This is a genomic window from Kitasatospora sp. NPDC005748 (genome assembly GCF_040630735.1).
In the GTDB taxonomy this organism is placed as follows: domain Bacteria; phylum Actinomycetota; class Actinomycetes; order Streptomycetales; family Streptomycetaceae; genus Kitasatospora.
Map to the genome: position 1 here is coordinate 1 of NZ_JBEXYD010000047.1, position 56,963 is coordinate 56,963.

The window sequence follows — 56,963 nt, forward strand, 5'->3', positions numbered from 1 at the left end:
GTCAAGATCCGCGGCTACCGCATCGAACTCGGCGAAATCGAAGCCCGCCTGCGCGAACACCCCCACATCACCGACACCGTCGTCACCGTCCGCGAACCCAGCCCCGGCAACAAGCGCCTCACCGCCTACCTCATCACCCACACCACCATCGACACCCACGCACTACGCGCCCAACTCGCCGACACACTCCCCGACTACATGATCCCGACCACCTACCTCACCATCGACACCATCCCCCTCACCCCCAACGGCAAGATCGACCACCGCGCCCTCCCCACCCCCGACCTCGACACCCTCACCACCACCCACTACACCGCCCCCCGCACCCCCCTCGAAGAACGCCTCGCCACCATCTGGGCCGAGGTCCTCGACCTCCCCCGCATCGGCATCCACGACAGCTTCTTCGACCTCGGCGGCGACTCCATCCGCGCCGTCCGCCTCGTCGGAGCCCTGCGCGCCGTCGGCTACGACGTCACCATCCGCGACGTCTTCCAGCAGCGCACCATCACCGCCATGGCCGCAGCCCTCCCCGGCAACGGCACCGGCGAATCCCTCATCACCGCCGTCCAGCCCTTCACCCTCATCGGCGACGAGGACCGCAAGACCCTCCCGGCCGACATCGTCGACGCCTACCCGCTCTCCCAGATCCAGACCGGCATGCTCGTCGAGATGCTCACGGCGGACGGCGGAAACAGCTACCACAACATCAACTCCTTCCGTCTGCCGGACGCGAAGGCCTTCGACGCCGCAGCGATGAGCGAGGCCATCGGCCTGGTCACCGCCCGGCACGAGATCCTTCGGACCTCGGTCGACCTGACCGGCTACAGCCGGCCGCTCCAGCTCGTCCACGCCGACATCGAGATCCCGTTCGTCGTCGAGGACCTGCGCGGCCTGACCGAGTCCGAGCAGGAAGCCCACGGCCGCGCGTTCGTCGCCGCGGCCCGGACGGCCGGGTTCGACCTGGTGAACGGCCCGCTGCTGCACCTGGCGGTCCACATCGAGTCTGCCGAGGCCTGGCGCCTGACGGTCAGCCACCTGCACGCGGTGACCGACGGCTGGACGATCAACTCCTTCCTGATGGAGCTGGTCGGCTGCTACCAGGCGCTGCGGGACGGCCGCGAGCCGGCCGCCCACGTGGCCCCGGCGGTCCGCTACGCCGACTACGTCGCCGCCGAGGAGGCCGCCCTGGCGAGCACCGAGGAGCAGGTCTTCTGGCAGGACGTCGTGGACGGGTACACCCCGCTGCGGATCCCGGCCACCTGGGCCGGCGCCGAGGACTCGGAGCAGCGCCACTCGATCGGCGTGCCGTTCGCCGACCTGGAGGAGGGCCTGCACAGGCTCGCGACCGAGGCGAAGACCTCGCTCAAGAGCGTCATGCTGGCCGCCCACCTCAAGGTGATGGGCAGCCTGACGGCCGAGGACGCCTTCCACACCGGCGTGGTCTACCACGGCCGCCTGGAGGCGCCGGGCGCCGACCGGGTGCTCGGCATGCACCTCAACACCCTGCCCTTCCCGACCACCCGGGGCGCGAAGACCTGGCGCGAACTGGTCGAGCGGACCTACGCGACGGAGACCGAGATCTGGTCGCACCGCCGCTACCCCCTGCCCGCCGTCCAGCGCGCCGCCGGGAACACCCGCGACCTGCTCACCGTGCTCTTCGACCACCAGGACTTCCACCAGGTCGACACCGGCACGGTGGACACCGGTGGTGGTCTGAACGACGGCCGCAACGAGTTCGGCCTGATGGCGATCGCCGGGGTCGGCCGGCTCAGCCTCGGGGCCGCGGTCTCGACGGTGAGCCGGGAGAACCTGGAGCGGCTGGGCGCGATGTACCGGTCGGTGCTGGAGGCGATGGCCGCCGACGCCGACGGTGACGCCCTGCCCGTCCCGCTGGCCGAGGCCGACCGCCGGCTCGTCCCGGTGCTCCGGGCACCGGTCGAGCAGCAGGCCGCCGGCTGCCTGCACGAGCTGTTCGCCGCCCAGGCCGCCCGCACCCCGGACGCCGTCGCGCTGACCAGTGGCGATCAGAGCCTGACCTACGCCGAGCTGGACGAGCGGGCCAACCGCATCGCCCACCACCTGGGCGCCCTGGGCGCCGGGCCGGAGCGGGTCGTCGGCCTGTCGCTGGAGCGCGGCCCGGACCTCGTCCCCGCCCTGCTCGGCATCCTGAAGTCCGGCGCCGCCTACCTGCCGCTGGACCCGGCCAACCCGGCCGACCGTCTCGCCTACATGCTGGCCGACGCCAAGGCGCCGATCCTGGTGACCCATTCCGCCCTGGAGCGGATCGAGTTCGCGGGCGCCCGGGTGCTGATGGACGCCGACCGGGCCGCGATCGACGCCCGCCCGGCCACCGCCCCGGCCACCGGGGTGCGCCCGGACAACCTGGCGTACGTCATCTACACCTCCGGTTCGACCGGCCTGCCGAAGGGCGTCGGCACCGCGCACGCCAACGTGCCGCGCCTGTTCGGCGCGACCCGTGCGGACTTCCCGTTCGCCGCGGACGACGTGTGGGCGCTGTTCCACTCCTACGCCTTCGACTTCTCGGTCAAGGAGATCTGGGCCCCGCTGCTGCACGGCGGCCGCCTGGTGGTCGTCCCCGCGATGGTCGCCCGGTCGCCGCAGGAGCTGGTCGAGCTGCTGGTGGCCGAGCGGGTCACCGTGCTCTGCCAGACCCCGTCCGCGTTCCGCTCGCTGACCGGGCTGGTGCAGGAGGGCGACCCGCGCGTCGACCGGCTGGGGCTGCGTGCGGTCGTGTTCGGCGGTGAGCGCCTGGACATGTCGCAACTGGCGCCCTGGACGGCGAAGTTCGGCGTGCGGACGGCCCTGGTCAACATCTACGGGCCGACCGAGACCACCGTGCACTCGATCTACCACCGGGTGACGGAGTCGGACCTGCCCCGGGCGGCGTCCCCGATCGGCCTGCCGGTCGCCGACACCGTGATCCACCTGCTGGACGCCAACGGGCACCTGGTGCCGGACGGCGTGCCGGGCGAGATCCACGTGGGCGGCCCGGGCGTGGCCCGCGGCTACCTGAACCGCCCCGGGCTGACCGCCGAGCGGTTCGTGCCGGACCCGTACGGCCCGGCCGGCTCCCGCCTGTACCGCACCGGCGACCTCGCCTGGCGCCTGCCCGACGGCCGCTACGAGTCGCTGGGCCGGATCGACGGCCAGGTGAAGGTCCGCGGCTTCCGGATCGAGCTGGGCGAGATCGAGGCCCGGTTGCGCGAGCACCCGCTGGTGGACGAGGCGACCGTGATCGTGCACCGGAACGAGGCCGGCGAGAAGTCGCTGGTCGCCTACCTGGTGCCGGCCGGCTCCGCCGCCCCGGACCTCGCGGCGGTGCGGTCGGACCTGGCGGCGGCGCTGCCCGGGTACATGGTGCCGGCGGCGTTCGTCACCCTGGCGCGGATCCCGCTGACCACCAACGGCAAGGTGAACCGCCGGGCGCTGCCCGCGCCGGAGCAGGCGGTGGGCGTCGTGGGCGAGCACCACCTCGCACCGCGCACCGAACTGGAGGCCGCCCTGGCGGCGGTCTGGGCCGAGGTGCTGGGCCTGGCGCAGGTCGGTGTCGAGGACAGCTTCTTCGACCTCGGCGGCGACTCGATCCGGGCCGTCCGCCTGGTCGGCGCGCTGCGCGAGGCCGGCCACGACCTGACCATCCGCGACGTGTTCGAGCGGCGGACCGTCGCCGCCCTGGCCGCGGCCCTGCCCGGCGGCGACGGCCGCTCGCTGATCACCGCCGTCGAGCCGTTCGCGCTGGTCGACGAGGAGGACCGGGCGGCCCTGCCCGCCGACGTCGTCGACGCCTACCCGCTCTCCCAGATCCAGACCGGCATGCTCGTCGAGCTGATGGCGGGCGAGGGCGGCACGGCCTACCACCACATCAACTCCTTCCGGATCCCGGACACCCGGCCGTTCGCCGAAGCGGCGCTGCGGCGGGCCCTGGCACTGCTGGCGGACCGCCACGAGCTGCTGCGCACCTCGGTGCACCTGACCGGGTTCGGCCGGCCGCTCCAGCTGGTGCACGCCACCGCCGAGGTCCCCGTCACCGTGCACGACCTGCGCGGCCTGACCGAGGACGAGCGGGCCGAGCGGGCGCGCGGCTACGTGGCCGAGGAGCGGGCCCGCGGGTTCGAGCTGACGGCCGCGCCGCTGCTGCGGATCGCCGTGCACGTCGAGTCGGACGAGGCCTGGCGGGTCACCGCGAGCCACATCCACGCCGTCACCGACGGCTGGACGCTCAACTCGCTGCTGATGGAGCTGCTCGACACCTACCGGACGCTGCGCGACGGCGGGACGCCGGCCGCCTACCAGGCCCCCGCGGTCCGGTACGCGGACTACGTCGCCGCCGAGCTGACCGCCCTGTCCGACCCGGCCGACCAGGCCTTCTGGCAGGACGTGGTCGACCGCCACAGCCCGCTGGAGCTGCCCGCCACCTGGCGAGACCGGAGCGCCGGGTCGCTGCTGCTCAACGTCGAGTACGCGGACCTGGAGGAGCGGCTGCGGGCGCTCGCCGTCGGCGCGAACACCTCGCTCAAGACGGTGCTGCTCGCCGCGCACCTCACGGTGATGGGCTCGCTCAGCACGGCCCCGGCCTTCCACACGGGCGTGGTCTACCACGGCCGCCTGGAGGCGCCGGGCGCGGAGCGGGTGCTCGGCATGCACCTCAACACCCTGCCCTTCCCGGCCGCCCGGGGCGCGAAGACCTGGCGCGAGCTGGTGGCGCGGGTCTTCGGCACCGAGACCGAGCTCTGGTCGCACCGCCGCTACCCGCTGCCCGCCATCCAGCGGGCGGCCGGCCCCGGCCGGGCGGCGCTGAGCGTGATGTTCGAGTTCCTCGACTTCCACCAGGTCGACCGCGGCGCGGTGGACGTCCGGGCCTCGATGAACGACGGCTCCAACGAGTTCGCCCTGACCGTGATCGCCACCGGCGGCCGGATCGGGCTCAGCACCGGGGCCGGCGCGCTCGGCCGGGCGCAGCTGGCGCAGCTCGTCGCGATGTACCGGCTGGTGCTGGAGGCGATGGCCGCCGACCCGGACGGGGACGCGACCGCCGGCTACCTGCCGGCCCCCACGGCGTCGGCGGGTGCGCCCGCGGCCGAGCTGGAGCAGCCGTTGCCGGTCGGGCTGATCGCCGAGCAGGCGGCCCGCACGCCGAAGGCGGTGGCCGTGGTCGCGTCCGGGCGCACGCTGAGCTACCGCGAGGTGGACGAGTACGCCAACCGGATCGCGCACCACCTGACCGCGCTCGCGGTCGGCCGGGGCGCGGTGGTCGGGGTGGCGCTGGCCCGCCGGGCTGAGCTGGTCCCGGTGCTCCAGGGCGTCTGGCGCGCCGGCGCCGCGTACCAACTGATCGACCCGGCCGCCGCAGCGGAGCAGGTCGACCCGCGGGTCACCTTCCTGATCACCGATCGGGCGGTGGCCGGGGGCTTCACCGGCGGGGTGCTGCGGCTGGACGACGAGGCGGCGCCGCTCGCCGCCCGGCCGGCCGGGGCGCTGCCGCTCGCGGCCTCGCCGGAGGGGGCTGCCTGCCTGCTGGACGGCGTGCTGGTCGACCACCGTGAGCTGGGCCGGCTGCTGGAGAAGGTCCGGGCCGAACTCGGCGGGATCCGGCGCGGCGCCTGGCTGGCGGCCGCTCCGGGGGCGGGCCTGCGGGCGGCGGCGGAGCTGCACCTGCCACTCACCGGCGGTGCCCGGGTGGTGCTGGCGTCCGAGGCCGAGGCCGCGGACCCGGCGGCGCTGGTCGCCCTGGTGGACGCGCAGCGCGTCACCCACGTGCAGGCCACGCCGGAGGACTGGCGGCTGCTGCTGGCGGCGGGCTTCGACAGCCACGCGGTGACCGCCCTGGTGTCCGGCGGGTCCGCGCCGGACTCCGAGGACGTGCTCGACGAGCTGCGGACCCGCGCCCAGCGGGTGGTGGCCGGCGTCGGCACCGTCCACTAGCGGCGGAACGCCCGAGGGCCCCGCGGTCGGTACGACCGCGGGGCCCTCGGGGCGGAACGGGTCAGGGCGGGCCGGACCGCGCGGCCCGACCGGACCCGATCGGGCTCGGGGACCCAGCCCGTCAGCGCCCTTCCAGGAAGCGCAGGACGGCGCGGACCCGGCGGTGGCCGCCGGCGTCCTCGCGGGGCAGGTCGAGCTTGGTGAGGATGCTGTTGATGTGCTTGCCGACGGCGCTGTCGCTGATCACCAGCGCGGCGGCGATGGAGGAGTTCGACTGGCCCTCGGCCATCAGCGCGAGCACCTCCCGCTCCCGCTCGGTCAGCCGGTCGAGCGGGCCGCTCTGCCGGCGCAGCAGGAGCTGCGAGACGACCTCGGGGTCGAGCGCGGTGCCGCCGGCGGCGACCTTGCGCAGCGCGTCCACGAACTCCTCGACGTGCGCGACGCGTTCCTTCAGGAGGTAGCCGATGCCGCTGGGGTTGGTGGCGACCAGGTCGGCCGCGTAGCGCTCCTCGACGTACTGGGAGAGCAGCAGCAGGGCGGTCTCCGGCCAGCGACGGCGGATCACCAGCGCGGCCCGCACGCCCTCGTCGGTGTGCGAGGGCGGCATCCGGACGTCGAGGATGGCGACGTCCGGCCGGTGCTCCTCGACGGCGAGGAGCACCTCCTCCGCGTCGCCGACGGCGGCGGCGACCTCGAAGCCCATCGTCTCCAGGACGTTGGTCAGGCCGACTCGCAGGAGGACGGAGTCCTCGGCGATCACGACGCGCACGGCAGCTCCACGGTGATGGTGGTCGGGCCCCCGACGGGGCTGGATATCCGGAAGGTGCCGTCCACCGAACGGGCGCGACGGCTGAGGCCGGCGATGCCGGTGCCCCGGCTCTGGTCGGCGCCGCCGACACCGTCGTCGGTGACGACGACGCGCAGCAGGTCGGCGACGCGGTCCACCCGCACGGCGGCGCGCTCGGCGCGGGCGTGCTTGGCGACGTTGTTGAGCGCCTCGGCGACGACGAAGTAGGCGACGGACTCGATGGCCGTCGCGGGGCGGCGGTCCACCGTGACCGCCAGGTCGACGGGCAGCGGGGCGCGGGCGGCGACCCCGGACAGCGCGGCGTCCAGGCCGCGGTCGTCCAGGACCGCCGGGTGCAGGCCGCGGACGAGGTGCTTCAGCTCGGCGATGGCCTCCAGCGCCTCCCGGTGCGCCTTGTCGATGACGCCCTTCGCGTTCGGCCCGGCGTCGGTCAGGGTGGCCCGGGCCAGGCCGAGGGTCATCGCCAGGGCGACCAGGCGCTGCTGGGTGCCGTCGTGCAGGTCGCGCTCGATCCGGCGCCGTTCGGCGTCGGCGGCGGCCACCAGGCCGTTCCGGCCCTCGGTCAGGTCGTCGACGCGTTCGGCGAGCCGCTCGGCCCGGCTGGGCCCGAGCAGCCGGCGGGCCAGGTAGCCGTCCGCGCCGACCACCAGCGCCGTCACCCAGGGCATCACGAGGACGAGCAGCAGGCCGCCGGCGGTGAACACGGCGGCGCGCTGGCGGACCTGCTCGGGCAGGGCCCAGATCCAGCCGTACGCGCCGGCCAGGGCGATGGCGTAGAGCCAGCCGGCCAGCACGGCGAGCCCGGCGAGCCCGAGCACCGGCCCGACCAGGACGTGGTAGCCGAGCTGGCGCCAGGCGGCCTGCGAGCGGACCGAGGTGGCGAGCCCGCGCCAGCTGAGCCGGATCGTGCTGTGGGCGGCACGCGGGATCGACTCGCCGAGCAGGTAGCGGAACCGGCGGTGCTGCGCCTCGTTCAGGGCGGTGACCGAGAGCAGCAGGAAGGCGAGCGGTCCGACCACGGTCAGCATCAGCTGGGTGGTCTCCAGCGGCCAGTAGAGCCAGTCGTCGGCGGGTTCGACGAACAGCAGCCAGGGCACCGCCACCAGGGAGAAGGAGGCCAGCTGGAGCGGGACGCCCAGGCAGAGGAACACGATGTCCCGCCAGACCCGCACCGACCACGGCGCGCGGCGGAGCGCGAGGGTGAGCAGCCGCCGCGGGGCTGTGCCGGTTGTCATGCGCCCACCGTAGTTGGCAGGCCGAAGGAGTGTCATGTCGCGCCCGTTCCGGGGAAAAGGGAAGGTGGCACCCCTTGTCGAGAAGGAGTGCCACCGGTGTGGAGCCCTGTGGTGATCAGGTGATCGGGACCACCTGGGGGCGGGCCAGCCGCAGGTAGTCGGCCGACTTGATCGCGACCGACCGGTCCAGCCGGGCGGCGTTGAAGTACAGCTCCGGCTGGTCGAAGAGGGCCGGGTCGGCGAGGACCTGGAGGTCCGGGTGGAAGGAGAACGGGGTGATCGTCCCGCTCACCGTCGCGCCGAGCGCCTCGGCGACGCCCTGGTCGGCGAACCGCGCCTTGCCGCCGCCGGCCACCCGGGCGACCTGCTTGAGGTCGACCCGGCAGTCGCCGGGTATCACGGCCAGCACGTGGCGGGCGGGCCGGCCGCCCTTGGTGACGGTGACCACCATGCACTTGGCGGCGGCGGAGAGCTCGTGGCCCCGCAGCTCGCTGGCGAGCGTGGTCTGCCCCTCCGGCGGGTGGTCCATCAGCCGGTAGGCGATGTCACCCCGGTGGAACAGGTCGAGGAGTCGTCGGTAGGTGGACGGCGGGGCGAGGTCGGCCGGGTCGGGGCGTTCCAGCAGGCCCACCGCCGCGGACTGTTCGGACGTGTCGACGAGCATTGGTCCTCCACGCTTGGTTGGCTGGGTCAGACGACGAACCGGTCCAGCGAAGGATCGACGATGATCTTCGCGTGGCGGTCCGGCTCGCCCAGTTCTGCGATCGCCCCGGCCAGTCCGTCCAGGCCGGTCACCCCGGTGATCACGGCACCGGCGTCGATCCGGCCCTCCGCGATGTCGCGCAGGGTCTGGCGGTACTCGGTCGGGCTGCCGCCGAAGGAGCCGCGGATGTCCAGCTCCTTGCCGACGGCCACGCCGGGGTCGAAGGTGTCCGGGCGCAGGCAGACGCCGACGAGCACGATGCGGGCGCCGGCCGGTGCCCCGTCCACGACCCGGGCGAGCATGCCGGGCGTGCCGACGCACTCGAAGATGACGGCGTCCTTGATCCGCACGCCCCGGTACTCGGCGGCCATCCGGTCCATCATTCCGGGGATCACCCCGAGCGAGGTCCAGCGGTCGTACGGGGACTCGACGGCCGGGTCGATCAGGATGTCGGCGCCGAGTCGCTCGGCGAGGGCCCGGCGGCGCGGCGAGAAGTCCACCGCGACGACCGGGCCGAGGCCCCTGGCCTTGAGCACCGCGACGATGCCCAGGCCCACCGGGCCGAGGCCGATCACCACGGCGACCGAGCCGGGGGCCGCCTCGGCCCGCCGGACGGCCCGGGCGGCGATCGAGAACGGCTCGGTGAGCGCGGCGGTCTTCGGGTCGAGCCCGTTGGGCACCGGCATGGTGAAGGCCTCGGAGAGCAGCATGTACTCGCCGAAGCCGCCGGGGAAGGCCGGCGTGTAGCCGATGATCCCGCTGCCCTGCGGTCCGAAGCCGATCGGCGGGCCGCACACCACGGTGCCGGTCGGCAGGGCGCGGACGGTGCCCGGGCCGTAGTCGACGATCTCGGCGGCGAACTCGTGGCCGAGCACGAGTCCCTCGCGGATGTCGTGGGTGCTCCCGCCCGTGCGGCGCATGACGTCGCCGAACGCGTCGGGGTCGTCGAGGGCGTGCAGGTCCGAGCCGCAGATGCCGCAGGCCAGGGTGCGGACCAGCACCTGTCCGGCCTGCGGCACCGGGTCCGGGACCTCCTCGACGACGAGTGCGCCCCCACGGGTGATGGCGGCACGCATGGTCGTCCTCCTCTCTGCCGGTGCGGGGTCAGGCCCGCTCGGCGATCTTCTCCGCGAGCAGTCCGGAGAGGGCGTCGATGGTGGGGTAGTCCCAGGCCAGGGTGGGCTCCAGCTCGACCTCGAACTCGTCCTCCGCGTCGCCGCACAGGGCGAGGGCGTAGACCGACTCCAGGCCGTACTCGACGAGCTTGACGTCGGGCCGGATCTGCTCGACCGGGATCTCCAGGTAGAAGGCCACCCGCTCGGTGAGCCAGGCGCGCAACTCGGTGAGGTCGTGGGTCTGCTCGATGGACGTGGTCATGGTGGTAACTCCTCGGGAGGGTCGGAAATCGTGGGGGTGGTGACGGGGCGCCGGTCAGTCCAGCGAGGCGGCGAACTCGGCCAGCGCGGCGGTGACTTCGGCGGGGCGCTCCTGCTGGGTCCAGTGGCCGCAGCCGGGCAGCAGCACGCTGCGGTGCAGCCGGGGCGCCCAGCGCCGCAGCTCGTCCGCCAGCCGGTCGGGGTCCTGGCCGCGGACCACGAAGTCGTCCGTACCGGCCAGGTAGAGCGCCGGGACCTGGATCGCGGCCTTGTTGAGCGGCGCGGTGAGCTCCCAGTTGCGGTGCAGGTTCCGGTACCAGTTCAGGCCGCCGGTGAAGCCGGTGGCGCCGAGCGCCTCGGCGTAGACGGCGAGGTCCGGCTCGGTCAGCCAGCCGGGCAGCCGGTCGGGCTCCGGGTACAGGTCGAGGAAGCCGCCGCCGTCCGGCACGACCGGGTCGAAGGGCGGCGCGCCGCCGCTGGTGCCGGCCAGCAGCCGGCGCAGTGCGGCGGGCACGTCGCGTTCCAGCTCCCGCTCGGCCGCGCCGGGTTCCTGGAAGTACAGCATGTAGAAGCGTTCGCCCATGGCGCGCCGCATCGCGGGCAGCGGCGGCAGGCCGGCCCGCGGCCGGTAGGGGATGCTCAGCCCGGCCACGCCGCGGACCAGGTCCGGGCGCATCAGCGCGGTGTGCCAGGCGACCTGGGCGCCCCAGTCGTGCCCGGCCACCACCGCCCGGTCCGCGCCGAGCGCGCCGATCAGCGCGACGACGTCGCCGACCAGGTGGTGGATGGTGTACTGGTCGGCCTCGGCGGGGCACTCGCTGAGGCCGTAGCCGCGCATGTCGGGGGCGACCACCCGGTAGCCGGCCTCGGCCAGCCCGGTGAGCTGGTGGCGCCAGGAGTACCAGAGTTCGGGGAAGCCGTGCACCAGCAAGATCAGCGGCCCCTCGCCGGTCTCGGCGACGTGCATCCGCCGGCCGGCCACCCGCAGGGTCCGGTGGACGATCTCAGCCAACGCGCCGCCCTCCCCCGCCGGTGGCGAAGCCGAACATCCGGTCCATCGCGGCCGCGTCCACCAGGGTGAGGCGCGCGACGGCGGCGTCCGGGTCGGCCAGGGCCGCGTCGACGGCCCGGACGAAGTAGCCGGCGAACCGCTCGACGGTGGCCTCGTCGAACAGGTCGACGTCGTAGCGGAAGTCGACGGCCAGCGAGTCCACGCTCTGCCGCACATTCACCGCGAGGTCCAACTGGCCTTCTGCCTGAGGGAGTTCGAACGGCGCGATGCGCAGTCCGGCGAACTCGGCCGGTGCGCCGTCGGCCGCGTCCAGGAGCAGCCTCAGCAGCGGGTCGGGGCTGCTGGTGCCGATCATGTTGAAGGTGATCCGGCAGAGCGCGGAGCCGGCGCCGGTCCGCGGCCGGTTGACCGTCCGGGTGAGCAGCTCGAACGGGTAACCGACCCGGCCGAGGCCCGCCTTGACCTGCGCGTCGGCGGCCCGGGCCGCGTCGCGGAAGCTCGCCCCCGGCGCCAGGTCGGCCCGGAACAGCAGGGTGTTGATGAAGTTCCCGACCACCTCGCGGGTCGCCGGGCTCAGCCGGGTGGTGGTCGGCGCGCCGACCAGGAAGGCGTTCTGCCGGGTGTAGCGGTGCAGCAGCCCCTGGAGGATCCCGAGCAGGAGGGAGAACAGCGAGACCCCGTCGGCCAGCGCCAGCTCGCGCAGCCCGGCCACCCGCGGGCCGCTCAGGTCCAGGTGGTGGGTGCTGCCGCGGTAGCCCGGACTCGTCGGCCGGGGGCGGTCGGTGGGGATCTCGGCCGGGATCGCCCCGGCGCAGAAATCGTGCCAGTACTGCTCCATCCGGGCGCCGCGCGGCGAGCCGAGCAGGTCGCGCTCCCGGGCCGTGTAGTCGTCGTAGTCCGCGGTGAGGGGTGCGAGGTCGAGCTCCCGGCCGTCGACCAGCCGCCGGTAGCTCTGCAGCAGGTCGCGCAGGATCAGCCAGTTGGAGGTGGCGTCGGTGCCGATGTGGTGGCCGGCCATCAGCAGGACGGCGTCCTCGGCGCCGCGGCGCAGCAGGACGAAGCGGAACGCGCCGTCGCGCTCCAGCCGGAACGGCTCGCGCAGCGCGTCCCGCACCGCGGTGCGGAACCGCTCGTCGGTCAGCCCCGGCAGCTCGCGCAGTTCCAGGCCCAGCGGGTGCCGGTCGGCGACGGTGCGGGCGGCCCGGCCGTCGTGCTCGGCGAAGAGCGAGCGGAGCATGTCGTGCCGCTCGGCGGTCGCCTCGATCGCCCGCTCCAGGGCGGGCAGGTCGACGGCGGAGCGGACGGTGAGGGCCACCCCGGTGTTGTAGACCGCGGCGTCCGGCGCCAGCCGGTAGAGGAACCAGAGCGACTGCTGCGCGTGGGAGAGGGGGTGCAGGCTGGACATCGACGTCCTTCGTTGCGGTGGGTGGGCGGGTCAGTGGCCGATGAACCGCGGGGGTTCCCCGGCGAGGTGTGCCCGCAGGCCCTCCCGCTGGTCGGCGGTGGCGAACAGGGCGGCGAACCGGTGCCGTTCGAGGTCCAGTCCCTCGGCCAGCGGCCGGCCGAGGCCCTCGTCGACGGCCCGCTTGGCGGCGCCCAGGGCGGCTGTCGGCCCGTCGGCGAACCGCTCCGCCAGCCGCTGGGCCGAGGCGTGCACCTCGGCGTCCGGGACGACCTCGTCGACCAGGCCGAGCTCGAGCGCCTCGGCCGCGTCCACCTGCCGTCCGGTCATGATCAGCCGCTTGGCCCGTGCCGGGCCGATCAGCCGGGGCAGCCGCTGGGTGCCGCCGGTGCCGGGGATGATCCCCAACCGGATCTCCGGCAGGCCGAGCACAGCCCCGGACCCGGCCACCCGGAAGTCGGCGCAGAGCGCGAGTTCGAGCCCGCCGCCCAGGGCGAAGCCCACGATCGCGGCCACCACCGGCTTGGGGATCGCGGCGATCGCGGCGAACCCGGCGTGCAGCCGGGCGGTGTACGCGTCCACCTCGGCGGGGGTGCGCTCGGCCATCGCCGCGAGGTCCGCGCCGGAGCCGAAGACGCGCCGGCCCCCGGTGAGGATCACGGCCCGGACGGCCGGGTCCGATCCGACCCGCTCGGCGGCCTCGGCCAGCTCCGCGGGCAGCACCGGGTCGGCGCCGCTGATGGTCGGGCGCAGCAGCCGGACGGTCGCGACCGGCCCGGCCTCCTCGACCCGTACGTACTTTCCCATGCTCTCTTCCTGTCACTGGGCGTCATCGGCGGCTCCCGTCGGGAGCCACCGGTCCGCGTGCGCGAGGTGCCGGCCGGTCAGGCGAGGTGCCGGCCGATGAGGTCGAATCCGGCGCCGCTCTCGTAGCGGTCGAGCAGCTCGCGCAAGACCGCCGGACGGACGGCCTCCGCCCCGGGCACCGGCGGGCAGCCGAGCCGGGCGGTGAGCCGGGCCAGCGCCGCGACGACCCACTCGGGCCGGTGCGCGTACGCGCCCGGGTGGTCCGGGTTGTTCAGCCACACGCCCAGGCAGCAGGCGGCGGCCAGCAGCACCGCGTAGCGGTGGGTGAGTTCGAAGCTCACCGGGCCGGCCAGCGGGGTGCGGTCCCGGGGCGCGAGCTCCTGGCAGGCCTGCTTGAGCGCGGTCAGCTCGTCCACCAGCTGGGCGGTGAGCCGGCCCAGGACCGGTTCGTCGCGCACCCGGGCGGCCGCGTCCACCAGGCTCCCCAGCAGCGGGTCGTACCGCCCGGCGGTGGTGCTCAGCCGGTCGAAGTCCAGCTCGGGCAGGTCCCCCGCCAGGTGGAAGACGCCGGCCGGGGCCGGTTCGCCGACCAGCCAGGCGGCGCGGGCCAGCCGGGGCAGCTGCGGGATGACGGTGGCCTGGCAGACCGTGCCGCCGGCGTGCACCAGCGAGGCGACCGGCAGGTCCCGGGCGTGCTTCTGGAACACCGCGTGCGGCCCCTCGCGCAGGAACGAGCGGGCGCCCAGCACCTGGCCCAGGGCGTCGACGGTGTCCTTGAAGAGCAGCGGCACCAGGTACTTGACGGCCGCCGCGTAGACGCTGGTCTGCCCGGGCAGCAGGTGCAGCGCTCGGCAGACCGTGGTGGCGAAGGCGTCGGCCGCCTGGAGGTCCACGAAGGCGTCGGTGAGCACCGAGCGGGCGTGCGGCAGGTCGGCCACCGTGCGGTGGTACAGCCGCCGGCCCAGCGCGAAGCCGGTGACCGTGCGCAGCTGCTGGTCCACCGCGCCGAGCGCGGCGGCGGGCAGCACCGCCCGGGTGACCTGGAAGGACCGCAGGATGGTCTCCATGGCCGCGCCGACCTCGCCGGCCACCGCGGTCACCGGCACCGGGCAGTGGTCGAACTGCAGCCCGCCCAGGTACATCGCGCGCACCCCGACGGTGCGGTAGCGCGGCAGGAAGCGCAGCCGGTCGCGCGGCGCGGTGGCCATGTCGACCAGCACCATCGAGTGGCTGCGGCTGCCGGGCTCCGGGCTGGTGCGGGCCAGCACGGTGACGGCCTCGGCACGGGCCAGGTTGTTGATGATCTCCTTGCGGCCGTCGAGGACGAGGTGGTCCTGCCGCAGGGTGCCGCGGAAGGCGGTGTTCGAGACGTCGTTGCCGGTGGACATGTCGGTGTAGGCGGCGGCGATCCGGCCGTTGCGGCACAGGACGTCCGCGAGCCACCGCTGCTGCTGGTCACCGCCCTGGGCCCACACGTTGACCGCGCCGACCAGGTTGCTGGCGCCGTGGCCGAGGCCGAGCGCCGCGTCGCGGCGGAACAGCGGGCGCAGCACCCGGGCCAGCCGGTCGGCCCGGTCGAGCCGGCCGCCGAGCCGCCGCGGCACGAACTCGGCGCCGAGCCCGTAGGCGTCCAGGACGCGCTCACCGGCCGGGAGCAGGTCGCCGCGCTCGTCGGCGGCCACGAAGGCGGCGAAGCCCAGCGGGTTGTCCTGGTACTCGGGGTCGCCGAACAGGGCCTCCAGCGGTGCCGGGTTGCCGAGGTCGGCGTAGCAGTCGGGGGTGGTGGCCGTGGTCATCGGCTGCTTCCCTTCACCAGGGGGTAGGACAGCAGGGACGGGAGGAGGCCGCTGCGTTGCTGCTCCTCCAGGAAGGGCACCAGCCGCTCCAGCAGGTCGTCGCCGGCCACCGGGCGCCGCGGGCCGAGGCCGAGCCGGGTCAGCACCCGGGCCAGCGCCGCCTCCAGCCAGAGCCCGTCGGCCCACAGGCCGCCCTGGTGCTCGGGTGCCTCGTGGTTGCGCAGCCAGAGCTGGACGGCGGCCGCGGCCGCGTACAGCAGGGCGTACCGCTCGGCCAGGTCGAAGGCCGCGCGCGGCGCCTCGACCGGGACCGGCCGGTGGGCGGCCAGTTCGACCGCCAGGCCGTCGACCGCGGCCAGCAGTGCCTCGGCCCGCCGGCCGAGCGAGGCCGGGACGGCGCCGTGCGCGGCCAGCCGGCCGAGTTCGGCCACCGCGGCGGGCAGCGCCTGCAGCACGCTGGAGCCGCCGCGCGGGAGCAGGCTGAGCCGCTCGCGGTCGAGCGGGGCCTGCGGCGCGGCCAGGTCGGTGGCCTCGGCCAGCCCGGCGGCGTCCACCGTCCGCTTGCGCAACTGGCGGGCCAGCAGGGGGAAGTGGTTGATCAGTGCGTGCAGGTTGACCAGCGCGTTGCCGTCGAAGATGCCGACGATCCGGTGGTCGCGCTGGACCTTCTGGAAGCGGCCGTGCTGGTAGGTCTCGCCGACCAGCAGCGAGCGCGATCCGAGCACGGTCCCGAGCCGGTCGATCACCTGGTCGACCAGGGTCGGCACCAGGTACTTGGTGACGGCCGAGGAGACGGCCAGCTCGCCGGGCAGCGCGTGGATGCTGCGGACGGCCACCGTGCTCACCGCCTCGGCGAGCAGCACGTCCGCGTACGACTGCGCCAGCAGCCTGCGGGTCTGCGGGAGTTCGGCCAGCAGCCGGCCGTAGGCCCGCCGCTCCAGGGCGTAGCCGGCGGCCAGCGTGAGCGCGTTGTCGGCGGCGCCGAGCGACAGCGCGGCGCACATCGTGCGGGTCAGCTGGAGGCTCTTGAGGACGATCTCGGCGCCGTCGCCCTCGCCGCCGACCAGCGCGTCGGCCGGCACCCGGGCGTCGGTGAAGGCCACCCCGCTGATGTCGGCGCCGCGGATGCCGTGCAGCTTCACGGCCGGCAGCGGCCGGTAGCCGGGCGGCGCGACGGCGGACTTGTCGATCATCAGCAGGCTGAAGCCGCGCGCGTCGCCGGCCTCGCCGGTACGGGCCAGCAGGCAGACCGCCCGGCCGCGGTTGGCGTTGTTGATGAGCCACTTCTCGCCGCTCACCCGGTAACCGTCCCCGGTCGGCACGGCGACGACCTCGCCGGCCAGCAGGTCGCTGCCGTGGTCGCGCTCGGTCAGGCCCCAGGAGACCACCGTCCCGTCGAGCACCTGGGCGGCCAGCCGCTCGGCCTGCTCCCGGCTGCCGCCGACCCAGACCGACACCGCGCCGAGGAAGGTCTTGCCGTGCGCGATGGCGACGGTGAGGTCCCGGCGGGCGACCGCGCGCATCAGCTGCAGGACGTGCTCGTAACTCTCCAGCGCCCCGCCGTACTCGGCCGGGACGTAGTGCCGGGGCAGCCCCAGCAGGTCCAGCTCCCGGCAGATCTCGACCGGGAACTCCTCCCGGTCGTCCAGCGCGCCGCAGCGCGCGTAGGAGAACAGCCGTCCGCCGTCCTCGGGGTCGCCGAGGGCGCGGTCCAGCTCCCCGGCGATCCGACGGGAGGGGTGGGTGGCGGCGTGGGTCATCGCGCACCGGCCGCGCTGCGGTAGCGGGCGGCGGTGGCCGGGTCGAGGTCCTCGACCACCGGCTCCAGCGCTCCGGTCATGAACAGCTCACGCATGAGCGAGCGCTGCACCTTGCCGCTGGTGGTCTTGCGGACCTGGCCGGGCCGCAGCAGCACCAGGTTGGGGATCCGCACGCCGACCCGCTCGGCGAGCCGGCCGCGCAGCTGCCGGGCGAACTCGGCCAGCTCCTCGGGGGCGCCGGGGCGGCGGCGGACCTCGTGCATCACCACGATCTGCTCACCGGTGCCCGGCACCGTGCAGACGCTGCCGCTGAGCCCGTTGAACGCCTCGTCCAGTTCGGCGAGTTCGCGCTCGATGTCGTGCGGGTAGAGGTTGCGGCCGTTGACGATCAGGACTTCCTTGATCCGCCCGGTGACGTACAGCCGGCCCTCGTGCAGGGCGCCGGTGTCGCCGGTGCGCAGGTAGCCCGCCGCGCCCTCCGCCGTGACGGCGCGGAAGGTCGTCGCGGTGGCCTCGGGGTTGCGCCAGTAGCCGGCGGCCACGCTGTCGCCTCGGATCCAGATCTCACCGATCCCGCCGTCCGGGAGGGTGGCGGCGGTGGCCGGGTCGACGATCCGCACGTCGAGGTCGTGGACGGTGCCGCTGCTCACCAGCAGCGGGCCGTCGCCGCCCGGGGCGACCGGACGCAGCTCGTTGGCGGCGAGCGCCTCGGCGTCGACGGCCGTCAGGGCCGGGGTCTCGCCGCGCGGCGTGCCGGAGACCAGCAGGGTGGTCTCGGCCATGCCGTAGCAGGGGTTGAACTGGTCGAGCCGGAAGCCCGCCGGGGCGAACCGGTCGACGAACCGGCGCAGGGTGGCGGCGCTCACCGGCTCCGCGCCGTTGCCCGCGCTGACCAGGCTGCCCAGGTCCAGTCCGGCCAGCTGGGCGTCGGTCACCCGGCGGGCGCACAGGTCGTAGGCGAAGTTCGGGGCCGACGTGTGGGTGGCGCGCCGGCTGCTGATCAGCTCCAGCCACAGGTGCGGGCGGCGCAGGAAGGCCATCGGGGCGAGCTGGTAGCCGAGGGCGCCGACGTACAGCGGTGCGATCAGGGCGCCGATCAGGCCCATGTCGTGGTGCTGGGGCAGCCAGCAGGCGCCGCGGCTGTCGTACTCCAGCGCGAAGGCCCGCGCGATCAGGCCGATGTTGTGGCGCAGCGAGCGCTGGGTGACCATCACGCCCTTGGGCGCGCTGGTCGACCCCGACGTGTACTGGATGAACACCAGGTCGTCGTCGGCGGTCGGCGGCACCTGCCAGTCGGGGGCGGGCGCCAGGTCCAGCAGGTCGGTGGCCACGCAGGGCAGCTCGGTGACACCGGCCTGCTCCAGCATGGCGACGGCCGTGCCGTGGTTGGCCGAGTCGGTCAGCACCAGACGGATGTCGGCGTCCCGCACGATGCCGTCGACGCGGGAGCTGTGGCCGCGCTGGGTGCTGGGCTGGGGCGCCGGAACGGCCACCACGCCCGCGTACAGGCAGCCGGCCAGCGCGGTCACGAACTCGGGTCCGGCCCCGTACAGCAGCATCACGCGCTCGCCGACGGCGCACCGCTCGCGCAGCCAGGAGGCGACCGAGCGGGCCGCGCGGTCGAGGTCACCGAAGCTCAGCGGCTGCTCCGACCAGCCGTCGGAGGCGGCCTCGACGAAGACCAGGGCGGTGCGGTCGGGGGTTTCGCGGCCGTGCCGCTCCAGTCGGGTCACCAGGTGATCGGCCATCAGCACGGCCTCTTTTCGGTCAGGGGTGGACGGTGGCGGGGCGGGGCGGGACGCCGGCGCCCGCGGGGACGGCGACGGGCGGGCGCGGCGCGGGCGGGGCGGGGCGGGGCGGGGTTCAGGCGCGACCGGTGCCGAGCACCTGGCGCAGCCGCAGGTCGGACTGCAGGTGCCCGGCGATGTGGGCGAGCAGCTGCTTCTCCTGGGCCTGGAGGTAGAAGTGGTCGCCGGGGAAGATCCGCAGCTCGAAGCCGGCGCTGGTGGTGTCCGACCAGGCGGCGACGTTGTCGGGCGCGCACTCGGCGTCCCGGGCCCCCACGTAGGCGACGACCGGCACCCGGTGGCGTCCGGCCGCGGGGTCGGGCCGGTAGGCGGCCGACAGCCGGTAGTCGGCCCGGATGCTGGGGAGCACCAGCTCCAGGAGGCCCGGGTCCATGTCGGCCAGCGAGCTGTGGCCGAGCTGGCGCAGCTCGGCCAGGAAGTCGGCGTCGTCCGCGGCCGCCGACTCCTCGCGCTCACGGCGGTGCGGGGCCTCGGAGCCGGAGACGAACAGCCGCACCGGGCGCACGCCGTGCTCGGCGCCGAGCCGCAGCGTCACCTCGTGCGCGACCACGGAGCCCATGCTGTGGCCGAACAGGGCCAGCGGCACTCCGTCGGCGGCCAGAACGGCCAGGGCGGCGGCGATCTCGTCCGCCATCGCGTGGACGGAGGGCGCGTAGGGGTCGCCGAGGCGGTCCTGCCGGCCCGGGTAGCAGGCCGACAGCACCTCGATGTCCTCGGGCAGTTCACGGGCCCAGGACCAGTAGGCGGTGGGTGCTCCGCCGGCGTGCGGGAAGCAGACCAGCCGCAGCCGCGGGGCCGGAGCCGTGTGGTAGGTGCGGAACCACAGCGCCACGGAGTCGGTCATGAGCGTCCTTCGGGGGAGGGGTGCGGCCATGGAGATGCCGATCTATCAGCACCGCCACGGTGCCGCCCGCTCCTATACCGCGCCCATATCGGGCGGTCGGCCGCGCAAGTCCGCCGCCCCCGCCCGGTCCGCTACAGCAGCGCGTAGAGGGCCGAGGCGTCGTCGTGCGCCTTGCCGCGCGGCCACCGCTCGCAGGCCGCGTCCGACCGCTCGACCGCCCGCACCTGGGCGATCAGCTCGCCCGGCCCCGACTCGGCGAGCAGTCGCAGGGCGTCCGCCCAGCTGCCCAGTCCGAAGCGCTCGGTGTAGCGCGAGGCGCCGTCGCTCAGCGCGGCCACCGCGTGCAGCCGCTCCAGCTCGACGAAGCCGGTCTCGGCGTGCTGCGCGGCCTTGGGGCTGGCGGCGGCGATCCACGGGCCGGTGCCGGAGTTCCGGGCGGCCCGGACGGCCAGCGCGTACTCCAGGTGGAGCGCGGCGCGCTCGGTGGAGCCGGGCACCGTCGACCAGACCTGGCGGCGCACCTCCTCACCGGCGGGGAAGCGCTGGTTGTCGCCGATCACCTTGAGCGGCCCGTCCTTGTACTGCAGCACCAGCAGCGAGTCCCCGAGCACCAGGTACTCCAGCGCACTGCCGTGCCGCCGGGCGGCGACCACCATGGCGGCGGGCGTGTTGGGGTGGGCGAGGTCGCAGCGGCCCCCGTGCAGCGCCGCCGTCTCCACGATGGCGTCGGCCAGGCACTCGGCGATCGAGCGGTCCGCCCGGTCGGTCAGCCGGGCCAGCAGGTGCACCCCCAACCGCCGTACGTACCAGGGGGTGCCGTGCCGGCACCCCGACTCCAGCCCGGTCGGCGAGCTCGCGCCGTCGAGCAGTACGAGCGCCTCCGGCGAGGCCGCCGCGAAGTCCTCGCTCTCGCGGTCCGGCCGCCGTGCTTCCCCTGCCAGCTGTACCTGCATCCCGACAGTGTGGACGCCGGGTGGGGCGCGCGCCCAGACCCGTGCACGCGGTGCGCGCCGCCGGCGCCGGACCGTCCGGTGGCAGCGGGGGTAATTCGGCCATACCGTCGGATATCGAGTGGACAATTCGGCCAATCAGGGCCTGTCAGGTTTCGCGGTCTCCTTCGAGGGGCCGGGCCGCACGGGACTGACGAGGACGAGGAGCGACGGATGTTCTGGCAGTTCATCGTGCTGGTGGCCGCGTCGATCGGCTTTCCGACCGCGGCCCTGCTGTTCCTGATCGGCGGCCCCCGCTTCCCCGACGAGGAGCGCGACAGGGGCTGACCCCGCCCGCCGCGCCGCTCAGCGGGCCGGGCCGCCCAGGGCCCGCTCCAGCGGCGCGGCCAGGGCCAGCAGCGACTCGTCCGCACCGGCCGCGCCGACCACCTGGAGCCCGAGCGGCAGGCCGTCCGCGCTCACCCCGGCGGGCAGGCTGACGGCGGGCAGCCCGGCGTAGCTCCACGGCAGGGACATCACCGCGTCCCCGGTGCTGCCCAGCCCGGACGGGGCCGGCCCGGTGGCGGAGGGCGCGACCACCAGGTCCACCCCCGCGGCCGCCCAGGCCTCGGCGAGCCGGGCGCGGACGTGCTCGCGGACGCCGAGCGCCGTCTCGTGGTCCTCCGGCCGGACGGCCTGGCCGTGCCGGATGCCGGCCGCCGTCTCCGGCCGGTAGAGGCCGCCGAACCGGGCGAACCAGTCGGCGTGGCCGCGGGCCTGCTCGAAGCGGTTGATCGTCCGCACCTGCCGCACCAGCCACGCGAAGTCGGGCAGCAACTCGATCTCGCGCACCGTCGACCCCGCGGCGGCCAGCCGGTCCAGCTGCGCCCGGAAGGCCGCCAGCGCCGCCGGTCCGGCCTGCTCCAGGTACGGCCCGGCGGGCACCCCGAGGACGGGCGGGCCGAGGACGGGCGGCCCGTCGCCGGGCGGACCTCCCTGCCGCTCGCCCCGCCAGTCGTCGCAGAGCAGCGGCGCCGCCAGCGCCGCCCCGGCGAGGTCGGCGGTGAACAGGCCGACGGTGTCGAAGCTCGGCGCGTTGGGGATCACCCCGTCGAGCGGGATCCGCCCGTACGTCGGCCGGAAGCCCACCACTCCGCAGTAGGCGGCGGGCCGGACGACCGAGCCGATCGTCTGGGTGCCGATCGCCAGCGGCACCAGCCCGGCCGCGACCGCCGCCGCCGAGCCGCTGCTGGAGCCGCCCGGCGTGTGCCCGGGGTGGTGCGGGTTCCGGGTCGGGCCCGGAGCGCTGCCGGCGAACTCGGCGGTCACCGTCTTGCCCGCCACCAGCGCGCCCGCGGCCCGCAGCCGGTCCACCACGGCGGCCTGCGGACCGGCCAGCACGCCCGGCGGCAGCGCCGATCCGGCGTGCGTGGGCAGGCCGTCGACGTGGACGATGTCCTTGATCCCGACCGCCACCCCGTACAGCGGCGGGGCGGTGGCCGGATCGGGGTGGCGGGCGGCCAGCGCGCGGGCCTCGGCGTGCAGCCGCTCCGGCCGGCCGGCCTCGGGCACGAAGGTGTGCAGCAGCGGGTCCAGCCGCTCGATCCGGCCGCAGAGCCGGTCGACCCGCCCGGCGAGGTCGGCGTCACCGCCCCGCGACCGCGCGACCTCGTCGGCCAGCGACCGCGGACGGACCAGGGACTTCTCCATGCCGACCACGCTAGGGCCCGCCCGGCGGTTCGCGCCGCATCAGCGCGCGGCCGGAGCCGCCGGACGCGCCACGGGCGGCGGCCGCCGGGCTACGGGTGTTCGGTCGCCAGGTACGGGGTCTCGCGCAGGAAGTACGCGCCGCAGGTGTGGCAGCAGAGTTCGGGCGTCTTGCCCCAGTCCGCCGGATCCCGCAGCTGTGCCCCCTCGTCCAGCTCCCGGCCGCACATGGCGACGGCTTCGGAGCCGCGGACCATGTGCCAGAGCCTCACCCCGGCGGACGGACCGCCGTCACCGTACTCGGCGCGCATCTGGTGCATCATTCCCCCATCGTCCGGCGGCCCTCCGGCCCCGGCAACCGGGGGCCGACGGCGCCGCCCGCCCCGGCCGTACCCGGTCAGACCAGGCTGCCGTGCAGCCGCAGCCGGGCGATGCCGCCGTCGGGGAAGACGTCGAGCCGGACGTGGGTGGCGGGCCGGGGCGCGTCCAGCACCAGACGGTGGACGGCGTCGGGCTGGAGCCGGGTGCGGGGCACCAGCTCGAACCACTCCTGCGGGTCGGCGGCCCGCTCGTCCCGCCCGTGGAGCGCGGCCCAGCCGGCCGCGTTGCCGACGTAGTAGCCGGTGTCGATCTCCACCGCGCGGATCGCTCCGCGCCCGGCGAGGCGCAGCAGGACCCAGTCGTGGCCGGCGTCCCGGCGCCGGCGGTTCTCCCAGCCGTCGCCCATCGCCCGGGACCGGCCGGGCAGCGCGAGGTTGGCCGGGGGCGAGAAGAAGCGGTCGGAGGCGTCCTCGACCGCGCCGCCGTGCTCGATCGCGGCCAGGTCGAAGGTGCCGAGCGCGGCCAGCCAGGCGGTGTCCGGCCGGGCCTCGCCGTGCACCCGCAGCCGGGCGATGCCGCCGTCGGGGTACTGGCTGAGCCGCAGGTGGGTGAAGCGGCGGCCGTCCTCGACGGCGAAACCGTTGGCGGCGTGGCCGCGCACCGGCGAGGCGGGCACCAGCGGGTGCCAGACGGTGGAGTCGGCGAGCAGCTCCTCCGGGCCCGGGGTGCCGGGGAGTTCGGCGCCCTCCAGGGCGATCCGCTGCGGGTGGTTGCCGCGGAAGTGCGCGGTGTCGACGATCACGCCGTGCACGACCCCCGGCACTCCCAGGCGGATCAGCGCCCAGTCGTGGTCCTCGGCGGTCGGGTGCGGACGGTCGGTGCCGGCGCCGCGGCGGCGGCGGGTCTCCCAGCCGTCCATGATCTGGCCCTTGTTGCCGAAGGTGTGCGGGCGGAACTCGGCGGGCTCGGGCAGCAGCAGGTTCTCCCGCTCGGCGAAGAGCTCGTCGTTGGCGGCGATCACGGCGCCGCCGAGCCGGCGGTCGGCCAGGTCGGTGAGGGCGGTGAAGGCGAAGCTGCCGGAGCGGTAGTCGGCGTAGGGGTTGCCGCCCGCGTAGGGCAGCGCGTCGGCGGTCTCGGGGGCGGCGGTCTCGGGGGCGGTCGCGTCGGTGGTCATGCCTCCACGGTCACCCCGGCACACCCGTCAGGTCCATCACAAAGATCTGACCAGAACGTTCAGCCGGACTGAACGTCCCGGGCGGCCTCGGCCAGGGCCGCGAGCACCCGGCGCAGCGGCGGCGTCCCCTCCGTCCCCGCGCGGACCGCGGCGACCACCCGGCGGGTCGGCAGGTCGGCGGGCAGCGCCCGGACCACCGCCCCGCCGACCCGCCCCGCCGAGGCCAGCCGGGGCACCAGCGCCACCCCGAGTCCGGCCGCGACCATCGCCAGGATCGCCGACCAGTCCGCGGCGGTGTGCGCGCGCTCGGGCACGAACCCGGCGTCCGCGCACGCCGTCAGGGTGATCTCCCGCCAGGGGCCGGCGGCGCCGTAGATCCACGGCTCGTCGGCGAGGTCCGCGAGCCGCAGGTCCGGGGCGTCGGCCCTCGGGTGCCCGGGCGGCAGCGCCACGTCCAGCGGGTCGCTGAGCAGGACGGACTCGACGAAGCGGGGATCGCCGCCGGCCGGCCGCACCGCGAGCGAGAGCGCCAGGTCGACGTCCCCCGCCGACAGCAGCCCGTAGGCCCCGGCCGCCTCCGTCTCCACCACCCGCACCGCCAGCCGCGGCGCGTCCGCCCGCAGCCGGGCGATCGCCGGGACGAGCAGCCCGCCGATCGCGGTGGCGAAGGCGCCCACCCGCACCTCGCCCGCCTCGCCGTGCAGGTACCCCGCCAGCTCCGCCTCGGCCCGCTCCAACTGCCCGAACACCACCTCGGCGTGGCGCAGCACCAGCCGCGCCGCGCTGGTCAGCCGGACCCGCCGCCCGTACGGCTCCAGCATCGGCGCGCCCACCTGCCTGGCCAGCGCCGACACCTGCTGCGAGACCGCCGACGGCGAGAGCCGCAGCCGCTCCGCCGCGGCCGTCACCGTCCCGCACTCACCGACCGCCCACAGCACCCGCAGCCGCCGCAGATCCCACTCACCCACCGCACCCATCGCGCCAGCGTAGTTCCGCCCCGGCCGCCCCGGAGGGCGCGCCCGGACCGGCGCCGGGCGGGGTGTCCGCGGTGGTCAGCAGGCCCGCAGCAGGGCGTCGTCCTGCCACTTGAGGATCTTTTGATCCCCGCAAGCCCGTGACCTGCGGGTTCAACCAGAAAAGTGCCGCTGGCCAGGCGAAACTACCTTCAGTAGTTCGCACTGGTCAGCGGCACTTTTGGCCCTCATGTGCCCCCGATGTGCCCTGCAGGGCACCGTTCACGGTCACCTCCCCAGGCACGGTGGCGCGTCCGTACTCGCTGGAGTCCTGGGTGTCCGGCTCCCCCCTGCAGCGAGTTGCGAAGTCGCCTTCGAGCCGGGCCACCAAAGTGCCGAAGCGGGTTGCGGTCTCGCCAGGGTCGTAGTCCTGGCCACTCCAGCCGCCGCGGGGCATCAAGCTCGCGCAACAACGTCAGCAGACGCGCTTCGCTCTCGGGCATGCGCTCATCCTGGCGCACCAGCTCTGGGGCACCACCACGCCCACCGTTCCCCGACATCACCCATTCAAGTTCAAGCAGCCATGAGGACGACCTTCCCTTGGCCTGATCTGCCCATCAGCATCTGCTGACACGGCCGCCCTACCGACGTGCAGCGCCAGGACGCACAAGGCTCGGTATCCATCCGGGCCCCAAACTGATTGGTCAAAGACCACCCATTCATGGCCGCCTCAGCAGTATGACAACTACTCCACACGCATGGCGACTTTTACATTCTGCGAGAAGTGCGCCTAATCTCGCGTCTACCCGACCCCACCGGACGGGCGCCACCAGCCCGAGAAGAGGAAAGCGTTGGAGCGAGCAAAGATCAGACTTTCTGACATTAGAACTGCAACAATTCCGACCGGGAGAATCCGAGACCTCGATGGCTTGGTCTCATCCATCAGGACATTCGGCCTGAAGGACCCTTTGCTCATTTCTGATAAGGACGACTTTCTCCTGAGTGGCAACAGGCGCTACGAGGCAAGCAAGCTGGCTCACATGCATTTCGTAGACGCAATCTTCGTCGGAGACATCGAAGAAGGCGCGCACGAGTTGCGACGACATCTCACAAATCCCGACCCTATCTACTCTCTGCCCATGACAGTAACTGAAAAGGTGGCGACTGCCTTCACTTTGCAGCGGCTACCGCCTCCTGCTGGTACTGACGAGGGATTCCGGCGAGAAGTGCCAGCTGCCGCCGCCGTGGGGTTGCCCACCAAGGTGTACACGGTTCTTCGCTCTACTCTCCGCAAAGCGGAGAAGGAGATGAGCTCCCCAGGCACGGCGGGCAAAGCGCAGAAGTCACTCTCGCTCATGGTAGAAGCGGTTGAACGGCCTGCCCTCGACTACCCATTGACGTCCGTCGTCGCGAAGCTTCACCAGCTACTTCTGCAGGGAATCTGCCCCGACACACTGGAATCATGCTTCCCGTATCTAAATGGAAAGCCCGGCGCGAGAGACGTCGGTGAAACAAATGCCGATCATGCAGGTCGCGCAGTGCCCAGGGCTCGCACATCCAGGAGGGACTACGACTATGTTCGCACCGCCGATGTGGTGATTGGGACGCTCGAAGGACTGTCCGACGTCGTCACAGACGATCTAGCTACCTCTGAGCATTTCACCTATATGCTCAAGGCTCTCAAAGATGCTCGCCGAATGTCGCATACTTACGTGAAGAAAATGGAGAAGATGCGCAATGAGTAGCCGAATCCAGCATGCCGTCGAAATCGAGTTGCTCATCCCCAGTCAGGTGACGACTGACCGAGACGTGAACACCCGCCCAGTGGACACGGCTTGGGTGGCGAGAAAGCTCCGGGAGGGTTTCGATTTGGGCCGCCTTGGCGTGCCCCAAGTGTCCGCCCGAACGGATGGCACTTATATCTGGCTCGACGGCCAGAATCGAGGAGCCCTGTGCATCGCCGCAGACCACGGAGAGACAAAGATCGGAATGAAGGTATTCCGCGGCCTTACGAAGGAGCAGGAGGCGGAACTGTTTCTTGGCCTCAACGATAATCGTCGCGTGCAGCCCTTGTATAAATTCATGGCCGAGGTTACTGCAGGACACGCCGAGTCTCTCGATATCACACGCGCAGCGCGTGATAGTGGCTGGATCGTCTCAGATTCTGGCGCCGGTAACGCAATCATCGCGGTTGCAGCACTGCGAAAGATTAACGGAAAGTCGACAGAGAGGGGACAGCTCCTCAGGCGAACCTTGAGGGTCGTAACTGAAGCCTGGGGAAATATCCCCGCTGCAGGGAACAGCTACGTGCTCCTCGGGGTAGCGTCCGTACTCCACGAGTTCCCCTTCCTCGACTCTGATGCACTGATCCGCAAGCTATCCAAGCTTCCCGGCGGACCAGCGAGCCTTCTCGGCAAAGGCCGAGGCTACAAGGAGGTCACCGGCGGGACCGTGGTAGAGGGAATCGCCCGGGTGGTTCGGGACGCCTATAACTCTGGGCGGCGATCCGGCCGGCTCGTCGCAGAAGCCCGGGAGCCGTTCTGAATCCAGGAATTCCTTGCTTAGAACACCTAACGATCGTTCGTGAGTCCCGAGTTTGGTCTCCCCCTCACAGTCATCCGCCGCCACTGCATCGGCGACTACTCCTAGGGGGATCAGTGCACCATCGACACCAAAGGCACCGGGCGGGCTGGAGAAATCAACCTGCGGTTCAACCGGCGCACCGCCGAACGGACCATGGCCTGGAAAGACATGTCACTGGCGGTCATGGCTGCCAAGCAACTCGTTTGGCGCGCCCCATCATTGCTCAGGTAGGCACCCCTTTGACGGCATAGCTTGGCATCCACAGCCCGCCCGTCACATGCTGCTACCTGACGCTGCCACGCATGTACGCCTCGACACCGCCGCCCTCGCCGCCAGCAGGGCGGCACGCGCTCGCGCAGCCCCACGAGCTGCGGAGGGGGCACCGCCTCCAACCTCGACCGGGCGCGCGTCAAGGCCCGCACAGGCTCGGCAGATGCCCGGCAGTGGCACGGGGTCGTGGCACTTGGCGCACTCGGCGTACCGGGGCTTGGAGGGCTGTTGTGGGGCCTGGACGCCGGGCGGCAGCTTGCGTTGTAGACGGCTGCGGAGCACGCCGACCGGAGAGTGCAGGGGTACGGGCAGGCCGGGCAGCAGGGCCTGGGCCAGGTCCTGGGCAGTGCTGCCGCGCTCCAGCCACTGGGCGACAAGCGGCGCCAGCTCGATGGCCTCCGCCTCGCCCAACCGCAGGCGCGGCTCCGGGCGGATCGCCCGAAACAGCGTGGCCACCGCCTCTCGGGCCTGTTCGTCCGGTACAGCCGGAGTCTCCTGGTCGATGGTGTGCCCCTCCTCCCGCCCTTCGGGCCGGTCGGCGGCCTCCCCGCCGGTGGCCGCCAGCTGGTCAGCCTGCTCGGCGGGGAGGGTGGGTTCTTGGTACCGGTTCTTTACAAGAGGGACGCCAGCACGGCCGGTGCTCGCCTCACCGGAGACCGGACGGGTGACACCCGGCAGCGCAGTGAGCTGCGGGGTGTCGTAGACGTGGGTCTCGGTGCGGATGGTGCCGTCCGGCATGCGGATCTTTTCGACCCGGTAGTACCCGGCCTCGGTCAGTTCCTTCAGGGCCTTACGGATCGCCCCACGCCCCTGCGGGCTGGAGTCGGCCATGTGCCGACCGTCCTCGCGCCAGCCGTCCGGACGGGAAAGGAGGTCCGCGAGCAGGCCGCGGGCCGTGTAGGACAGCCTCCGGTCCTGTAGGAGACCGTTGGGCAGCACGGTGAAGCTACGTACGTGTTCGGTACGATGTACCCGCATCGGGAGTTCGCGCTCCTGTTGCCGGACCCCGGGATGTTCGCGCATCGCCGGGGTCGCCTATTTTCGGTTGGACCACGGAACGTACCACGTCACCAGCCACGCCAAGGTCCTTTTGCCGCAGCGGCCTTGATCACATTCAAGGGCCCGTTGGATGGCCGGGCCGTCCCTACGATCGGCGGGTGGCGAGGAGTTCTCCGCGCTCGACGGCCTCGCGCAGGACGGCCGCGAAGTCCTGGGGCAGGAGGTTGACCGCGTCGAGGGCGGCGGCGGTCAGGGGGATCTCTTCGAGGAGGTACTCGCCCCGGCCTTCCTGGCTGAACTCGGGGCCGGTGCGGTCCTCGAAACTCCACTTCTCGATGGTCGCGAGGTAGAAGTCCTGGCGCTCGTCGTCCGTCTCGCTGGTGTGGAGGAGGCTGACAATCTCGGCCTCGCCCGCGATCTCCTCGCGGACCTCGCGCAGGAGGGCCTCCTGGGGGCTGGCGTCGGTCGGTTCGATCTTGCCGCCGACGATCACCCAGTACGGGTCGATGCCGGGGCGAATGCGCTTGATCAGCAGCATGGTGTCGTTCGGGGTGAGGAGAACGGCGCGGACGCGGTGCTGCATGGTGACCTGCTTCCTGTTCGATGGTGCGGGGCGAGTCAGTGGAGGAGTCAGCCGCTCGACAGCCCGGCGGGAGCTATCTCGCGGGCGCCAGGTGCCGGTTCAACCATCGTTCCTCCTCCGTCCTGTCCCGTAGGGGAGCGACCAACCAGGGCACGAGGCGTGGGGCCGGCACTGCGGCGATCTGTTCGACCGGGTGGAGGAGCCCCCGTTCGCAGGTCTCCGCCGTCCAGACCGAGAAGCCGGCATACGGGTAGGCCGGATTGATGCCGATCTCCCCCTTGGGGGTCGTACCGTTGAACGGCGTCGGGATGCGCTCGGAGTTCCAGTAACTCCATGCTTCCAGGGCCTTGGCCTGTTCGAAGCAGTGGTAGAGCTGCGGGTAGCGGTCGGCGATCCGGATCTCCCGGAAGATCAGCTGGCCGAGGAGGTGCGGGGCGGTGTCCGCCAGTGTGTCGAGGTCCGCCCGGTGGAAGGTGAGGGCGGAGGCGTCCTGATCCGGGGCAAGGGCTGTGGCGGCGAACAGGTGGGACATCCGGCGTCGCACATAGCCGGGCAGGCCGGATGCCAGGCCGGGCTCGATGCGCTCGACGAGTTCGAGGAGCCGCACGCAGTCCGGCGCGAACCTCCCGAGGTCGAAGAGAACTCCCATCCCCTGCACCGCAGAGAACGCGAGCTCCTTGTACAGGCGGTTGTTGAGCTCGCCCCGGTGGGAGTACTCCTTGGTCGCCCGGCTGGTGGAGTGGAGCATCAAGTACTCGGCGACGGTCTCGAAGTAGAGGTAGCCGAGGTAGGGGAAGGCCGGGACCGTGGCGGCAAGGGTGTCGATGAACGACCCGTCCGGCGTCGTGCCACCGCTGGCGTGGCGCAGGAGCATGTCGAGGAACGGGGCAGCGACGCGCACCCGGTCCACGACGGACCGGAGCACATCGTCATCCTCGGCTTCGGTGAGGAAATGCCGGTACGCCTGGTACGTCCTCAGGTGGATACCTCCGAGGCGCAGGTAGTCGATGCCCTTGGCGGGCACCGGAGCGCCGGGGGCGACCACGATGACGAGCGGTGTGCTGTTCTGCCTGCTTTCCAGCAGGTAGGAGCCGAGGTTGTGGAGCCGGAAGGCGCTACCGGTCGGAGTGAGAGGCGCCCCGTAGATGGCGCCGACCAGGCAGCCGGTGGAGGCGTAGAGGTGCCCGCTGCTGCAGACGGTGCCCAGGTCGCGGGTCAGGTGGAGCAGGTGCATCGGGGCGCCGCTGGCCAGGCTGCGGAGCATGGCGTTGTCCCGCAGGAGCCAGCCGTTCGGGGTCTGCGTCTCCAGACGGTGAGCCCAGTCGGCTTCGCTCTCCGCGAGCCCGGCGGGTGACGGGCGCGAGACCGGCGCGTTGTAGCTGGTGTGGGCGTATTCCCAGTCGGCGTGCAACGGGTCCTCCTACTCGGGCAGCACGGTGTGGAGTGCGTGTTCCAGGGCTTCGCCGTGAGTGGCGCCGTCGAGGCGTGCCTGCTCGCTGTGAACGACCAGGTCGAACGCGACCGGCGGGAGCCACGGCGGCAGGGCTACACGCAGGCGGCCCGGGTCGGGCCACCAGCGGCGGAGGGGCAGGCGGTAGCGGTCGAATGCGTCGGCGGCCTTCAGAAGGTCCACCAGGTGCGGGCTCTGCCGGTAGGCGCCGGTCTGGCTGTCGGTGAAGTTGTCGTGCGGGACGTCGTGGAGCGCGACGGCAGTGATCGTCTCGGTGGTGACCGGTTGGCCGAAGGTGCGGGCCACGGTGTCGAGGTTGCCGGCGAGCCAGCGTGCGGCGCGTTCGCCGTGGCCGGGGTCGTCGCGGTCGTGGTGTCGTCGGCAGTCGTGGCAGGCCGCTGCGGCGGCGAGGGCCAGGGCTTGATCACGACCGGGCTCGTGATGTTGGGCGAGGAACTGGACGAGAAGGCTGACGCGGGCGTTGTGCATGGCGCCGTGGATGGAGTCGATCACGGCCGGGCTGGCGAACCAGGAAACGTCGGGTACCAGCAGGGTCGGGCGATGTGGCATCGTGGCCGGGGCGCTGGGACCGGCGGGTCGGTTGCCGGCGATCCAGCTCAGGGTGTGCTGGTCCATGTGCTGGTGGTCCGGGAGCCTGCGGGTCTCGGCAAGTACGCGCAACGGCGCGTCGGCCGCTTCCGGCGTCGGCGAGATCATGAAGGGTTCCTCGATGGGATCGGGTGCGATGGGCGTCACGCTGGGCGTGGTGGTGCTGACGATGGGCAACCGGCCGAAGGAGCTTCGTGCGCTCCTGGACTCAGTCGAAGCCCAGGAGGGCGGCGGCAGCACGCGGACCGTGGTGCTCGGACAGGGCGTGAAGCTGCCCGAGCTGCCGGAGTGGGTGGACGCGATCGAGCTGCCCGAGAACCTAGGCATCCCCGGAGGGCGGAATGCCGGCGTCGAGCGGCTGCGTGAACTCGGCGGTGTCGACGCCCTGGTGGTCCTGGACGACGACGGGCTGCTTCCCCGAACCGACACCTTCCGGTTGATCCGGGAAGCCTTCGAAGAGAATCCGCGCCTCGGTGTGGTGTCCTTCCGGATCGCGGACGAGACCGGGTACACCCAGCGCCGCCACGTCCCCCGATTCGGCGCGAGCGATCCGCTGCAGTCCGGCCCGGTCACGACGTTCCTGGGCGGCGGGCACGCGATCCGCATGAGCGTGATCGACCAGGTGGGCCTGTTCCCTGCCGAGTTCTTCTACGCGCACGAGGAGACCGACTTCGCCTGGCGTGCGCTCGATGCCGGATGGGAGATCGACTACCGGGCCGACCTTGTGTTGCAGCATCCCCGCACCGATCCGGCCCGGCACGCCACCTACTACCGGATGACGGCACGCAATCGGGTGTGGCTGGCGAAGCGTCATCTGCCTGCCGTTCTGGTGCCCATCTACCTCACCTCCTGGGCGCTGTACACGGGGCTTCGCCGTCCGCCGCTGTCCGGTCTCAAGGCGTGGTGGTCCGGCTTCTTCGAGGGCGTTCGAACGCCGTGTCCTCCGCGTCGGCCGATGCGGTGGAGCACGGTGTGGCAGATGACCAGGCTGGGTCGGCCGCCGGTCATCTGACAGTCGGCCTCGCGGAGTTGCGGGTCAGGACCAGACGGCGTGGATCGCGTCGATGACGCGCTGCACGTCCGTGCTGGTCATGGCCGGGTAGCACGGCAGGGACAGCTGCCGAGCGCCGATCTGTTCGGTGACGGGCAGGTGGCAGTCGACGTACCGGTACGCGGCGAGTCGGTGGACCGGTTTGAAGTGGACGCTGGTGCCGATCCCGTAGGCGTCGAGGAGCAGGTCGGCCACCGTGTCGCGGCTCCGGCCGCCGACCGGTTCGATCAGGACGGGGTAGAGGAACCAGCCGTGCTGGACGCCGTCCAGGGCGGTCGGCAGCCGCAACCCCGGAAGGCCGGCGAGGGACCGGTCGTAGGAAGCGGCGATCTGCGCCCGGCGCGCGGTGAAGTCCGGCAGCTTCTGGAACTGCTGGATCCCGACCGCGGCCGTGATGTCCGGCATCGTGTACTTCAAGCCCGGCACGGTGACCTCGTAGTCGGCGGTGCGGCGCTTGCCGTGGCGCTGCCACACGGAGGAGTCGATGCCGTGTCGGCCGAGGAGGCGGGCGGCCCGGACGAGGTCCGCGCGGCCGATGATCATCCCGCCCTCGCCGGTGGTGATGACCTTGTTGGCGTAGAAGGAGAACACCGCCAGGTCGCCGATGCTGCCCGCTCGGAGGCCGTCGCGCGAGGCGTGCAGAGCGTGGGCGGCGTCCTCGATGAGGACCAGACCGTGGTCGTCGGCGAGCTTGCGGAAGGCCGACAGGTCGCAGGGGTGGCCGCCGTAGTGCATGACCACGATGGCCTTCGTCCTGGAGGTGATCGCCTGCTCGGCCGCCTCCAGGTCGATGTTGAACGTGACCGGATCCACCTCGGTGAACACCGGTGTGCCGCCGCAGTGGACGACGGCGTTCGGGGCCGCGCAGAAGGTGAGGCTCGGAGTGATCACCTCGTCTCCCGCCTTGATGCCGGCGGTGAGGAAGGCCAGGTGCAGGGCGGCGGTGCACGATGACACGGCGAACGCGTCCTCGGCTCCGAGTGCGGTCTTCACGACTTCCTCGAACCGGGTTGCCTTCGGGCCGTGCGTGAGCCAGCCCGAGCGCAGGGTGTGGATCACCTCGGCCTCCTCCTCGCCCCCGATGGACGGCCGGTTCCAGGGAAGGAACGGTGCGGTGGTAGTCACGGCCTCCCCCACGTGGCGGCGGTGTACTCGGCCTGATACCGCCGACAAGCGAGGGAGCGCAGGGTTCGCACCCTGTCGGCGGTGAAGGCGTCCACCAGGCCCCGGTGGTTGTCGTACTGGGGCTCGTCCGGATCAGCGATCGTGCGGGTCGCGAGGAGGTCGGCGATCTCCTGCACGCCGTCCTTGAGCGCGGTGGCGCACGCCCCGGGCATGTGGCGCTGGAGCCGGGCGAAACTGACGCGGTAGTCGCGGGCGTCGGTTTCGTCCCGCTCCGGCCCGCGCCGGATCCTCGACCCGGGCACGATGGCGGCGACGGTCTCGGCGATGTCGGCGATGGTGTGGTTCTCCTGGTCACTGCCGACGTTCCACACCCCGGTCAGGTTGTCGGCCATGACGCCGGCGAGGACTTCGGCGACGTCACCGACGTGGACGAGGGGTCGGCGCTGTGCTCCGCCGTTGAGCGGGACGCGACCGGTGGCGACGGCGCGGGAAGCCATGGAGTTGACGACGGAGTCCAGACGCTGGCGGGGCGATGAGCCGTGGACGGTTGCCAGCCGAAGGGTCGTGAACTCGGTGACTCCGGCGAGTACGTCGGGGAGGCGCCGTTCGGCGAGGACCTTGGTCCGGGCGTAGATGCCCAGCGGGTTCGGCTCGGTGTCCTCGTCCACGGTGCCCTCGTGCCTGCCGTAGACGCTGCAGGAGGAGAAGAACACGTACTGGCCGACGCCCGCGCCGGCGGCAGCCTCGGCGGCGATCATCGGGGCGGCGTAGTTCAGCTCGACGGCCAGTTCCTCGTCCAGTTGGCAGGCCGGTTCGCCGACGATCCCGCCGAGGTGCACCACGGCGTCCGCGCCGTCGCAGACGTCGGCCAGCAGGGCGGGGTCGCGCAGGTCCCCGCCGACGAACGCGGCGGTGTTGGGTAGTAGCCGGCCCGGGTCGTCCCCGCGGTTGTAGATCAGGCCGTCCACGACGGTGACGTGGTGGCCGTGGGAGACGAGGTGGTGGGAGGCGACGGAGCCGATGTATCCGGCTCCGCCGAGGAGCACGACGCGCATGGAAGCGGTCCCTTCGTTCAGGCGGCCATAGAGGCGGTCGGCGCGGCAGTGAACCAGTCCGGGATGGCGTCCGGCGTGGTCCTGAGCCAGTTCACGTAGCGGTCCACGCCCTCGGTGAGAGTGACGGCGGGACGCCAGCCGAGCAGGTCGGTGGCTCGGCAGGTATCGGCGTAGCCTCCGCGCGGGTCGCCTTCGGGCATGGGTGTCTCGACGAAAGAGGCGCGGGGATAGTGGGCGGCGACCAACTCGGCGATCCGCCGGACCGAGGTCGGAATGCCCGTACCGATGTTGATGGTCTGTCCGGCGGCTTGGTCGGCGACGAGCGCGAGGATCGTGGCGTGCGCGATGTCCTCGACATGAACCATGTCGCGCACCTGGTGGCCGCCGCCGTTGAGCCGCATCGGCTGGCCTGTGTGCGCGGACAGGGCCAGCCAGGGAACCATCCAGGAGTGCGAGCCGGGCTTGGGGATCTGCGGGTCGCCGTAAACCGAGAAGTATCGGACGATCGAGTACTCGGTGCCGCTGCTGCCAAGCATCAGACGCGCCTGGTGTTCGCCCCACAACTTCGTGTTGGCGTACACGGAGATCGGGGTCAGCGGCTGGTCCTCGGTGAAGCGCGCCACACCGTCCACCGCAGGGATGCCGTCGCCATAGACGGAGGCGGAGGACACGAACACCAGCCGCTTCACCGACGACTCCAGCACCGCCTCCAGAACGGTCTGGGTACCCTGCACATTCGCCGCGAAGGCAGTGTCGGGCCGGCGGGTGCAGGCGGCGACGTCGGCGTACGCGGCGGCGTGGATCACGTAGTCCGCGCGGCCAGTAAGCCACTTCACGGTGGCCCGTTCGCGCACGTCCCCGAGGACGACCCGGGCGCCGTGCTGGTCCACCCGGAACAGGTCCCGCACCGGGTGCGGGTAGGCGTCGAACCTGTCCAGGACGGTCGGCCTGGCTCCGCACGCGGCGAGCTGGGCGACGATGCGGCTGCCGATCAGGCCACCACCCCCGGTGACCAGCACGCCGGCCCCGGCCAACTCGCTTAGGCGCGGGTCGAAATACACGTCGGCCATGAGGCAACGACCTCCTCTGAAGTGCGGGTTTGTGCACTCAGTGAACAACCGACCACGCCCAGGCGGTACGGTGATGGCCCGCCCATCCCGTTCAATCTGTTCAAGATCAGCTCTGGGGGTGCGAGTTGACTGGCAGTAAGAAGCCCAACCGGCAGCTGGCGAGCGTCATCGAGGAAGCCGGGTGCACGTACGAAGCCCTGGCCAGGACGGTCCGCACCGTCGCCGCGGAGGCCGGCGAGACCCTGCACACTTCACGGTCGGCCGTGCTCTCCTGGGTCCGGGGCGGAACCCCAACTGGCAGAACCGCGACCTACCTTGCCGAGGCTTTGACGAGAATGGTGAAGCGGAAGGTGACGGCCGCCGAGATCGGTCTAGGCTTCGTCGCAATCGGGGAGGTCATGACCCCTGATCCTCTGGCAACCGCTGCCGATCTCGGGAGACTTGTCATGTTCCACCGTCGCGACTTCCTCGCCCTCGCCTTCGGCACCGCTGCGGTCGGGCTCCCGCTCGTCTACGACCACCAGGCCGTCGCCGCTGCCCTGCGAACCGCGAAGGGCGGTCGCAGGGCCGGGGCTGAAGAGGTCTCCACCGTCCGGCAGCTCACCGAGATGTTCCGGACCGCCGACGAGAGACTGGGCGGCGGCCACGGGCTGTCCACTGTCTCGTCCTATCTGGCGGACGCCGTCGTGCCGATGCTCCAGGCCACGTTCCCGTCCGAGGAGGTCCGCCGGAGTGCGTACGGCGCGGCGGCTGAGCTGGCGACCTTGGTCGGATGGAAGTGTCATGATCTCGGCCGCGAGGGCGCGGCCCAGAGGTTCTACCTCCTCGCCTACCAGCTCGCCTGCGAGTCCGACCCCGCAGGTCACGGAGCCTGGATGATGCGGGCCCTCACCCACCAGGCCCTCGATCTGAGCCAGACCACGCACTGCGTCGAACTGGCCGAGGCCGCGCTGTCGCGGGCCCAAGGGAAGGTCGACCGGAAGACAGAAGCGCTGCTGCTGGTGACGGCCGCGCGGGCGTACGGAGCGAGCGGTCAGAGCAAGGACGCCGCCGGGGCACTCCTGGCCGCCGAGAACGCCATGCTCGCCGGCGACGACGGCGTCCCCTCCTATGCCGCCGCCTCCGGCCCGGTCGCGGCGACCGTGGCATCGCACACGGGCAAGTCCCTGACCGAGATGAAGGACCACCGGGCCGCCGAACGGCACTACCGTGCGGCGCTGGAGGGCCGTGTCCCCGAGACGTACCAGCGGGTTCGCGGCCTGACCCTCGCGAATCTCGCCAAATCCGTAGCCGCCCAGCACCGCCACGAGGAGGCCGTGATCCTCTGGGATCAGTGCCTGGATCTCATGGACGGCGTGGCATCCGACCGGAACCGGAAGGAGCTGAAGACGGTGCGCTCGACCATGGCCGTCTACAGCAGGCGAGGAATCCCCGGCGCATCCGAACTCGCGCAGAAAGCTGGCGAACTCGTTTCCCAGTGACGCCAGCTGCGTCGGCCGCTTCCCGACGAGCGTGCCACTCGTTCCGCCCCGAGCCGCTCTCCGGCCTTCAGCCGGGTGGGCGACGGTCCCTTCTCGGCGTCAGCGTCGACGGGTGGGGTCGTACGGTGCCGGGCCAATGGCCGGGGTAGGAGCGGTGGCGAGCGTGGCGGTGGCGCGTGCCATGGTGCTCCTGGTCCGCGCTGCGGTAGTCCGTCGCGTGCAGGATGCGCCGGGCGATCGTCGCCCACTCTGCATCGGTGAGGATGCGGTCCTCGGCGGCGTTCCGCAGGGAGCAGTGCCACACCGTTTCCGCCGGCCGCCGGTCGGGGGCGAGGGCGTTGACGGGAAGGTCGAGGTGGGCGGCGAGTTTGGCTAGCGTGTCGCGCGGGCCGCGTGCGCCTTCGGGTGCGGGGTCGGGGGCAGAGCCGTTCCACGAGGCGATCATGTGGGGGTCTTCGTGCTCGTCGTGCTTGCCGGGCCCGTACAGGTAGCGGACGAGGGCAAAGGTCCCGCCGGAGTTGTGGGAGATCTTGGGGATCAGTGCGTGTTCACCTTCCGATGATCGAGGCGGTAGCGGCGTCGATGCCGTCCAGGCTCTGCAGGACGCGGTCCCAGATGTGCTGCAGGTGGGGCGGCGGGTTGCCGCCGACCCACAGGTTGTGGGCGATCCGGTTGAGGTTGTTGCCGATGGTGACGACCACACCGCGAACCTGCTCTTCATCGACGAGAACGCCAAGCCGTACCACCGCAGCGTCTTCAACGCGGGCGCCTGGAAGCTGGCGCTCGTCGCGGCCGGGGTGATCCCGCCGCGCGAGAAGGGGGCGAAGTACTTCAGGCGGCCCGGACGACGGTATGCACGCCCTGCGGCATGCCTACGCCTCGGTGCTGCTGGATGTCGGCGAGACGATCAAGGCGCTGGCGGCCTACCTCGGTTACAGCGACCCAGGCTTCACGCTCCGGACCCATACCCACCTGATGCCGACGAGCGAGTCCCGGACGCGCTCGGCAATCGACAGGGGGCTTCCGGGTGCGGGGACGGGGCACCCCGCGCCGAAACCCGAGGGCATGTGCCCCACGTGTGCCCTGGCGGCCTGATTCCTGTCTCGTACTCGCCGCGACCTGGGCCCGGACAGCAGCCATTCGTGCAGGTCAGAGAGCCACAGGAGCTACGAGGCCGCCCGCAGCAGGGCGTCGTCCTGCCACTTGAGGATCTTGTCGAAGCTGACGATCGCGCCGCGCAGGGGGTGGTTGCGGAGCTGGACGTGGTCGGTCAGGGCGTGGATCAGGAAGAGGCCGCGGCCGGACTCGGCGGTGAGGTCGGGGAGGGTGTCCAGGTCGACCGGGCGCAGGGTGGGGGCGGGGGCCCCGGCGTGGCAGGGGGGCAGCACGTGGGTGTCGTAGGGGCGGTCGTCGCGGCGGGGGCGGCGGGTGGTCAGGACCGGGCCGGGGACGCTGGCGCGGCCGCGCCGGGGGCGGCGGGCGCCCCGGCCGGTCGCGGCCGGGCGGGCCGGCGGGGCGGCCGGCCGGCGCGGCGGGAACGGGGCGGGGGCGGCGGGCGCGGCGAGGCCGGGGCCGGAGTCCGTGACCTCGATCCGCAGGAGGTCCCCGCTGATCGACGCGGTGACCTGGAAGCCGTCGTCCGAGCGGCCGCAGGCGCCGTGCTCCACGGCGTTGGCGCAGGCCTCGCTGAGGGCGACCCCGAGGTCGTCGGCGATCTGCGGGTCGACGCCCGCCGTCGCCATGGCACCGAGCAGGATGCGCCGGGCCAGCGGAACGCTGGCCGGGTCGCGCTTGAGGTGCAGAGTCCACCAGATGTCCACGGGAGGTCCCTCCTGGCTGCGGCTCCACATACAACTAGGTATCTCCGGGCGATCATGCGGTGAACCGTGCAGGGGGTCGGCTACCGCCCGTTCGGCGGATGGACTGGGGCCGGGGTGTGTGCCGAGCGGCGCACACCGGGGGCCGCACGCCGGGCCGAACGGGGCATTCGTAGGGATTTCCCACCCTGCCCTCGGCGGCGCGGGGGGCGATGAGATGATGGCCCGGCCATGACTGCCCTCGCCGCCGCCCCGCACCCGGGCGCCCCCGCACCGGACGCACCGGTGGGGGCCGCCGCCTGGGACCTGCGGCTTGCGCGGGCCGTCCCGTTCGCCCTGGTCTGCGCGCTGATCGCGGCCGCCGGGCACGCCCTGGCCGGCGGCGGGAACGTGGCCCTGCCCGCGCTCGCGACCGGCTTCGCGGCCGTCCTGGTGCTCGCGGTGGCCTTCGGCGGGCGGGAGCGCTCGCTCGGTGCCATCGCCGGCGCGCTCGGTGCGGGCCAGCTCGGGCTGCACTGCCTGTTCCACGCCTTCGGCGGGCACGCCACCGCGGCGGCCGGCGCGATGGCCGGGATGCACCACGGCGGCTCCGGCCCGCTGACGCTGCCCCAGGTGGCCGGCCGGCTGATCTGCAACGAGGCCAGTCCGGGCACGCTGGCCGGCCTGCCCGGCAGCCCGTCGGCCGAGCAGCTGGTCGCCCGCGCGGGGCTGGACCCGCGGGCGTTCGCCGTCGCGCCCTGGTGGCAGGACGGCCTGTTCGGGATGACGCCGTCGATGCTCGCGGGCCACCTGGCCGCCGCCCTGGCGGCCGGCTGGTGGCTGCGGCGCGGCGAGGCGGCGCTCTGGCGGCTGGTCAGGATCACCGCCACGGCCGCCCGGGAGCACTGGACCACCCCGCTGCGGACGGCGTTCGCGCTGGCCGCGGCGCTGCTGCGGGGCCTGCTCGGCACGCCCGCCGGTCCCGCCCGCCGCTCCGGCGCGCGGGCCGGGGACAGCCGGCCGCCGGCCCGTGCCGCACTGCGGCACAGCGTGGTGCGGCGCGGTCCCCCGTTCGGGGCCCTCGCGTACTGACCCGCCCCCGACGGAGCGCCGACAAGGCCCCGTACCGGGTCCGGGTGTACGCGGCGACCGCGCCGTACCCGCCGCACCCCCGCGGCGTGCGGCCCCCCACTCGTCCCCACGCCGCGCGGCCCCGCCGAGGCACGGATCACCGTGTCCGGGAGCGGTCCTGCCGCCGAGCCTCCGAACGGAGACCCGAATCATGCGTTCCCTCCCCACCCGCCGTATCGCCGCCGTCGCCCTCACCGCCGCCGCGTCGGTCGTGGCGCTGGCCGGCCCCGCCTTCGCGCACGTCACCGTGAACCCGGGCAACGCCCAGCAGGGCGGCTACACCGCCGTGGACTTCCGGGTGCCGAACGAGAACGACAACGCGTCCACGGTGAAGCTGGAGGTCAACCTCCCGCTGGACCACCCGCTGGCCTCCGTCCGCACCCTGCCGATGCCGGGCTGGACCACGACCGTCGAGAAGTCCAAGCTCGACAAGCCGATCAAGGTGCACGGCAACGACGTCAACGAGGCCGTCTCCAAGATCACCTGGACCGCCGACGCGGGCACCAAGATCGCCCCAGGCCAGTTCCAGGAGTTCCGCGTCTCGATCGGCCCGCTGCCGACCGACACCGACAAGCTGGTCTTCAAGGCGCTGCAGAGCTACGACAACGGCGACGTCGTGCGCTGGATCGACGAGGCCAAGGACGGCCAGCCCGAGCCGGCCAAGCCCGCCCCCGTGCTGGCCCTCGACAAGGCCGCGGCCGGCGGCGAGCACGGCGCGACCGCCGCCCCCACGGCCACCGCCGACGGCCACGGGCACGGCGACGCCACCACCCAGGCCGCCGCCTCCTCGGACAAGGGCAGCGACTCCACCGCCCGCGTCCTCGCCGTGGTCGGCATCGTCGTCGGCCTGGTCGGCGCGGCGTTCGGCGTGCTCGGCCTGCGCCGCAAGAACGGCGGCTCCGCCTCCTGACCCCCGCACCGGCGGGGCCGCGCCCGTACCGCACCCGGGCCCGGGCGCGGCCCCGCCGGTGATCCACCGCGCACGATCGGATCCCCCATGTCCCGCACCCTCCGCACCGCCCGGCTGGCCGGCGCCGCCGCCGTCGCGCTCGCCGCGGCCCTCACCCTGACCGCCTGCGGCTCCGACGGCTCCACCGGCCCCGCCAAGGTCACCCAGCAGAAGGCCGACTCCCCGTACCAGGGCACCGTGCTCGGCAAGCACTTCGACAAGCCCGACCTCCAGCTGACCGACACCGCCGGCCAGCCCTTCGACCTGCGGCAGAAGACCAACGGCCGGAGCACCCTGCTGTTCTTCGGCTACACCAGCTGCCCGGACGTCTGCCCGACCACGATGGGCGACATCGGCGTGGCGATGACCAAGCTCTCCCCCGAGGAGCGCCAGAAGGTCGACATCGTCTTCGTCTCCACCGACCCCCAGCGCGACACCCCGCAGGTGCTGCGCACCTGGCTGGACTCGATGGGCAAGGACTTCATAGGCCTCACCGGGGACCTGGCCAAGGTGAAGGCCGCGGCCAAGTCCCTCGGCATCCTGATCGAGGACCCGGTGGTCAACGCGGACGGCACGGTCACCTCCACCCACGGCGCGCAGGTGCTGGCGTTCCTGCCCTCGGACGACAAGGCGCACGTCCTCTACCTCAGTGGCACCGAGGAGAAGACCTACGAGCACGACCTCCCGCTGCTCGCCCAGGGGGTCGCGGCATGAACGGCGCCGGCGGGCCGCGCGGGTTCCGGCGGACCGCGCTCGCGGGGGCGGTGCTGGCGACGGCACTGGGCGCCGGCGCCATCCTGGTCGCCTGCGGCGCGGGCGACGGCGAGGCCCGGGCCGACGGTCCGGCCCTGCTGAGCGTCGCCGACTCCTACATCCCGCTGCCCCCGGCGGGCGGGATGGCGGCCGGCTACCTCACCGTGCGCAACGACGGCGGCGAGGACCAGCTGGTCAAGGTCTCCAGCCCGGCCGCGCAGTCGGTCACCATGCACCGCTCCACCGCCTCCACCATGGAGCAGGTCGAGCGGCTGGACGTCCCCGCGCACGGCGCGTTGGAGCTCGCCCGGGGCGGCAACCACCTCATGATCATGGGATGGCGGAAGGCCCCCGCCCTCGGTGACGAGCTCGAACTCGACCTGACCTTCGCCCGGACCGGCACCGTCTCGGTCAAGGTGCCGGTCCGGGAACTCACCTACCGCCCCGGCCAGCAGTAAGGGATCCAGGAGATGCTGACGGCCGCGTTGCCGAACCCCACCACCCGCCGCCGGATCGTCGGGCTGCTGGGCCTGCTCGGCGCGGTGCTCGCGCTGCTGCTCGCCGGCGCCGGCCCCGCCTCCGCGCACGCCACCCTGCAGTCCACCGACCCCGCGCAGAACTCGGTCGTCGCGACCGCGCCGCAGGCCGTCACGCTGACCTTCAGCGAGTCGGTGTCGCTCTCCGGGGACTCGGTCCGGGTCCTCGACCCGGCCGGCAAGGCGGTCGACGGCGGCAACCCCGCGCACGCGGACGGCAAGGACAACACCGCCCGGGTCGGGCTGAACAGCGGCCTGGCCAACGGCACCTACACGGTGGCCTGGCGCGCGGTCTCCGAGGACTCGCACCCGATCGGCGGAGCGTTCACCTTCTCGATCGGCGCGCCCTCGGACACCTCCGTCTCCACCACCGCGCTGAGCGGCGCCGAGGCCGACGGCGTGGTCGCCGCGCTGTACGGCACCGGCCGGACCGTCGCCTACGGGGCGTTCGCGCTGCTCGTCGGCGCGGCCGCGTTCGTGCTGGCCTGCTGGCCGGCCGGGGCGGCGCAACGCGCCGTGCAGCGGCTGCTGATGACCGGATGGGTGGCGCTGCTGGTCTCCACCGTCGCGGTGCTGATGCTGCGCGGCCCGTACGAGCGCGGTTCGGGCGTCGGGCAGGCCTTCGACCTGTCGCTGGTGCGCGCCACCCTCGACGAGCGGATCGGCACCGCGCTGGCCGCCCGGCTGCTGCTGCTCGCGGCGAGCGGGGTCTTCCTGTCGTTGCTGGTCGGCCAGCTCGGACAGCCCGCGCCGGCCGCCCGCCCGGAGGAGGCGGACGACGCGCGGGCGAGCGACGACGCACGGACCGCCGAGGAGGCGGAGGAGGCCGAGCTGCGGCAGCTGGAGCGGCGCGCCGCCGAGCGCCCGCAGCACGAGACCCGGCTGGGCCTCGGGGTGGCCGGACTGGTGCTGGCCATCGCCCTCTCGGCGACCTGGGTGGGCGCCGACCACGCCTCGGTCGGCATCCAGGTCTGGCTGGCACTGCCGCTCGGCATGCTGCACCTGATCGCGATGGCGCTCTGGCTCGGCGGCCTGGCCGCGATGGCGGTCGGGCTGCGGCACGGGATCGGCGCGGCGGCCGCCGAGCGGTTCTCCAAGGTCGCCTTCGGCTCGGTGGCGGTGCTCACCGCCACCGGGATCTACCAGTCCTGGCGCGGCCTCGGCAGCTGGAGCGCGCTGACCGACACCGAGTACGGGCGGCTGCTGCTGGTGAAGACCGGCTGCGTGGTCGCGATGCTCGGCGTCGCCTGGATCTCCCGGGCCTGGCTGGCCCGGCTGCGGGCCGCTCCGGCGGAGGCCGAGGCGGCCCGGCCGGTCGAGGCACCGGAGCCGGTCGCCGTCGCGGCCCACTCCGACGACCCGGTCCGGCAGGCCCAGCTGGACCGCCAGCGGGCCGCCCGGGCGAGCGCCGGCCGCGACCGCGGACTCACCCCGACCCGGGCCGGGCTGCGCCGCTCGGTGCTGATCGAGTCGGTGGCGGCGGTGGCCGTGCTGGTGGTCACCACGATGCTGACCAACTCCCCGCCCGGCCGGGTGGCGAGCGAGATCGCGGCGGCCGGCACCGCCAACGGCGCCACCGCGCCCGCGCCGGGCGTGCCCGCCCCGCAGACGGTGCCCGGCCAGACCATGGAGCTCAAGCTCCCGTACGACACCAAGGGCCGGACGCCGAACGCCAAGGGCACCGCGACCGTCACCCTCAACCCGGCCCGGACCGGGCCCAACGAAGTCCACCTGAGCCTGGACGGGGCGGACGGCAAGCCGGTCGAGGTCCCCGAGGTGGAGCTCGCCTTCACCCTGCCGGACCGCGACCTCGGCCCGCTGCCGGTGCCGCTGACCGCCGAGGGCCCGGGCCGCTGGAGCGGTACCGCGCAGCTCCCGCTGGCCGGGAACTGGGTGGTGTCGGTGCAGGTCCGCTCCTCGGAGATCGACCAGACCACCGAGATCAAGCAGCTGAAGATCGGGTGAGCGCGATGGGCAGCACCACGGACACCGGCCGGCTGCCCGGCGGCGCGGATCCCGGCCCGCGCGCCGGCGTCACCCGGAGGGCCCTGCTGGGCACCGCCGGGGCCGGGCTGGTGGCCGGTGCGAGCGCGGGCGCGGCCGGGGCGGTCGCCCTGGACCGGGCGCCCGCGGCCGTACCCGCCGCCGCCGGGCCGAGTGGCGCGCTCGGCGCCGGACGGGTGCCGTTCCACGGCGAGCACCAGGCCGGCATCCTCGAACCGCAGCAGGCCCGGGTCCAGCTGGCCGCCTTCGACCTGGCCGCCGGCGTCGGCCGGGACGGGCTGCGGACGCTGCTGCGCGACTGGTCCCGGACGGCCGCGCTGCTGGCCGCCGGCGAGCCGGCCGACGCGTTCGAGAACCAGGTGGCGCTGGACGCCGGCCCCTGCTCGCTGACCGTCACCTTCGGCTTCGGCGCCACCCTGTTCGACCGGGCCGGACTGGCCGACCGCCGCCCGGCGGCGCTGGAGCCGCTGCCCGCCTTCCCGGCGGACGCGCTGGACCCGGCCCGCGGTGACGGCGACCTCTTCGTCCAGATCGGCGCCGACGACGCGCTGGTCGCCGTGCACGCCCTGCGGGTGCTCCAGCGCCGGGCGGCCGGCACCGCGGCGCTGCGCTGGCAGGCGGCCGGCTTCGCCCGGACGCCCGGCGCCACCGCGCGGCCGATGACCGGGCGCAACCTGATGGGCCAGATCGACGGCACCAACAACCCCCGGCCCGGTGAGGACGGCTTCGCCGGCAAGGTGTTCTGCGCCGCCGGTGACGAGCGGAGCGCCTGGCTGAACGGCGGCTCGTACCTGGTGTTCCGGCGGATCCGGATGCTGCTGGACTCCTGGGAGGCACTGCCGGTGGACCGCCAGGAGCGGGTGATCGGCCGCCGCAAGACGGACGGCGCGCCGCTCTCCGCGCCCGCCTCCGCCGGCGAGACCACACCGGTGGACCTGACGGCGCAGAGGGCGGACGGCACGCTGGCCGTCCCCGCCGACGCGCACATCCGGGTCGCCGCACCGGCCGCCAACGGCGGGGCGGCGATGCTGCGGCGGGGCTTCTCCTACCACGACGGCCTGCTGGCCGACGGCTCGCCGGACGCCGGGCTACTCTTCCTCGCGTTCCAGGCCGACCCGGGCCGGGGCTTCACCCCGGTGCAGCGCAAGCTCTCCCGGGGCGACGGCCTCTCCCGCTTCCTGCGGCACGAGGCGAGCGGGCTGTACGCCGTGCCGCCCGGCGCGCCGGAGGGCGGCTACGTCGGGCAGTCGCTGCTGGAGTAGCGGCCGGCCGGGGCCCGGGGCACCTCCCCGCGCCCGCGCCGGCCCCCCGCCCGGGATTCCCACGGACCGGAACGCGGCGGTGGGAGGCGGGCGAAGTGACTAAGGTGATCTGCTCGGTAACCCTTTCGCATGGAGGCGGCATGTCGGCCACCCGCTACACCTACCTCGGCCCGGCGGGCACCTTCACGGAGGCGGCCCTGCGCACCCTGCCGGAGGCGGCGACCCGGGAGCTGGTGCCGCTGGCCTCGGTGCCGCTGGTGCTGGACGCGGTGCGCGCGGGCGAGGCCTCGGGCGCGTTCGTGCCGATCGAGAACTCCGTCGAGGGCGCCGTCACCGCGACCAACGACGAACTGGCCGCCGGCACCCCGCTGATGATCTACCGGGAGGTGCTGCTGCCGATCTCCTTCGCGCTGCTGGTGCGGCCCGGCACCGAACTGGGCGACATCAAGACCGTCACCAGCCACCCCGTCGCCCAGCCGCAGGTGCGCCGCTGGCTGGCCGCCAACCTGCCGGACGCCCGCTGGGAGTCCTCGGCCTCCAACGCCGACGGCGCCCGGCTGGTCGCCGAGGAGCGGTTCGACGGCGCCTTCGCGGGCGAGTTCGCGGCGCCGATCTACGGCCTGGACCCGCTGGTCAAGGACATCGCCGACGCGCAGAACGCGACCACCCGCTTCATCCTGGTGGGCCGGCCGGGTCGGGTCTCCTCGCCGACCGGGGCGGACAAGACCTCGATGGTGGTCTGGCTGCCGGACGACCACCCGGGCGCGCTGCTGGAGCTGCTCCAGGAGTTCGCGGTGCGCGGCGTCAACCTGATGCGGATCGAGTCCCGCCCGACCGGTGAGGGGCTCGGCAGCTACTGCTTCCTGATCGACTGCGAGGGCCACCTCGCCGACCGCCGGGTGAGCGAGGCGCTGATGGGCCTCAAGCGGATCTGCCCGCAGGTGCGCTTCCTCGGCTCCTATCCGCGCGCCGACCGGCAGGTCACCAAGCACCGGCGGCCGGGCACCTCGGACGCCGACTTCGGCGCGGCGGCCGACTGGCTCTCCCGCTGCCTCGACGGGCGCGGCGACATCTGAGGCGCGCGGGGCCGCCGGGGCGGACGGGGCGACCGGGGTACCCGACTCCGGGTGTCCCGGGCCTGCGGCGCGGCGCGGCCGGCTGCGGCATCCGGGTGACCCCGGCCGCCCGGACATTTGATCGCCGGCTTTCGTTTTCCTGTTCTTTCTTGACTGTTTTCGACTGAACTCAGCCACCGGGGCAGGTGACCGCACCCGTCGTCCACAGGCTCCGAAGCGGCGGAACCGGCTGTCCACAGGCCCGGCGGCTGTCCACAGCCGAAAGTTATCCACAGACCTGGGGATGAGTCGACAAACCGGTATAGCCATCGGCCGTTTCGGTCGGAACACCGGTTAGCGGCGCAGAGATGACTAATCGGACCAGAGTCACCCGTGTGCCAGCAAATCACCCGTCTGAGTGCTTCAATTCCCTCACCCGGGAAGGTCAAATGAGGTTTGAAGCCTCAATTCCTAGGTTGTGGCTACTCTCCCCACCCGGATCCCGGCCATCCACAGCCCACCCGATCCACCTGTGGATAACTCACCCCCCGGCGCTTGCCCACAGGAGTTATCCACAGGATGGGGCGAGTTATCCCCAGGGGAAATCCGCTACCGGTGGACGGGCCCCCGCCCGGTAGGCTTGGCCCCGTGATTGACCTTCGCCTGCTCCGTGAGGACCCTGACCGAGTGCGCGCCTCGCAGCGCGTCCGTGGCGAGGACGTCGACCTGGTCGACGCCCTCCTCTCCGCCGACGAACGGCGGCGGTCCTCGGGCAGTCGCTTCGACGAGCTCCGCAACGAGCAGAAGACGCTCGGCAAGCAGGTCGCCAAGGCCCAGGGCGAGGAGAAGACCGCCCTGCTGCAGCGCACCAAGGCGCTCGCCGAGGAGGTCAAGGCCGCCGACGCCGAACAGGGCGTGGCCAAGGAGGAGGCCGAGCGCCTGCTCCGCTCGCTGGCGAACCTCATCGACCCGGCCGCCCCGGTCGGCGGCGAGGAGGACTTCGTCACGCTGGAGGAGATCGGCACTCCGCGCGACTTCGCCGCCGAGGGCTTCGAGCCCCGTGACCACGTCGAGCTGGGGCAGATCCTCGGCGCGATCGACACCGAGCGCGGCGCCAAGGTCGCCGGCGCTCGGTCCTACTACCTGACCGGTGTCGGCGCGCTGCTGGAGCTCGCCCTGGTCAACATGGCGATCACCCAGGCCACCGCGGCCGGCTTCACCCCGATGATCACCCCGGCCCTGGTCCGCCCGGCCGCCATGGACGGCACCGGCTTCCTCGGCCAGGCCGCCGAGAACGTGTACTTCCTCGAAGAGGAGGAGCGCTACCTCGTCGGCACCAGCGAGGTCCCGCTCGCGGCGTACCACATGGACGAGATCATCGACGCGGACAAGCTGCCGCTGCGCTACGCCGGCTACTCGTCCTGCTTCCGCCGCGAGGCCGGCACCTACGGCAAGGACACCCGCGGCATCATCCGCGTCCACCAGTTCGAGAAGGTGGAGATGTTCGTCTTCACCACGCCCGAGGACGCCGAGCAGGAGCACCGCCGGCTGCTGCAGTGGGAGAAGGACTTCCTGAACGCCCTGGAGCTGCCCTACCGGGTGATCGACGTCGCCTCCGGCGACCTCGGCTCCTCGGCCGCGCGCAAGTTCGACATCGAGGCGTGGATCCCGACCCAGGGCAAGTACCGCGAGGTCACCTCGACCTCCAACACGACCGAGTACCAGTCGCGCCGGCTCTCCATCCGGATGCGCGAGGAGGGCAAGGTCCGCCCGCTGGCCACGCTGAACGGCACCCTGGTCGCCGTCCCGCGCACCATCGTGGCGATCCTGGAGAACCACCAGCAGGCCGACGGCTCGGTGGTGGTCCCGGAGGCGCTGCGGCCGTTCCTCGGCGGGCGTTCCGTCCTGCCCCCGGTCAAGTAACGCCCACCGCACCACCGCCCGAATGCAACTCCCGGGAGACGCACGGCCCATGAGCAGTACCAGCCCCAGCCCCGTCTCCCCCGGCGCCGGTGGCGACCTGCCCTTCCGGCTGGTCGCCACCGACCTCGACGGCACCCTGCTCACCAGCGAGGAGACCGTCTCCGCGCGCACCCGCACCGCGCTGGCCGCCGCCACCGGCGCCGGAGCGGTGCACATCGTCGTCACCGGCCGCTCGGCCGCCTGGGCCCGGCCGGTCTTCGACGAGATCGGCTACCGGGGCATAGCGGTCTGCGGCCAGGGCGCGCAGGTCTACGACGCGGGGGCGCACAAGCTGCTCACCTCGCTCACCCTGGACCGCAGGCTGGCCGCGCTGGCGATCGCCAAGATAGAGGCGGAGACCGGCCCGCTGGCCGTCGCCGCCAACCAGGACGGCCTGGAGGGCGACGTCCTGGCCGGTCCCGGCTACGAACTCCTGATCGGCTCCGACCTGCCGGTGGTCCGGGTCGACAAGGGCGAGCTGCTCGCCGCCCCGCTCAGCAAGCTCTACATCCAGTGCCGCGGGCTCACCGACGACGCGCTCGCCGAGACCGCCCGCCGGGTCGCCGGCGACCTGGTCGGCGTGGTGATGTCCGGCGCCGGCATCGTCGAACTGCTCCCGCTGGGCCTCTCCAAGGCCACCGGCCTGGCCGTCGCCGCCCGCCGCCTGGGCCTGCGGGCCGCCGACACCATCGCCTTCGGCGACATGCCCAATGACGTGCCGATGTTCGGCTGGGCCGCGCACGGCGTCGCGATGGCCAACGCGCACCCGGAGCTGCTGGCGGTCGCCGACGAGGTCACCGTCGGCAACGACGAGGACGGCGTCGCCGTCGTCCTGGAGCGGCTCTACCCGCGGCACTGAGCACCGGCCGGGCCGCCCGACGGCACCCGGATGCTGACCGTGAAAGAAAGAGTTTGTATGCTCCGCTGAAGCTCCGCGTCTCCCGGTGCGGTGCTCCTGTGCGGTTGTCCCGGCCCACCCGGGCCGTGCCCGCCGGACACGTACAGGATTGCTGCTTCCGCCGCTGAGAGGTACGCGCATGTCAGGCCAGTGGGACGAGAGCACGTCGGGGGCGGAAGGCCGGCGGCGCGCCGCGAACGGCCCCCGCGGCACCGGCGCCGCACGCGCGGCCGGCACCCCGCGGCCCGGCGGTTCACGCGGCGGCGCCGGCACCGACGGACCGGCGGACGACGCCCGGGTGCCCGCGCCCCGGCCCGGCGGCCGGGCGGAGGCCCGGCGGGCCGCCCAGGGCAAGGGCGGCGGCCGCGGCAAGGGCGACGGCGGGCGGTCCGAGGACGGGAAGGCCGACGGCACCGCGACGGGCGGCCGCGCGGCCGCGCGCAACAGCCGCAAGCCGAAACGGAACACCAAGAAGATCGTGGCCTGGTCGGTGGCCGGCGTCCTGGTGGCGCTGGCGGGCACCGGCGGCGCGATCTACTACAAGCTGAACGGCAACATCAAGTCCTTCGACGCGGACGCGATCGCCACCGACCGCCCGCCCGAGGCGGTCGCCGACGCCAACGGCAACAAGCCCGTCAACATCCTGCTGATCGGCTCCGACTCGCGGGCCGGCAAGAACAGCGACCTCGGCGGCGGCAACGAGGACGGTGCCCGCTCGGACACCACGATCCTGTTGCACGTCTACGCGGACCACAAGCACGCGGTGGGCATCTCGATCCCGCGCGACGCGCTGGTGACCATCCCGGCCTGCAAGCTGCCGAACGGCAAGTGGACCAAGGAGTCGCCGGGGCAGATGTTCAACTCGGCGTTCTCGGTGGGCAACAGCGAGGCCGGCAACCCGGCCTGCACCCAGAACACCGTGGAGAAGCTCACCGGCATCCGGGTCGACCACACCATCGAGGTGAACTTCGAGGGCTTCGCGGCGATGACCGAGGCCGTCGGCGGCGTCGACGTCTGCCTGCCGAACGACATCTACGAGGGGCACCTCAACCCCAACCTGGGCAAGAAGGGCAAGGTCGTCCTGCCCAAGGGTAAGCAGAAGCTCTCCGGCCAGAAGGCGCTGGACTACGTCCGGCTGCGGCACGGCATCGGCGACGAGTCCGACGTCGGCCGGATGAAGCGCCAGCAGGCCTTCCTTTCCTCGCTGATGGCCAAGGTCAAGGGCGAGGGCCTGAACCCGACCACGCTGCTGCCGCTGGCCGACGCGGCCACCAAGTCGATGACGGTCGACCCCGGGCTGGACTCGGCCAAGAAGCTGATGGACTTCGCGCTGTCGATGAAGAACATCGACCTGCACGACGTCAAGTTCCTGACCACGCCGTGGCGCTACAACGGCCCCCGGATCGACCTGGTCCACCCGGCCGTCGACAACCTCTGGAAGACCCTCCAGGCCGACCGCACCATCGACGGCGAGGACGCCACCGGCAAGCAGGAGGACGCGCCGCAGACCCCGGCCCCCGCCGAGACCACGCCGGCCGCGCCCTCGCCGACCGCCGTGGACGGCCCGCCGGTGAAGGTCGCGGTCTACAACGGCACCACCGTCACCGGGCTGGCCGCCAAGGCGGCCGAGACGCTCAAGACCAACAAGGTCACCGTCACCGGCACCACCACCGCCAAGAACACCAACAAGGCGACCACCACGGTGGAGTACGGCGCCGGGCAGAAGGCCAACGCGGAGCGGATCGCGGCGATGTTCCCGGGCGCCCAGCTGACGCCCACCTCGGCGGCCGGCATCAGCCTCGTCCTCGGCAAGGACTACGCCGCGGCCAACCCGGCCGCGACCGGCGCCACGCCCAACGTGCCGGCCCCGCTGCCCACCGAGGTGGTCAACGAGGCCCGCTCGGCCGACGACGACATCTGCAGCAACGTCTCCTACGGCTAGCCGCCGCGGACCCGCCGCCGGCCCCCGGACGCCCCGGGGCCGGCGGCGCGGCCGTCAGAGCGCGGCCCGGATCCAGCCGTCGACCAGCGCGGTGAGGTCCTGGTCGGCCTGGCCGTGCTCGACCACGTGGGTGCGGATGACGTCGCCGCCGCCGTGGCCGAAGAGGCCGCCGCGCTTGTCCGCCTCCAGCACCACCTCGACCCGCTGCGCGGTGGTGACGAAGCTGACCTCCAGCGAGTTGCAGACGTGCGCGTACTGCGGCGCGGCGGAGAACTCGATCTCCTGGTAGAACGGCAGCGTCTGGCCGGTGCCCCGGATGTGGCCGGCCTCCAGGTCGGCCGAGCGGAACCGGAAGCCGAGCTGCAGCAGCGAGTCCAGGATCCGGCGCTGCACCGCCAGCGGCTCGATCTCCAGCGGGTCGGAGTCGCCCTTGTCGAGCGCGCCCGCGATGTCGACCTCCGTCCGCACGCCGAGCTGCATGCCGTGCAGGTGCTGCCCGGCGACGACGGTGACCGGGGCCTCGAACGGCACCTGGACGGCGAACGGGATCGACCGGTTCTCGCCGGGCGCCAGCACCAGCGGCGCGGTGACGGAGAACCGCGCGAACGGGTAGAGGCCGGTGCTCTCCCCCTCCTCGTGCTCGATCTCCACCCGGGCGACCAGGGTCAGCGTGATCCCCCGGATGTCCGCCTCGACCGTCCCGCCGGTCAGCTCGACCGTTCCGTGCAGGGTGCCGCCGGGCTGCACGACCGGCGTGGTCAGGACGGTGTCGACGCCGGGACCGCCGACGCCCAGGGCACCGAGCAGCTTCTTGAACACCATGGGGGCGCTCTCCTCGAAATAGGGGTGGACCGAAGTCGTCGGGAGGAACGCCAGGACGACCCGGACGGTTCCCCCGCGCAGGTGCGAGCCAGTTGTAGGATGACCGGGCAAGCGGTTGTAGGATGACCGATGACCGCAGATCGACGCGCAGAGGGGAGCTCCGCCATGACCGCATCCGGCCACAGCGAGGACACCTTGCAGGCCGCCGGCCGGCGCTCCCTGGTGGACACCGCCATCGACCAGCTGCGCGAGCAGCTCGCCGCCGGCAGCTGGCCGGTCGGCTCGCGGATCCCCACCGAGCACGAGCTGGCCGAGCGGCTGCAGGTCGGCCGGAACACCGTGCGGGAGGCCATCCGGGTGCTGGTGCACGCCGGGATGCTGGCCACCCGGCAGGGTGAGGGCACCTTCGTGCGCAGCACCAGCGACCCGGCCTCCGTCCTGCGGGGCGTGCAGCGCTCCGGCGTGCGGGACGTCCTGGAGGTCCGGGCGGCGCTGGAGGCCGAGGGCGCCCGGCTGGCGGCGCTGCGGCACACGCCCGAGGACATCGTCCGGATGCGGGCCGCGCTGGCCCGCGAGGCGGAGGTGATCGCGGCGCACCCGGAGCGGACCGGCCGCGAGGCGACCGTCGAGCACGACCTGGAGTTCCACACCGCCGTGGTCGAGGCCGCGCACAACCCCGCGCTGACCGAGGTGTACCGCTACTTCGGCGCCTCGGTGCGGGAGTCGATGCGGACGGCCTTCGGGGACCACGAGATGCCCGAGGTGGTCGTGGCCACCCACGCGGCGCTGGTGGACGCGATCGAGAGCGGTGACCCGGACCGCGCCGAGGCCGCGTGTCGGACGCTGCTCGCCGAGCCGACCGCGGCCGTCGAGCAGCTCCTCGCCGCCATCGCGGCCCGGAAGTAGGCGGCACCCGCCGCCGCCCTCCCGCGTCCGTCCCCCGTTTTCACGAAAGAGCAGCACGTCCCATGGCCGTCACCCGTGCCCAGCAGCCGGTCCTCGTTCCCGCCCCGCTCCCCGTCCGCACCCGGCTGGCCCACCCCGCCCTGCTGCTGACCGGCATCGTGCTGGTCGCCCTCAACATGCGGGCCTGCCTGGCGGCGATCTCGCCGATGGTCGGCGAGATCCAGCACACCTTCGGGCTCTCCGCGACGGCGAGCGGTCTGATCACCACCGTCCCGGTGCTCTTCCAGGGCGCCGGCGCCCCGCTCACCCCCCGGCTGACCAGGCGGTTCGGCACCGAGCGGGTGGTGCTGGGCGCGGTGCTGGTGCTCGGCGCGGGCGTGCTGCTGCGGGTGCTGCCCTCGGTGGCCGCGCTGTACGCCGGCTGCGTGGTGATCGGGGTCGCGATCGCGGTGCTGAACGTCTCGATGCCGGGCCTGGTCAAGCGCGAGTTCCCGGGCCGGGCGGCGACCATGACCGGCGTCTACTCGACCACCATGCTGGTCGGCGCCACCCTCGCGGCGGGCACCTCGGTGCCCCTGGAGCACGCCCTCGGCGGCGGCTGGCGGGCCTCGCTCGGCGCCTGGTCGCTGCTGGCCCTGATCGCCGCCGTCGCCTGGCTGCCGCAGGTGCTGCGCTCGCGCCAGGAGAAGGCGGCGGTGGCGGCGGCCCCCGCCGGCCGGCCGATCGAGGGGGTCTGGCGCTCGCCGCTGGCGTGGCAGATCAGCCTCTTCATGGGCATCTCGTCGCTGCTGGTCTACACCCTGGTGGCCTGGATGCCGACCATCCTGGCCGACCACGGGATGGACCGGAGCGAGGCCGGTCTGGTCTTCGCCTTCTCCAACCTGGTCCAGGTGGCCGGGGCCTTCCTGGTGCCGCTGATGGCCGGCCGGATGACCCGGCAGCGGACGCTGGCCGTGGTGATGGCCGTGCTGAACGCGGTCGGCATCACGATCCTGCTGGTCTCGCCGGTGCCCGGGGCCTGGGTGTCGGCCACCATCCTGGGCATCGCCCAGGGCGGCTCGCTCGGCCTCGCCCTCGCCTTCATCGTGCTGCGCACCGACAGCGCGGCCGGCGCCGCCCAGCTGGGCGGCATGTCGCAGGCGGTCGGCTACCTGGTGGCCGCGGCCGGACCGGTCGGCGCCGGGGCCCTGCACCAGCTGACCGGCGGCTGGAACGTCCCGCTGCTGCTGATGCTGGTGCTGGCGGCGGTCGCCGCCGTGGCCGGCTGGGGCGCGGGCCGCGACCGGACGCTCTGAGGCCCGGTGCCGGCCGCGGGCCCGCCCCGCGGCCGGCCGGGCCCGCTACTCCTCGGCGGCCAGGGTCAGACCGGCCAGCTTCACCGAGGCGAGCAGCGTCGCCGCCACGGTGAGGACCAGCAGCAGCGGGACGGCCACCCCGAGCGCGACGTCCGCGGTGATCGCGCCCTCGCCGGCCACCGCCTCGGCCACCGACAGCCCCCACTGCTGGACGCTGAGCGTCTTGGCGCCCTTCACGAAGTTGCCGATCAGGGACTCCCAGATCAGCGCGTAGACCAGCCCGGCCACCACGGCGTGCCGGGTGACGACGCCGAGCAGCAGGAACAGCGCGCTGTACGCGGCACCGGCCACCAGCGCGGCGACGGTGTAACCGAGCGCCAGGCCGTCCTCGGTGCCGTACAGCAGCAGGCCGGCCAGCAGGATCGGGACCGCCGAGAACACCCAGGTGGTGCCGACCGCCACCGCCAGCTTGGTGGTGATGATCTTCCAGCGGGGCAGCGGCTTGGCCAGCAGGTAGACGATCGAGCCATCATCAATCTCGGTGGCGATGGCGCCGGTGCCGACGACCAGGCCGAGGATCGGCAGCAGCGTGCCGAGGCCCAGCTGCCCGAGGATCTTGACGGTCAGGTCGTGCTTGTCCCCGCTGGAGCCGCTGGCGATCGCCGAGACGAGCAGCAGCAGGGCGGGGACCACCAGCAGCAGGATGCCGCGGCGGCGGCCCAGCAGGCCGCGCAGCGTCAGCCTGGCGACGGTCGGGTTCATGGTTGGTCGGCCTTCCTGGGGTCCGGTTCCGGGGGTGGGGCTACGCGGAGACGAGGTAGGAGAAGACGCTCTCCAGCGACTCGTCGGCCGGGGCGACGGTGTACAGCCGGACGCCGGCCTGCTGGGCGACCTTGGGCAGCAGGGTGGTGAAGCCCTGGAAGTTGACCGCCTGGATCCTCAGCCCGCCCGCCTCGCCCGCCGCCGCCCTGGTGTCCGGGCCCGGCACGTCCAGCTCGATGCCGGCCGTCGACGGGTCCGCGATCAGCGCGGCGGCCAGCCGGCGGTCGTCGCTGGAGCGGACCAGGTAGCGGTGCGGCCGGTCGGTCATCAGCCGGCGGATCCGGCGGAAGTCCCCGGAGGCGGCGTGCCGGCCGGCCACCACGACCTCGATGTGCCGGGCCAGCTGCTCGACCTCCTCCAGGATGTGCGAGGAGAAGAGCACCGTGCGGCCGTCGGCGCCGAACCGGCGCAGCAGCTCCATCAGCTGCAGCCGCTGGCGCGGGTCCATGCCGTTGAACGGCTCGTCGAGCAGCAGCACGGCGGGGTCGTGGACCAGCGCCGAGGCCATCTTGACGCGCTGCTTCATGCCCTTGGAGTACGTCCCGGTCTTCCGGTCCTGGGCGTACTCCATCTCCACCAGGGACAGCGCCCGCCGGGCCGCCGCGGCCGGGTCGGCGAGGCCGTGCAGCTCGGCGTTGGCCAGCACGAACTCCCAACCGGTCAGGTAGTCGTACATCGACTCCCGCTCGGGGACCAGCCCGATCTGCCGGTACACCTGCTGGTTGCGCCAGATCGGCGCGCCGTCCAGGGTGACCGCTCCGGTGGAGGGGGCGAGGAAGCCGCTCATCATGTGGATGAGGGTCGACTTGCCCGCGCCGTTGGGCCCCAGCAGGCCGGTGACGCCGGGACCGATCGCCATGCTGACGTCGTTGACGGCGACCACGTTGCCGAACCAGCGGGAGACCTTGTCGATGGTGATGGTGGCCATGACGCCCTCTCAGATCCTGCGTTGTCAGATGTTGCGGTAGCGGCGCAGCAGCAGCGCGTACGAGCCGGCCACCATCGCGGCGGCGGTGGCGGCGAAGACCACCACGCCGAGGGCGCCGGGCGCGTGCAGCCGGTCCGGCCCGCTGCCGAGGTCGAAGAGCTGGTTCACCAGGCTCTCCACCAGCTCGTTCGGCGCGAGCAGGGCCGTCCACTGCGCGGAGTCCGGCAGGCCGGCCCGGCCTTCCGAGCTGATGCCGCTGACGACGCCGACCACGGCGGTGCTGATCGCCAGGTAGCCCATGATCGCGGCCACCCCGAAGCCGCGGCGCGGCGTGGTGGCGGCGATCACCAGCGCGACCGAGGTGGGCACCAGGGCGTACAGCACGGCGGTGACCAGGCCGTAGAGGACGTGCGCGGTGTTGTGCCCGAAGTCCAGCCCGCCGAGCAGCGCGCCGACGTAGAGCACCAGCAGCGGGGCCGTCATCAGCAGCAGCTGGGCGCAGGCCATCGCGGCGTACTTGGCCCGGACGTAGTCGGCCCGGGTGATCGGGCGGGAGAAGTACAGCGGGACGGTGTGGTGGCGGAGGTCCCGGGAGAGCAGCACGGGCGTCTGCGAGGCCAGGAAGATCGAGACCAGCAGGCCCACGATCCCCAGGTACTCCGGGTAGTCGACCGGCAGTTCGTCCTCGCGCTGGACGAGGGCGATCGCCACCATGATCGCGGCCGGCGCGGTGACCAGACCGAGCAGCAGCATCGGCAGCACCTTGGACCGGCCCGAGCGCCCGAGGCCGTACGCGGCGCGCAGGCTCTGGGTGAACAGCGAACGGGTGGCGTAGGCCCGGCCGAGCCGGGGGCCGGCGTAGCCGCGGTACCCGATGTCGTGGATGACGCCGGTGTCGAGCGACCTGGCCTCAGAGGGCAGTGCCATCTGCGGGACCTCCCTTGCTCTGCTGACCGCTGGTCTCCGTGAACAGCTCGGCGACCCGGTGGCGGCGCTGCTCCAGCCGGACCAGCCCGAGGCCGAGGTCCGCGACCGCGTCGCGGATGGT

The 56,963-nt window shown here is 73.1% G+C and carries 49 protein-coding genes and 1 pseudogene (1 of these 50 running past the window's edge); 18 read left to right on the top strand and 32 right to left on the bottom strand.

The window, feature by feature from the left end; genetic code table 11:
• Positions 1–5,943, top strand: a 5,943-nt coding sequence (locus tag ABZ495_RS27120; protein WP_359838528.1) for an amino acid adenylation domain-containing protein, incomplete at its 5' end; no start/stop codon positions are given.
• 121 nt (positions 5,944–6,064) lie between these two features.
• On the opposite strand, the gene ABZ495_RS27125 is transcribed toward ABZ495_RS27120, so the two are convergent.
• The 17 genes from ABZ495_RS27125 to ABZ495_RS27205 form a co-directional block, all read right to left on the bottom strand.
• Complete coding sequence (locus ABZ495_RS27125) at positions 6,065–6,712, bottom strand: response regulator transcription factor (protein ID WP_329488963.1); 648 nt, start codon at positions 6,710–6,712, stop codon at positions 6,065–6,067.
• Entirely contained in the window at positions 6,700–7,986 is a 1,287-nt protein-coding gene (locus tag ABZ495_RS27130) for a sensor histidine kinase (protein WP_352296464.1), read from the bottom strand. The genes ABZ495_RS27125 and ABZ495_RS27130 overlap by 13 nt, the downstream gene beginning before the upstream one ends.
• 115 nt (positions 7,987–8,101) lie before the next feature.
• Entirely contained in the window at positions 8,102–8,650 is a 549-nt protein-coding gene (locus tag ABZ495_RS27135; protein WP_359838530.1) for a YbaK/EbsC family protein, read from the bottom strand.
• A 26-nt stretch (positions 8,651–8,676) separates the two neighbouring features.
• Positions 8,677–9,765: a zinc-binding dehydrogenase gene (locus ABZ495_RS27140; RefSeq protein ID WP_359838532.1), complete on the bottom strand. Its 1,089-nt coding sequence runs from the start codon at positions 9,763–9,765 to the stop codon at positions 8,677–8,679.
• Between the two features lie 28 nt (positions 9,766–9,793).
• Positions 9,794–10,066: an acyl carrier protein gene (locus ABZ495_RS27145; protein WP_329488959.1), complete on the bottom strand. Its 273-nt coding sequence runs from the start codon at positions 10,064–10,066 to the stop codon at positions 9,794–9,796.
• A gap of 54 nt (positions 10,067–10,120) precedes the next feature.
• Entirely contained in the window at positions 10,121–11,032 is a 912-nt protein-coding gene (locus tag ABZ495_RS27150) for an alpha/beta hydrolase (RefSeq protein ID WP_359838584.1), read from the bottom strand.
• Between the two features lie 37 nt (positions 11,033–11,069).
• A complete protein-coding gene (locus ABZ495_RS27155) occupies positions 11,070–12,482 on the bottom strand; it encodes a condensation domain-containing protein (protein WP_359838534.1) in 1,413 nt (470 codons plus the stop codon).
• A gap of 30 nt (positions 12,483–12,512) precedes the next feature.
• Positions 12,513–13,286, bottom strand: coding sequence for an enoyl-CoA hydratase-related protein (locus ABZ495_RS27160; RefSeq protein WP_359838536.1), 774 nt, complete (start codon positions 13,284–13,286; stop codon positions 12,513–12,515).
• Between the two features lie 77 nt (positions 13,287–13,363).
• The gene (locus ABZ495_RS27165) at positions 13,364–15,082 is read right to left on the bottom strand and encodes an acyl-CoA dehydrogenase (protein WP_359838538.1); all 1,719 of its coding nucleotides are present in this window, start codon (positions 15,080–15,082) and stop codon (positions 13,364–13,366) included.
• Positions 15,079–16,842 (bottom strand): acyl-CoA dehydrogenase family protein, encoded by a 1,764-nt coding sequence (locus tag ABZ495_RS27170; protein WP_359838540.1) that lies wholly within the window; start codon positions 16,840–16,842, stop codon positions 15,079–15,081. Before ABZ495_RS27170 ends, ABZ495_RS27165 begins: the two co-directional genes overlap by 4 nt.
• The gene (locus ABZ495_RS27175; protein ID WP_359838542.1) at positions 16,839–18,590 is read right to left on the bottom strand and encodes a fatty acyl-AMP ligase; all 1,752 of its coding nucleotides are present in this window, start codon (positions 18,588–18,590) and stop codon (positions 16,839–16,841) included. Before ABZ495_RS27175 ends, ABZ495_RS27170 begins: the two co-directional genes overlap by 4 nt.
• 115 nt (positions 18,591–18,705) lie before the next feature.
• Positions 18,706–19,494 carry an alpha/beta fold hydrolase gene (locus tag ABZ495_RS27180; protein WP_352296441.1) on the bottom strand — a complete coding sequence of 263 codons (789 nt, stop codon included), beginning with the start codon at positions 19,492–19,494 and terminating at the stop codon, positions 18,706–18,708.
• 131 nt (positions 19,495–19,625) lie between these two features.
• A complete protein-coding gene (locus tag ABZ495_RS27185) occupies positions 19,626–20,447 on the bottom strand; it encodes an integrase (protein WP_352296438.1) in 822 nt (273 codons plus the stop codon).
• Between the two features lie 342 nt (positions 20,448–20,789).
• Positions 20,790–22,133: an amidase gene (locus ABZ495_RS27190; protein WP_359838544.1), complete on the bottom strand. Its 1,344-nt coding sequence runs from the start codon at positions 22,131–22,133 to the stop codon at positions 20,790–20,792.
• An 89-nt stretch (positions 22,134–22,222) separates the two neighbouring features.
• Positions 22,223–22,453 (bottom strand): hypothetical protein, encoded by a 231-nt coding sequence (locus tag ABZ495_RS27195; protein ID WP_329488950.1) that lies wholly within the window; start codon positions 22,451–22,453, stop codon positions 22,223–22,225.
• 74 nt (positions 22,454–22,527) lie between these two features.
• A complete protein-coding gene (alc, locus tag ABZ495_RS27200; RefSeq protein WP_359838546.1) occupies positions 22,528–23,625 on the bottom strand; it encodes an allantoicase in 1,098 nt (365 codons plus the stop codon).
• Between the two features lie 59 nt (positions 23,626–23,684).
• Positions 23,685–24,593, bottom strand: a complete 909-nt coding sequence (locus ABZ495_RS27205; protein ID WP_359838586.1) for a LysR family transcriptional regulator — start codon at positions 24,591–24,593, stop codon at positions 23,685–23,687.
• Between the two features lie 836 nt (positions 24,594–25,429).
• Between ABZ495_RS27205 and ABZ495_RS27210 the strand changes: the two genes are divergently transcribed.
• Entirely contained in the window at positions 25,430–26,323 is an 894-nt protein-coding gene (locus ABZ495_RS27210) for a ParB N-terminal domain-containing protein (RefSeq protein ID WP_359838548.1), read from the top strand.
• Positions 26,316–27,122, top strand: a complete 807-nt coding sequence (locus tag ABZ495_RS27215; protein WP_359838550.1) for a DUF6551 family protein — start codon at positions 26,316–26,318, stop codon at positions 27,120–27,122. Before ABZ495_RS27210 ends, ABZ495_RS27215 begins: the two co-directional genes overlap by 8 nt.
• A 312-nt stretch (positions 27,123–27,434) precedes the next feature.
• Here ABZ495_RS27215 and ABZ495_RS27220 read toward each other — a convergent pair whose 3' ends face one another.
• From ABZ495_RS27220 to ABZ495_RS27235, 4 genes are all read right to left on the bottom strand, one after another.
• Positions 27,435–28,409, bottom strand: coding sequence for a hypothetical protein (locus ABZ495_RS27220; RefSeq protein WP_359838552.1), 975 nt, complete (start codon positions 28,407–28,409; stop codon positions 27,435–27,437).
• A 166-nt stretch (positions 28,410–28,575) separates the two neighbouring features.
• Complete coding sequence (locus tag ABZ495_RS27225) at positions 28,576–29,013, bottom strand: NUDIX domain-containing protein (protein WP_359838553.1); 438 nt, start codon at positions 29,011–29,013, stop codon at positions 28,576–28,578.
• 73 nt (positions 29,014–29,086) lie between these two features.
• The gene (locus ABZ495_RS27230) at positions 29,087–30,424 is read right to left on the bottom strand and encodes a hypothetical protein (RefSeq protein ID WP_359838555.1); all 1,338 of its coding nucleotides are present in this window, start codon (positions 30,422–30,424) and stop codon (positions 29,087–29,089) included.
• A 9-nt stretch (positions 30,425–30,433) separates the two neighbouring features.
• The gene (locus ABZ495_RS27235) at positions 30,434–31,219 is read right to left on the bottom strand and encodes a hypothetical protein (RefSeq protein WP_359838557.1); all 786 of its coding nucleotides are present in this window, start codon (positions 31,217–31,219) and stop codon (positions 30,434–30,436) included.
• Here ABZ495_RS27235 and ABZ495_RS27240 point away from each other — a divergent pair.
• Positions 31,209–32,084 carry a glycosyltransferase family 2 protein gene (locus ABZ495_RS27240; protein ID WP_359838559.1) on the top strand — a complete coding sequence of 292 codons (876 nt, stop codon included), beginning with the start codon at positions 31,209–31,211 and terminating at the stop codon, positions 32,082–32,084. The two genes, ABZ495_RS27235 and ABZ495_RS27240, sit on opposite strands and share 11 nt — an antisense overlap.
• A 24-nt stretch (positions 32,085–32,108) precedes the next feature.
• Here the strand turns inward: ABZ495_RS27240 and ABZ495_RS27245 are convergent, their stop codons facing one another.
• The 3 genes from ABZ495_RS27245 to ABZ495_RS27255 are packed head-to-tail and all read right to left on the bottom strand — an operon-like array spanning position 32,109 to position 35,373.
• A complete protein-coding gene (locus ABZ495_RS27245; RefSeq protein WP_359838561.1) occupies positions 32,109–33,248 on the bottom strand; it encodes a DegT/DnrJ/EryC1/StrS family aminotransferase in 1,140 nt (379 codons plus the stop codon).
• On the bottom strand, positions 33,245–34,303 hold the full coding sequence (locus ABZ495_RS27250) for an NAD(P)-dependent oxidoreductase (RefSeq protein ID WP_359838563.1): 1,059 nt from the start codon (positions 34,301–34,303) through the stop codon (positions 33,245–33,247). Before ABZ495_RS27250 ends, ABZ495_RS27245 begins: the two co-directional genes overlap by 4 nt.
• A gap of 17 nt (positions 34,304–34,320) precedes the next feature.
• Entirely contained in the window at positions 34,321–35,373 is a 1,053-nt protein-coding gene (locus tag ABZ495_RS27255) for an NAD-dependent epimerase/dehydratase family protein (RefSeq protein WP_359838565.1), read from the bottom strand.
• Between the two features lie 125 nt (positions 35,374–35,498).
• Between ABZ495_RS27255 and ABZ495_RS27260 the strand changes: the two genes are divergently transcribed.
• Positions 35,499–36,854: a tetratricopeptide repeat protein gene (locus ABZ495_RS27260; protein ID WP_359838567.1), complete on the top strand. Its 1,356-nt coding sequence runs from the start codon at positions 35,499–35,501 to the stop codon at positions 36,852–36,854.
• A 67-nt stretch (positions 36,855–36,921) separates the two neighbouring features.
• Here ABZ495_RS27260 and ABZ495_RS27265 read toward each other — a convergent pair whose 3' ends face one another.
• Positions 36,922–37,299 (bottom strand): hypothetical protein, encoded by a 378-nt coding sequence (locus tag ABZ495_RS27265; protein ID WP_359838569.1) that lies wholly within the window; start codon positions 37,297–37,299, stop codon positions 36,922–36,924.
• A 103-nt stretch (positions 37,300–37,402) separates the two neighbouring features.
• Positions 37,403–37,555 (bottom strand): hypothetical protein, encoded by a 153-nt coding sequence (locus tag ABZ495_RS27270; RefSeq protein WP_359838570.1) that lies wholly within the window; start codon positions 37,553–37,555, stop codon positions 37,403–37,405.
• Here ABZ495_RS27270 and ABZ495_RS27275 point away from each other — a divergent pair.
• Positions 37,541–37,949: pseudogene (locus tag ABZ495_RS27275) on the top strand (site-specific integrase); the annotation flags it as partial. The gene ABZ495_RS27270 and the pseudogene ABZ495_RS27275 overlap by 15 nt on opposite strands.
• A 71-nt stretch (positions 37,950–38,020) precedes the next feature.
• Here the strand turns inward: ABZ495_RS27275 and ABZ495_RS27280 are convergent.
• The gene (locus tag ABZ495_RS27280) at positions 38,021–38,674 is read right to left on the bottom strand and encodes an ATP-binding protein (RefSeq protein WP_359838572.1); all 654 of its coding nucleotides are present in this window, start codon (positions 38,672–38,674) and stop codon (positions 38,021–38,023) included.
• Between the two features lie 228 nt (positions 38,675–38,902).
• Here ABZ495_RS27280 and ABZ495_RS27285 point away from each other — a divergent pair, with 228 nt between their 5' ends.
• The 10 genes from ABZ495_RS27285 (at position 38,903) to ABZ495_RS27330 (ending at position 51,142) form a co-directional block, all read left to right on the top strand.
• Positions 38,903–39,742 carry a hypothetical protein gene (locus ABZ495_RS27285; protein WP_359838574.1) on the top strand — a complete coding sequence of 280 codons (840 nt, stop codon included), beginning with the start codon at positions 38,903–38,905 and terminating at the stop codon, positions 39,740–39,742.
• A gap of 190 nt (positions 39,743–39,932) precedes the next feature.
• Positions 39,933–40,691, top strand: coding sequence for a YcnI family protein (locus ABZ495_RS27290; RefSeq protein ID WP_352296424.1), 759 nt, complete (start codon positions 39,933–39,935; stop codon positions 40,689–40,691).
• An 87-nt stretch (positions 40,692–40,778) separates the two neighbouring features.
• Positions 40,779–41,444: an SCO family protein gene (locus ABZ495_RS27295; RefSeq protein ID WP_329488945.1), complete on the top strand. Its 666-nt coding sequence runs from the start codon at positions 40,779–40,781 to the stop codon at positions 41,442–41,444.
• Complete coding sequence (locus ABZ495_RS27300; RefSeq protein WP_329488944.1) at positions 41,441–41,941, top strand: copper chaperone PCu(A)C; 501 nt, start codon at positions 41,441–41,443, stop codon at positions 41,939–41,941. The genes ABZ495_RS27295 and ABZ495_RS27300 overlap by 4 nt, the downstream gene beginning before the upstream one ends.
• A 12-nt stretch (positions 41,942–41,953) precedes the next feature.
• Positions 41,954–43,984: a FixH family protein gene (locus ABZ495_RS27305; RefSeq protein ID WP_359838576.1), complete on the top strand. Its 2,031-nt coding sequence runs from the start codon at positions 41,954–41,956 to the stop codon at positions 43,982–43,984.
• Between the two features lie 5 nt (positions 43,985–43,989).
• A complete protein-coding gene (efeB, locus tag ABZ495_RS27310) occupies positions 43,990–45,285 on the top strand; it encodes an iron uptake transporter deferrochelatase/peroxidase subunit (protein WP_359838578.1) in 1,296 nt (431 codons plus the stop codon).
• A 140-nt stretch (positions 45,286–45,425) separates the two neighbouring features.
• Positions 45,426–46,361: a prephenate dehydratase gene (gene pheA / locus ABZ495_RS27315; RefSeq protein ID WP_329488941.1), complete on the top strand. Its 936-nt coding sequence runs from the start codon at positions 45,426–45,428 to the stop codon at positions 46,359–46,361.
• A gap of 627 nt (positions 46,362–46,988) precedes the next feature.
• Positions 46,989–48,263 carry a serine--tRNA ligase gene (serS, locus tag ABZ495_RS27320; RefSeq protein WP_329488940.1) on the top strand — a complete coding sequence of 425 codons (1,275 nt, stop codon included), beginning with the start codon at positions 46,989–46,991 and terminating at the stop codon, positions 48,261–48,263.
• Positions 48,264–48,312: 49 nt separating this feature from the next.
• A complete protein-coding gene (locus ABZ495_RS27325) occupies positions 48,313–49,161 on the top strand; it encodes an HAD family hydrolase (protein WP_329488939.1) in 849 nt (282 codons plus the stop codon).
• Between the two features lie 178 nt (positions 49,162–49,339).
• Entirely contained in the window at positions 49,340–51,142 is a 1,803-nt protein-coding gene (locus tag ABZ495_RS27330) for an LCP family protein (protein WP_359808252.1), read from the top strand.
• A 54-nt stretch (positions 51,143–51,196) separates the two neighbouring features.
• On the opposite strand, the gene ABZ495_RS27335 is transcribed toward ABZ495_RS27330, so the two are convergent.
• Complete coding sequence (locus ABZ495_RS27335) at positions 51,197–51,964, bottom strand: sporulation protein (protein WP_329488937.1); 768 nt, start codon at positions 51,962–51,964, stop codon at positions 51,197–51,199.
• Positions 51,965–52,129: 165 nt separating this feature from the next.
• On the opposite strand from ABZ495_RS27335, the gene ABZ495_RS27340 reads away from it, so the two are divergent.
• Together ABZ495_RS27340 and ABZ495_RS27345 are read left to right on the top strand one after the other, a co-directional pair.
• On the top strand, positions 52,130–52,870 hold the full coding sequence (locus tag ABZ495_RS27340; protein ID WP_359838580.1) for a FadR/GntR family transcriptional regulator: 741 nt from the start codon (positions 52,130–52,132) through the stop codon (positions 52,868–52,870).
• A 62-nt stretch (positions 52,871–52,932) separates the two neighbouring features.
• Positions 52,933–54,165, top strand: a complete 1,233-nt coding sequence (locus tag ABZ495_RS27345; protein WP_329488935.1) for an MFS transporter — start codon at positions 52,933–52,935, stop codon at positions 54,163–54,165.
• A 45-nt stretch (positions 54,166–54,210) separates the two neighbouring features.
• Here the strand turns inward: ABZ495_RS27345 and ABZ495_RS27350 are convergent, their stop codons facing one another.
• The 4 genes in view from ABZ495_RS27350 to ABZ495_RS27365 are tightly spaced (at most 40 nt apart) and all read right to left on the bottom strand, a layout consistent with a single transcriptional unit that may run on beyond the window.
• Positions 54,211–54,927, bottom strand: coding sequence for an ABC transporter permease subunit (locus ABZ495_RS27350; RefSeq protein WP_329488934.1), 717 nt, complete (start codon positions 54,925–54,927; stop codon positions 54,211–54,213).
• Between the two features lie 40 nt (positions 54,928–54,967).
• Positions 54,968–55,915 (bottom strand): ABC transporter ATP-binding protein, encoded by a 948-nt coding sequence (locus ABZ495_RS27355; protein WP_329488933.1) that lies wholly within the window; start codon positions 55,913–55,915, stop codon positions 54,968–54,970.
• A gap of 24 nt (positions 55,916–55,939) precedes the next feature.
• Positions 55,940–56,842 carry an ABC-2 transporter permease gene (locus tag ABZ495_RS27360; RefSeq protein ID WP_359838582.1) on the bottom strand — a complete coding sequence of 301 codons (903 nt, stop codon included), beginning with the start codon at positions 56,840–56,842 and terminating at the stop codon, positions 55,940–55,942.
• Positions 56,826–56,963, bottom strand: partial view of an ABC transporter ATP-binding protein gene (locus ABZ495_RS27365; protein ID WP_329488931.1) — the 3' portion only. The gene runs 834 nt beyond the window's last position; the window shows 138 of its 972 coding nt (coding positions 835–972); its start codon lies off the right edge, out of view; its stop codon occupies positions 56,826–56,828. The genes ABZ495_RS27360 and ABZ495_RS27365 overlap by 17 nt, the downstream gene beginning before the upstream one ends.

Bases quoted from the DNA above. Each gene is read 5' to 3' on its own strand.
- ABZ495_RS27355 (WP_329488933.1), bottom strand. From the start codon at position 55,915: ATGGCCACCATCACCATCGACAAGGTCTCCCGCTGGTTCGGCAACGTG.
- ABZ495_RS27340 (WP_359838580.1), top strand. From the start codon at position 52,130: ATGACCGCATCCGGCCACAGCGAGGACACCTTGCAGGCCGCCGGCCGG.
- pheA (WP_329488941.1), top strand. From the start codon at position 45,426: ATGTCGGCCACCCGCTACACCTACCTCGGCCCGGCGGGCACCTTCACG.
- ABZ495_RS27250 (WP_359838563.1), bottom strand. From the start codon at position 34,303: ATGCGCGTCGTGCTCCTCGGCGGAGCCGGATACATCGGCTCCGTCGCC.
- ABZ495_RS27215 (WP_359838550.1), top strand. From the start codon at position 26,316: ATGAGTAGCCGAATCCAGCATGCCGTCGAAATCGAGTTGCTCATCCCC.
- ABZ495_RS27325 (WP_329488939.1), top strand. From the start codon at position 48,313: ATGAGCAGTACCAGCCCCAGCCCCGTCTCCCCCGGCGCCGGTGGCGAC.
- ABZ495_RS27300 (WP_329488944.1), top strand. From the start codon at position 41,441: ATGAACGGCGCCGGCGGGCCGCGCGGGTTCCGGCGGACCGCGCTCGCG.
- ABZ495_RS27330 (WP_359808252.1), top strand. From the start codon at position 49,340: ATGTCAGGCCAGTGGGACGAGAGCACGTCGGGGGCGGAAGGCCGGCGG.
- ABZ495_RS27160 (WP_359838536.1), bottom strand. From the start codon at position 13,286: ATGGGAAAGTACGTACGGGTCGAGGAGGCCGGGCCGGTCGCGACCGTC.
- ABZ495_RS27130 (WP_352296464.1), bottom strand. From the start codon at position 7,986: ATGACAACCGGCACAGCCCCGCGGCGGCTGCTCACCCTCGCGCTCCGC.
- ABZ495_RS27360 (WP_359838582.1), bottom strand. From the start codon at position 56,842: ATGGCACTGCCCTCTGAGGCCAGGTCGCTCGACACCGGCGTCATCCAC.
- ABZ495_RS27240 (WP_359838559.1), top strand. From the start codon at position 31,209: ATGGGCGTCACGCTGGGCGTGGTGGTGCTGACGATGGGCAACCGGCCG.
- ABZ495_RS27265 (WP_359838569.1), bottom strand. From the start codon at position 37,299: ATGATCGCCTCGTGGAACGGCTCTGCCCCCGACCCCGCACCCGAAGGC.
- ABZ495_RS27290 (WP_352296424.1), top strand. From the start codon at position 39,933: ATGCGTTCCCTCCCCACCCGCCGTATCGCCGCCGTCGCCCTCACCGCC.
- ABZ495_RS27295 (WP_329488945.1), top strand. From the start codon at position 40,779: ATGTCCCGCACCCTCCGCACCGCCCGGCTGGCCGGCGCCGCCGCCGTC.
- ABZ495_RS27225 (WP_359838553.1), bottom strand. From the start codon at position 29,013: ATGCAGCACCGCGTCCGCGCCGTTCTCCTCACCCCGAACGACACCATG.
- ABZ495_RS27190 (WP_359838544.1), bottom strand. From the start codon at position 22,133: ATGGAGAAGTCCCTGGTCCGTCCGCGGTCGCTGGCCGACGAGGTCGCG.
- efeB (WP_359838578.1), top strand. From the start codon at position 43,990: ATGGGCAGCACCACGGACACCGGCCGGCTGCCCGGCGGCGCGGATCCC.
- ABZ495_RS27285 (WP_359838574.1), top strand. From the start codon at position 38,903: ATGACTGCCCTCGCCGCCGCCCCGCACCCGGGCGCCCCCGCACCGGAC.
- ABZ495_RS27145 (WP_329488959.1), bottom strand. From the start codon at position 10,066: ATGACCACGTCCATCGAGCAGACCCACGACCTCACCGAGTTGCGCGCC.
- ABZ495_RS27255 (WP_359838565.1), bottom strand. From the start codon at position 35,373: ATGGCCGACGTGTATTTCGACCCGCGCCTAAGCGAGTTGGCCGGGGCC.
- alc (WP_359838546.1), bottom strand. From the start codon at position 23,625: ATGACCACCGACGCGACCGCCCCCGAGACCGCCGCCCCCGAGACCGCC.
- ABZ495_RS27195 (WP_329488950.1), bottom strand. From the start codon at position 22,453: ATGATGCACCAGATGCGCGCCGAGTACGGTGACGGCGGTCCGTCCGCC.
- ABZ495_RS27140 (WP_359838532.1), bottom strand. From the start codon at position 9,765: ATGCGTGCCGCCATCACCCGTGGGGGCGCACTCGTCGTCGAGGAGGTC.
- ABZ495_RS27335 (WP_329488937.1), bottom strand. From the start codon at position 51,964: ATGGTGTTCAAGAAGCTGCTCGGTGCCCTGGGCGTCGGCGGTCCCGGC.
- ABZ495_RS27150 (WP_359838584.1), bottom strand. From the start codon at position 11,032: ATGCACGTCGCCGAGACCGGCGAGGGGCCGCTGATCTTGCTGGTGCAC.
- ABZ495_RS27305 (WP_359838576.1), top strand. From the start codon at position 41,954: ATGCTGACGGCCGCGTTGCCGAACCCCACCACCCGCCGCCGGATCGTC.
- ABZ495_RS27135 (WP_359838530.1), bottom strand. From the start codon at position 8,650: ATGCTCGTCGACACGTCCGAACAGTCCGCGGCGGTGGGCCTGCTGGAA.
- ABZ495_RS27345 (WP_329488935.1), top strand. From the start codon at position 52,933: ATGGCCGTCACCCGTGCCCAGCAGCCGGTCCTCGTTCCCGCCCCGCTC.
- ABZ495_RS27175 (WP_359838542.1), bottom strand. From the start codon at position 18,590: ATGGCCGATCACCTGGTGACCCGACTGGAGCGGCACGGCCGCGAAACC.
- ABZ495_RS27180 (WP_352296441.1), bottom strand. From the start codon at position 19,494: ATGACCGACTCCGTGGCGCTGTGGTTCCGCACCTACCACACGGCTCCG.
- ABZ495_RS27350 (WP_329488934.1), bottom strand. From the start codon at position 54,927: ATGAACCCGACCGTCGCCAGGCTGACGCTGCGCGGCCTGCTGGGCCGC.
- ABZ495_RS27170 (WP_359838540.1), bottom strand. From the start codon at position 16,842: ATGACCCACGCCGCCACCCACCCCTCCCGTCGGATCGCCGGGGAGCTG.
- ABZ495_RS27220 (WP_359838552.1), bottom strand. From the start codon at position 28,409: ATGCGGGTACATCGTACCGAACACGTACGTAGCTTCACCGTGCTGCCC.
- ABZ495_RS27165 (WP_359838538.1), bottom strand. From the start codon at position 15,082: ATGACCACGGCCACCACCCCCGACTGCTACGCCGACCTCGGCAACCCG.
- ABZ495_RS27155 (WP_359838534.1), bottom strand. From the start codon at position 12,482: ATGTCCAGCCTGCACCCCCTCTCCCACGCGCAGCAGTCGCTCTGGTTC.
- ABZ495_RS27185 (WP_352296438.1), bottom strand. From the start codon at position 20,447: ATGCAGGTACAGCTGGCAGGGGAAGCACGGCGGCCGGACCGCGAGAGC.